General features: G+C 70.1%; 51 protein-coding genes (2 of these 51 cut by a window edge). 24 read left to right on the top strand and 27 right to left on the bottom strand.

Features of this window, described 5'->3' with window-relative positions:
* Positions 1-141: the 5' end (the start) of a hypothetical protein gene (locus ACXKZF_RS15205; RefSeq protein ID WP_488984771.1), read on the bottom strand. The gene continues 354 nt to the left of window position 1, outside the view; 141 of the gene's 495 nt are visible here — the first part of the coding sequence; its start codon is at positions 139-141; the stop codon falls past the left edge of the window.
* Between the two features lie 138 nt (positions 142-279).
* On the opposite strand from ACXKZF_RS15205, the gene ACXKZF_RS15210 reads away from it, so the two are divergent.
* Positions 280-1,359, top strand: coding sequence for a hypothetical protein (locus tag ACXKZF_RS15210; protein WP_488984772.1), 1,080 nt, complete (start codon positions 280-282; stop codon positions 1,357-1,359).
* Positions 1,356-3,167: a hypothetical protein gene (locus ACXKZF_RS15215; protein WP_488984773.1), complete on the top strand. Its 1,812-nt coding sequence runs from the start codon at positions 1,356-1,358 to the stop codon at positions 3,165-3,167. The genes ACXKZF_RS15210 and ACXKZF_RS15215 overlap by 4 nt, the downstream gene beginning before the upstream one ends.
* A gap of 150 nt (positions 3,168-3,317) precedes the next feature.
* Here the strand turns inward: ACXKZF_RS15215 and ACXKZF_RS15220 are convergent, their stop codons facing one another.
* On the bottom strand, positions 3,318-3,626 hold the full coding sequence (locus ACXKZF_RS15220; protein ID WP_488984774.1) for a hypothetical protein: 309 nt from the start codon (positions 3,624-3,626) through the stop codon (positions 3,318-3,320).
* A gap of 212 nt (positions 3,627-3,838) precedes the next feature.
* Here ACXKZF_RS15220 and ACXKZF_RS15225 point away from each other — a divergent pair, with 212 nt between their 5' ends.
* Positions 3,839-4,198, top strand: a complete 360-nt coding sequence (locus ACXKZF_RS15225) for an MFS transporter permease (protein WP_488984775.1) — start codon at positions 3,839-3,841, stop codon at positions 4,196-4,198.
* A gap of 42 nt (positions 4,199-4,240) precedes the next feature.
* Here the strand turns inward: ACXKZF_RS15225 and ACXKZF_RS15230 are convergent, their stop codons facing one another.
* Both ACXKZF_RS15230 and ACXKZF_RS15235 read right to left on the bottom strand, forming a co-directional pair.
* Entirely contained in the window at positions 4,241-5,563 is a 1,323-nt protein-coding gene (locus ACXKZF_RS15230; RefSeq protein WP_243223940.1) for an MFS transporter, read from the bottom strand.
* A 10-nt stretch (positions 5,564-5,573) separates the two neighbouring features.
* Positions 5,574-6,173, bottom strand: coding sequence for a TetR family transcriptional regulator (locus ACXKZF_RS15235; protein ID WP_055953311.1), 600 nt, complete (start codon positions 6,171-6,173; stop codon positions 5,574-5,576).
* 83 nt (positions 6,174-6,256) lie between these two features.
* Here ACXKZF_RS15235 and ACXKZF_RS15240 point away from each other — a divergent pair, with 83 nt between their 5' ends.
* Together ACXKZF_RS15240 and purU are read left to right on the top strand one after the other, a co-directional pair.
* Positions 6,257-7,375 carry a zinc-binding alcohol dehydrogenase family protein gene (locus tag ACXKZF_RS15240; RefSeq protein ID WP_488984776.1) on the top strand — a complete coding sequence of 373 codons (1,119 nt, stop codon included), beginning with the start codon at positions 6,257-6,259 and terminating at the stop codon, positions 7,373-7,375.
* Between the two features lie 55 nt (positions 7,376-7,430).
* Entirely contained in the window at positions 7,431-8,312 is an 882-nt protein-coding gene (gene purU, locus ACXKZF_RS15245) for a formyltetrahydrofolate deformylase (RefSeq protein WP_055951905.1), read from the top strand.
* Positions 8,313-8,690: 378 nt separating this feature from the next.
* On the opposite strand, the gene ACXKZF_RS15250 is transcribed toward purU, so the two are convergent.
* The 4 genes from ACXKZF_RS15250 to ACXKZF_RS15265 all read right to left on the bottom strand — a co-directional run bounded on the left by ACXKZF_RS15250 (position 8,691) and on the right by ACXKZF_RS15265 (position 13,163).
* Positions 8,691-9,584 (bottom strand): FHA domain-containing protein, encoded by an 894-nt coding sequence (locus tag ACXKZF_RS15250; RefSeq protein WP_055951907.1) that lies wholly within the window; start codon positions 9,582-9,584, stop codon positions 8,691-8,693.
* Between the two features lie 14 nt (positions 9,585-9,598).
* Complete coding sequence (locus ACXKZF_RS15255) at positions 9,599-9,874, bottom strand: hypothetical protein (RefSeq protein WP_055951910.1); 276 nt, start codon at positions 9,872-9,874, stop codon at positions 9,599-9,601.
* 295 nt (positions 9,875-10,169) lie between these two features.
* Positions 10,170-11,132: a serine hydrolase gene (locus tag ACXKZF_RS15260; protein ID WP_488984777.1), complete on the bottom strand. Its 963-nt coding sequence runs from the start codon at positions 11,130-11,132 to the stop codon at positions 10,170-10,172.
* Between the two features lie 48 nt (positions 11,133-11,180).
* Complete coding sequence (locus ACXKZF_RS15265) at positions 11,181-13,163, bottom strand: M13 family metallopeptidase (RefSeq protein ID WP_488984778.1); 1,983 nt, start codon at positions 13,161-13,163, stop codon at positions 11,181-11,183.
* 93 nt (positions 13,164-13,256) lie between these two features.
* On the opposite strand from ACXKZF_RS15265, the gene ACXKZF_RS15270 reads away from it, so the two are divergent.
* Positions 13,257-14,585 (top strand): MATE family efflux transporter, encoded by a 1,329-nt coding sequence (locus tag ACXKZF_RS15270; RefSeq protein ID WP_488984779.1) that lies wholly within the window; start codon positions 13,257-13,259, stop codon positions 14,583-14,585.
* A 221-nt stretch (positions 14,586-14,806) separates the two neighbouring features.
* Here ACXKZF_RS15270 and ACXKZF_RS15275 read toward each other — a convergent pair whose 3' ends face one another.
* Positions 14,807-15,481, bottom strand: a complete 675-nt coding sequence (locus ACXKZF_RS15275) for a TrmH family RNA methyltransferase (RefSeq protein ID WP_055951917.1) — start codon at positions 15,479-15,481, stop codon at positions 14,807-14,809.
* Positions 15,482-15,701: 220 nt separating this feature from the next.
* On the opposite strand from ACXKZF_RS15275, the gene ACXKZF_RS15280 reads away from it, so the two are divergent.
* Together ACXKZF_RS15280 and ACXKZF_RS15285 are read left to right on the top strand one after the other, a co-directional pair.
* On the top strand, positions 15,702-17,138 hold the full coding sequence (locus ACXKZF_RS15280) for an Nramp family divalent metal transporter (protein WP_488984780.1): 1,437 nt from the start codon (positions 15,702-15,704) through the stop codon (positions 17,136-17,138).
* Between the two features lie 9 nt (positions 17,139-17,147).
* Positions 17,148-17,783, top strand: coding sequence for a metal-dependent transcriptional regulator (locus ACXKZF_RS15285; RefSeq protein WP_055951923.1), 636 nt, complete (start codon positions 17,148-17,150; stop codon positions 17,781-17,783).
* A gap of 236 nt (positions 17,784-18,019) precedes the next feature.
* Here the strand turns inward: ACXKZF_RS15285 and ACXKZF_RS15290 are convergent, their stop codons facing one another.
* Positions 18,020-20,890 carry an HAD-IC family P-type ATPase gene (locus ACXKZF_RS15290; protein WP_488984781.1) on the bottom strand — a complete coding sequence of 957 codons (2,871 nt, stop codon included), beginning with the start codon at positions 20,888-20,890 and terminating at the stop codon, positions 18,020-18,022.
* A gap of 42 nt (positions 20,891-20,932) precedes the next feature.
* Entirely contained in the window at positions 20,933-21,880 is a 948-nt protein-coding gene (locus tag ACXKZF_RS15295; protein ID WP_055951929.1) for an SDR family NAD(P)-dependent oxidoreductase, read from the bottom strand.
* Between the two features lie 188 nt (positions 21,881-22,068).
* Between ACXKZF_RS15295 and ACXKZF_RS15300 the strand changes: the two genes are divergently transcribed.
* From ACXKZF_RS15300 to ACXKZF_RS15310, 3 genes are all read left to right on the top strand, one after another.
* Positions 22,069-22,239 carry a CsbD family protein gene (locus ACXKZF_RS15300; protein ID WP_055951934.1) on the top strand — a complete coding sequence of 57 codons (171 nt, stop codon included), beginning with the start codon at positions 22,069-22,071 and terminating at the stop codon, positions 22,237-22,239.
* A gap of 138 nt (positions 22,240-22,377) precedes the next feature.
* The gene (locus ACXKZF_RS15305) at positions 22,378-23,208 is read left to right on the top strand and encodes an HAD-IIA family hydrolase (protein WP_055951937.1); all 831 of its coding nucleotides are present in this window, start codon (positions 22,378-22,380) and stop codon (positions 23,206-23,208) included.
* 83 nt (positions 23,209-23,291) lie between these two features.
* Entirely contained in the window at positions 23,292-23,441 is a 150-nt protein-coding gene (locus ACXKZF_RS15310; RefSeq protein ID WP_156459078.1) for a hypothetical protein, read from the top strand.
* Between the two features lie 120 nt (positions 23,442-23,561).
* On the opposite strand, the gene pyrE is transcribed toward ACXKZF_RS15310, so the two are convergent.
* The gene (gene pyrE, locus ACXKZF_RS15315) at positions 23,562-24,140 is read right to left on the bottom strand and encodes an orotate phosphoribosyltransferase (RefSeq protein WP_488984782.1); all 579 of its coding nucleotides are present in this window, start codon (positions 24,138-24,140) and stop codon (positions 23,562-23,564) included.
* Between the two features lie 176 nt (positions 24,141-24,316).
* Between pyrE and ACXKZF_RS15320 the strand changes: the two genes are divergently transcribed.
* The 3 genes from ACXKZF_RS15320 (at position 24,317) to ACXKZF_RS15330 (ending at position 27,162) form a co-directional block, all read left to right on the top strand.
* A complete protein-coding gene (locus ACXKZF_RS15320; protein ID WP_488984783.1) occupies positions 24,317-25,162 on the top strand; it encodes an exodeoxyribonuclease III in 846 nt (281 codons plus the stop codon).
* A 282-nt stretch (positions 25,163-25,444) separates the two neighbouring features.
* Entirely contained in the window at positions 25,445-25,870 is a 426-nt protein-coding gene (locus ACXKZF_RS15325) for a YciI family protein (protein WP_243223326.1), read from the top strand.
* Between the two features lie 50 nt (positions 25,871-25,920).
* On the top strand, positions 25,921-27,162 hold the full coding sequence (locus ACXKZF_RS15330) for an RNA polymerase sigma factor (RefSeq protein ID WP_488986008.1): 1,242 nt from the start codon (positions 25,921-25,923) through the stop codon (positions 27,160-27,162).
* 52 nt (positions 27,163-27,214) lie between these two features.
* Here the strand turns inward: ACXKZF_RS15330 and ACXKZF_RS15335 are convergent, their stop codons facing one another.
* Positions 27,215-27,787 carry an NADPH-dependent FMN reductase gene (locus tag ACXKZF_RS15335; RefSeq protein ID WP_488984784.1) on the bottom strand — a complete coding sequence of 191 codons (573 nt, stop codon included), beginning with the start codon at positions 27,785-27,787 and terminating at the stop codon, positions 27,215-27,217.
* 141 nt (positions 27,788-27,928) lie between these two features.
* On the opposite strand from ACXKZF_RS15335, the gene ACXKZF_RS15340 reads away from it, so the two are divergent.
* The 4 genes from ACXKZF_RS15340 to ACXKZF_RS15355 all read left to right on the top strand — a co-directional run bounded on the left by ACXKZF_RS15340 (position 27,929) and on the right by ACXKZF_RS15355 (position 31,982).
* The gene (locus ACXKZF_RS15340) at positions 27,929-29,188 is read left to right on the top strand and encodes a sensor histidine kinase (RefSeq protein WP_055951960.1); all 1,260 of its coding nucleotides are present in this window, start codon (positions 27,929-27,931) and stop codon (positions 29,186-29,188) included.
* On the top strand, positions 29,181-29,846 hold the full coding sequence (locus ACXKZF_RS15345) for a response regulator (protein WP_082484789.1): 666 nt from the start codon (positions 29,181-29,183) through the stop codon (positions 29,844-29,846). Before ACXKZF_RS15340 ends, ACXKZF_RS15345 begins: the two co-directional genes overlap by 8 nt.
* 136 nt (positions 29,847-29,982) lie before the next feature.
* Positions 29,983-30,867 carry an ABC transporter ATP-binding protein gene (locus ACXKZF_RS15350; RefSeq protein WP_055953322.1) on the top strand — a complete coding sequence of 295 codons (885 nt, stop codon included), beginning with the start codon at positions 29,983-29,985 and terminating at the stop codon, positions 30,865-30,867.
* Positions 30,864-31,982: an ABC transporter permease gene (locus ACXKZF_RS15355; protein WP_055951963.1), complete on the top strand. Its 1,119-nt coding sequence runs from the start codon at positions 30,864-30,866 to the stop codon at positions 31,980-31,982. Before ACXKZF_RS15350 ends, ACXKZF_RS15355 begins: the two co-directional genes overlap by 4 nt.
* A 177-nt stretch (positions 31,983-32,159) precedes the next feature.
* Here the strand turns inward: ACXKZF_RS15355 and ACXKZF_RS15360 are convergent, their stop codons facing one another.
* The 3 genes from ACXKZF_RS15360 to ACXKZF_RS15370 are packed head-to-tail and all read right to left on the bottom strand — an operon-like array spanning position 32,160 to position 35,091.
* Entirely contained in the window at positions 32,160-32,540 is a 381-nt protein-coding gene (locus ACXKZF_RS15360; protein ID WP_055951966.1) for a VOC family protein, read from the bottom strand.
* Positions 32,541-32,554: 14 nt separating this feature from the next.
* A complete protein-coding gene (locus ACXKZF_RS15365) occupies positions 32,555-33,289 on the bottom strand; it encodes a hypothetical protein (protein WP_055951969.1) in 735 nt (244 codons plus the stop codon).
* Positions 33,290-33,309: 20 nt separating this feature from the next.
* Positions 33,310-35,091 carry a glycoside hydrolase family 15 protein gene (locus tag ACXKZF_RS15370; RefSeq protein WP_488984785.1) on the bottom strand — a complete coding sequence of 594 codons (1,782 nt, stop codon included), beginning with the start codon at positions 35,089-35,091 and terminating at the stop codon, positions 33,310-33,312.
* A 113-nt stretch (positions 35,092-35,204) separates the two neighbouring features.
* Between ACXKZF_RS15370 and ACXKZF_RS15375 the strand changes: the two genes are divergently transcribed.
* A complete protein-coding gene (locus ACXKZF_RS15375) occupies positions 35,205-36,566 on the top strand; it encodes a glucose-6-phosphate dehydrogenase (RefSeq protein ID WP_488984786.1) in 1,362 nt (453 codons plus the stop codon).
* 262 nt (positions 36,567-36,828) lie between these two features.
* The gene (locus ACXKZF_RS15380; RefSeq protein ID WP_055951981.1) at positions 36,829-37,413 is read left to right on the top strand and encodes a nitroreductase family protein; all 585 of its coding nucleotides are present in this window, start codon (positions 36,829-36,831) and stop codon (positions 37,411-37,413) included.
* 363 nt (positions 37,414-37,776) lie between these two features.
* Here the strand turns inward: ACXKZF_RS15380 and ACXKZF_RS15385 are convergent, their stop codons facing one another.
* Positions 37,777-39,969 (bottom strand): ATP-dependent Clp protease ATP-binding subunit, encoded by a 2,193-nt coding sequence (locus ACXKZF_RS15385; protein WP_243223334.1) that lies wholly within the window; start codon positions 39,967-39,969, stop codon positions 37,777-37,779.
* Between the two features lie 144 nt (positions 39,970-40,113).
* Between ACXKZF_RS15385 and ACXKZF_RS15390 the strand changes: the two genes are divergently transcribed.
* Positions 40,114-41,490, top strand: coding sequence for a DUF2252 domain-containing protein (locus tag ACXKZF_RS15390; protein ID WP_488984787.1), 1,377 nt, complete (start codon positions 40,114-40,116; stop codon positions 41,488-41,490).
* 73 nt (positions 41,491-41,563) lie between these two features.
* On the opposite strand, the gene ACXKZF_RS15395 is transcribed toward ACXKZF_RS15390, so the two are convergent.
* Positions 41,564-42,583 carry a GlxA family transcriptional regulator gene (locus ACXKZF_RS15395; protein WP_488984788.1) on the bottom strand — a complete coding sequence of 340 codons (1,020 nt, stop codon included), beginning with the start codon at positions 42,581-42,583 and terminating at the stop codon, positions 41,564-41,566.
* An 89-nt stretch (positions 42,584-42,672) separates the two neighbouring features.
* Between ACXKZF_RS15395 and ACXKZF_RS15400 the strand changes: the two genes are divergently transcribed.
* Complete coding sequence (locus tag ACXKZF_RS15400; RefSeq protein ID WP_488984789.1) at positions 42,673-42,939, top strand: hypothetical protein; 267 nt, start codon at positions 42,673-42,675, stop codon at positions 42,937-42,939.
* Positions 42,940-43,087: 148 nt separating this feature from the next.
* Here the strand turns inward: ACXKZF_RS15400 and ACXKZF_RS15405 are convergent, their stop codons facing one another.
* The 4 genes from ACXKZF_RS15405 to ACXKZF_RS15420 all read right to left on the bottom strand — a co-directional run bounded on the left by ACXKZF_RS15405 (position 43,088) and on the right by ACXKZF_RS15420 (position 49,727).
* Positions 43,088-44,311, bottom strand: a complete 1,224-nt coding sequence (locus ACXKZF_RS15405; RefSeq protein ID WP_488984790.1) for a glycosyltransferase — start codon at positions 44,309-44,311, stop codon at positions 43,088-43,090.
* A 4-nt stretch (positions 44,312-44,315) separates the two neighbouring features.
* Positions 44,316-45,518, bottom strand: a complete 1,203-nt coding sequence (locus ACXKZF_RS15410; RefSeq protein WP_488986009.1) for a glycosyltransferase — start codon at positions 45,516-45,518, stop codon at positions 44,316-44,318.
* A gap of 307 nt (positions 45,519-45,825) precedes the next feature.
* Positions 45,826-48,003 (bottom strand): ABC transporter ATP-binding protein, encoded by a 2,178-nt coding sequence (locus ACXKZF_RS15415; protein WP_488984791.1) that lies wholly within the window; start codon positions 48,001-48,003, stop codon positions 45,826-45,828.
* Positions 48,000-49,727, bottom strand: a complete 1,728-nt coding sequence (locus ACXKZF_RS15420) for an ABC transporter ATP-binding protein (protein ID WP_488984792.1) — start codon at positions 49,725-49,727, stop codon at positions 48,000-48,002. Before ACXKZF_RS15420 ends, ACXKZF_RS15415 begins: the two co-directional genes overlap by 4 nt.
* A 160-nt stretch (positions 49,728-49,887) precedes the next feature.
* On the opposite strand from ACXKZF_RS15420, the gene ACXKZF_RS15425 reads away from it, so the two are divergent.
* Positions 49,888-50,481, top strand: coding sequence for a hypothetical protein (locus ACXKZF_RS15425; protein ID WP_488984793.1), 594 nt, complete (start codon positions 49,888-49,890; stop codon positions 50,479-50,481).
* 217 nt (positions 50,482-50,698) lie between these two features.
* Here ACXKZF_RS15425 and ACXKZF_RS15430 read toward each other — a convergent pair whose 3' ends face one another.
* The 5 genes from ACXKZF_RS15430 to ACXKZF_RS15450 all read right to left on the bottom strand — a co-directional run bounded on the left by ACXKZF_RS15430 (position 50,699) and on the right by ACXKZF_RS15450 (position 57,023).
* A complete protein-coding gene (locus tag ACXKZF_RS15430; RefSeq protein WP_488984794.1) occupies positions 50,699-51,136 on the bottom strand; it encodes a heat shock protein transcriptional repressor HspR in 438 nt (145 codons plus the stop codon).
* 78 nt (positions 51,137-51,214) lie between these two features.
* Positions 51,215-52,195 carry a DnaJ C-terminal domain-containing protein gene (locus tag ACXKZF_RS15435; protein ID WP_055952019.1) on the bottom strand — a complete coding sequence of 327 codons (981 nt, stop codon included), beginning with the start codon at positions 52,193-52,195 and terminating at the stop codon, positions 51,215-51,217.
* Positions 52,196-52,206: 11 nt separating this feature from the next.
* Positions 52,207-52,824: a nucleotide exchange factor GrpE gene (locus ACXKZF_RS15440; RefSeq protein WP_314454499.1), complete on the bottom strand. Its 618-nt coding sequence runs from the start codon at positions 52,822-52,824 to the stop codon at positions 52,207-52,209.
* Between the two features lie 9 nt (positions 52,825-52,833).
* Positions 52,834-54,708 (bottom strand): molecular chaperone DnaK, encoded by a 1,875-nt coding sequence (gene dnaK / locus ACXKZF_RS15445; RefSeq protein WP_055952026.1) that lies wholly within the window; start codon positions 54,706-54,708, stop codon positions 52,834-52,836.
* A 539-nt stretch (positions 54,709-55,247) separates the two neighbouring features.
* Positions 55,248-57,023 carry a DEAD/DEAH box helicase gene (locus tag ACXKZF_RS15450; protein ID WP_055952029.1) on the bottom strand — a complete coding sequence of 592 codons (1,776 nt, stop codon included), beginning with the start codon at positions 57,021-57,023 and terminating at the stop codon, positions 55,248-55,250.
* 128 nt (positions 57,024-57,151) lie between these two features.
* Between ACXKZF_RS15450 and ACXKZF_RS15455 the strand changes: the two genes are divergently transcribed.
* Positions 57,152-57,671, top strand: the 5' portion of a protein-coding gene (locus tag ACXKZF_RS15455; protein ID WP_488986010.1) for an MFS transporter. It continues 851 nt past the right edge of the window; 520 of the gene's 1,371 nt are visible here — the first part of the coding sequence; its start codon is at positions 57,152-57,154; its stop codon lies off the right edge, out of view.

Consider the following 57,671-nt stretch of genomic DNA (forward strand, 5'->3'; position numbering starts at 1 on the left):
GGCCGCGCGGTACCGCTCGGAGGTGGGATCCACGCCCGCTGCAGGCTCAAGCACCCCGGGGGTGGCACCGAAGGCAGCCGGCTCGGCTACCAGTGACCGCGGGATGAACGCGAAACCCTCGCCAGCGACAGTACGAACCACGTGCAGACGCTATCAAAGCGCAGCCCGCCCCTCGGCTGGTCTACCCGGCAGCTGATTCTCGATGCTTTCCGATGGGATGGTCACCGCGTGCGAATTATGCACCGCATGCTTCGGTGACTCGGAGTGCATAGCGTCAGGGTGCCACAGATTCACCCTGACACTGTCCCCAAGGTCCTGCGATGGGGCGACACCGACCACGCCACACACCACCGTGTCGCGCTCATCCCGCACCTCGGAAAGCTCCGCAACCCGCCCCGCAAGCTCATCCCCATCCTGCGCGCATGCGCGTGGTCGACGCTCCCCCCCGCCGTGACGAACTACATCGACGGCTTCACCCCACGCCGCGTCGAGGCCGAGACGTGGGAGCGCATCGGCCCGTTCGTGCGGGACTCGGTCGCCCTCGCCGCGCCCCTCACGCCCTACACCGCCGACGTCCTCATCGGTCGAGCCACCCAGTACGTGGCCTGGTGCGTCAGCAAGGGGTGGAACCTCGACGCCGAGACCATTTGGTCGCGCTACGGTATCGACCTCTACCTCGCCGACAAGAAACTCCCCCTCGGGCCGGACACCCGGAGGAACTACCGGGCGTGGCTGATGCGCATGGCGGAGGTCCTGCAGCCGGAGGAGAACGGTGAGCCGCGCGAACGCATCCGCGCCACCCCCAGCACCATCGAACCGTACACCGCCGCAGAGATGGCCGAGTTCCGACGATGGGCCGGGTCCCAGCGCACCGAGTTGAAGCAGTACCGGGCGATGCTCATGCTCACCCTGTGCGCAGGGGCGGGGTTACGTCCAATCGACTTCGAGGGTCTGCGGACTGAGGACGTCGAAGTGCTCCCCGGCGGCGGCTTCGTCGTCCACGTGCAGAGCACCCAGCCACGAAACATCCCCCTCCTGGCCGAATGGGACGAGTGGATGGAGGTGCTGCTCGAACGGGTTCCCGAGTCGCACACGACACTCTGGGGCCCGCCGAACAAGGCGCGACGGCACGGCCTCTTGTCCGGGTTCACCCAAACCACCACTGGTGTACCACCGACGTCATCGCGCCTGCGCGAGACGTGGCAGCTCACACTCCTGCGCGAAGTATCCCTCCTCAAGGCCATCTTCCGCGCGGGCGCAGTCCGCAAGTTCGACAAGCTCGCTCAGTTCCTCGACCAGGTCGACGACGTCGACGAAGAACAGTACGTGCGGTTCCTCCGTCAGGCGGACCAGCCGTGAAGTGGGACCTGCCAAGAGACCCGGCTGACCTCGCCGAGCGCTTCGACGCCGAGATGAAGAAGGTCGTCGGCGTCGGATGGGACGACTGGGACAACGCGCTGGCCGTCACCGGTCCCCTCCCGATGGCGATGTTCAACGCCGTCGTCGCCCTCATCGACCGCTCCGGCGTCGTCCCCGAATTGGAAGGGTGGGCGCGCGAGACGCGCAAGAGCAAGGCTGGCCGGAAAGCCCTCATCTCCTTCCGCGCGGTTCTCGTCGTCGAGCTCCTGTGCGCCATGTGGACGAAAGGCGCGCAGTACCAGGAAATCTGCAACACCCTCGCTTATCGCATGAGCCCCGAACAGTTTGAGGTCCTCGGCATCAACTGGGAGAAGGTGAAGAAGACCCGGTGGTACCACCGCCACTGGCGAGCGAAGCAGCGCCTGCTCGCTGCCATCGACCCGTACCACGGCACGCCGAAGAAGCAGAAGCTCACCCTCGCCGCGGCCATGGACGCGCTCAAAGCGAAAGACGAAGAACGCGAGCGGCGCCTGCTCTGGGTAATGCAGTCGCTCGTCAGCGCCTCCGTCTCCCTGCTCCCCAAGCGCTACCGCGACGCGTACAACGGCGACGTCGCTCTGGACTCGACCCGCATCAAAATCCTCGGCCCCGTCCACAGCGCCGCGTTCACCGAAGCACGCAAAGGCACTCCGCTCGACCATCCCAAAGTCATCGCGGCGAGCAGAACACTCCGACGCGGAGGCACGCTGACCAACGTCGACTTCACCGCCGGCACCTACGACCGCGGACACCACGAGAACCCCGGCAAGGGTGCTCCCGAACCCGCCCACGAACTCGACTTCATCTCAATGATGGACACGCGCGGGTACGAAGACCACCCAGCTTTCGCGCGCATCATCACCGCCGTCTCCATTCACCGCCCGAGCGAAATCACCAAAGGCCCACTTCGCGCCATGCGCCAGCACGGAGTCCAATTCCCGCAGCGCGGCATCGCCTCGAGCGACCGGGCCTTCAACAACAGCGACGTGGAGAACTTCCAGCAGCCGCTCCGCATCGACTACTGGGAGATGTGCTTCGACTACAAGAAGAACCAGTTCGGCCGGCAAGGAGTCGTCCCTGGCAAAGACATCGTCGTCATCGACGGGACGCTCTACGTCGACCGGATGTCGAAGAAGCTTCGCGACGCACCCAAGCAATACAAGAACGGTCAACCGAACCCCGAAACCGGTCGCCTGTGGACGTGGCCCGAAATTCAGCAAATCATCGAAGACCGAAGGGTGTATCAGATGAAGCGGTACGGGAGCCTTTTCGCTGAGCAGAAGAACGGGCACCAGCGCTTCCTCTACCCCGACCCCAAGACCTACCGCGCTTTCGACCCCGCCACCAACAAACCCATCGACTCCCCGAGAGCGAAGACCAACTTGCGCGGGACCGTTACCATCCCGCCCGACGCCGAGGTGGTGAAACACCTCCAGCGCTACCCGTGGGGCACCCCCGAATGGGAGAAGGCATACGGACAGCGGAACCAGGTCGAATCCAGCAACTCAGGCATCAAGCGCTCCCGGTTCACGGACCTCGAAGACCCACAGAAGCGCCCCGGTCGCGGCGTCGCCTACCAGGGCATGGCTTCCGCGCTCATGGTCGTCGCTCACAACCTCCGGATGCTCGTGAACGCGTTGCTCTCGGAGCACACACCCAAGGCGAAGACCCCTCGCTCGCCGCGACGTAAGTACTCCGAACCGGTGTGGCGGGGCGGCCCGGACCAGCCCGCGAAGGCGAAGGCGCCGCCCAAGAGGCGAGCGGCTTAACCGCCGCCCGACCTCGAACCGAACAGACGACGAGTAGCCCCGATGAGGGGCTACTCGTCGTTCTCGAATGCGGGAACTGGCTGGTGATCGGGGATGGCTACGATGCTGGCCTGCAGCGGGGGACGCGTTTCGGCGTGCGGGCGGTGAGTTTCAGGGCGCGGTGGGGCGCAGGACGCGTATTTCGTGATGGCGAGCGGCGGAAAGTGCGAAATACCCGGGCAGGATGCCGGTGATGTGCGAGTGCATCGACCTCTCGGCGGGCGGGCCGAAGAGGGCCGCCGAGGCACCGATCATCCGGTCGCCGTCGAACAGGCCGACGACATAGTTGCCCGCGTGCTCGAGGGCCCGCAGGATGTTCGCCGGCATCGTGCCCTGCTCGCCCCACACCTCGTCGAGGACGCGAGCGGCTTCGTGGATGCCGTCGACGTCGTCCAGGGTGCGGATGTCGATCGCGTTCATGCGTCGAGTCTCGCACCGCCGACTCCTCCCGCAGGCGCCGTTCCCGCGTGACGTTTCACTGCCGCGGCGCGTCTCACTGGTGCAGGCGAACGACAGCGTCACCGAGGAGAGGACAACGACATGGCAACCACGCTCATCGACCACCGCGAGCCGTCGTCCGGGGTGCTCTCGTGAGGCGCGTATCCTCCTCGCGCGCGAGCCGGCCCCGTGGCGTGTACGTCGCCACCGGCGTCGGCGCCGCTCTCGCGGCCATCATCGCCCTCGCGCTCTACCTGCCCCTGGTGGGCTTCCTCGTCGCCACGACGGCGAGCACGGCCGGACTCGTGCCGTTCCCCTTCGCCAGCGTCACCGGCGTGACCCTGCTGGGCCTCGTGATCGTGGCCGGTGCGCTGCTGCTGGCCGTCACACGACGCCGTCCGTGGATGTCGTGGACCCTCGCGATCATCGCGGTGATCGTCGCCCTGGCGGTGACGGTGTTCCCGCTGATCGCCGTGGCCGTCGGCTCCGCCGACCGTGCGTCCGACGTCGTTCCGCTGATCGTGGACCTCTGGCAGCGGGTGACCGGCGGCTGACGCCGGCCCCGCTCGACGGGGTACGCCGACGGCGCCGTTGCGTCAGCGGGGGAGCACGCCGCCCACGTGCCGGATGGTGCGTCCTCGCTCGATGACGATGGCGATCCCGCCGACGAGCCACAGGGGGACCTGCGTGAGGAACGCGAGACGGAACGCGTCCAGCGTGTAGGTGTCGGGCGTCCCCGCCCCCTGGACGTCCATGGCGATACCGATGAAGAGGATGGCGAGGAGCGCCGCGAGGAAGCCTCCGCCGTTGACGATGCCGGTCGCCGTGCTGAGGCGGTGGCTGGGGGTGAACGTGCGGGCGTGATCGAACGCGATCATGGACGCCGGACCGCCCGTCGACAACGCGAACATCAGCACGACCAGCAGCCACACCGGCGCCGGCCCCGGCCACGCGATGACGACGATCCAGACCACCGCCTGGAAGACGACCGTCGGCAGCACCAGCCAGCGGGAACGGCGCGTCGGATGCCGGCTCGACAGCGCCCCGATGACCGGACCGCTCAGGATGCTGAACAGGACGAGCGAGGTCATCACGAGCGACGCCGTCGCCGGCTCCAACCCCTCCCCCGCAGTGAGGAAGGGAAAGCCCCACAACAGCATGAAGGCCGTTCCCGCGAACGGCGTCGCGAAGTGCGACCAGAAGCCCAGACGCGTGCCCGGGTGCGCCCACGACTCACGGAAGCCCTGGCGCAGATCGGGCGCCGACCGCACCACCCTGATCGCGCCGGTCTGCGTGTCGACGGAGGTGTCGACGGGGTCGTCCCGGCGTTCGGGCGGACGGTTGCGGATGATCGCGTACGTGAGGACGGCGAACAGCACCCCGAGACCCGCGACGCTGCCGAACGCGATGCTCCAGCTCGTGGCGTGCAGGAGCGCTGCGAGCGGCACCACCGCGACGATCTGTCCGAGCTGACCGATGATGCCCGTCAGCTGCACGAGCACCGGCGCACGTTGCGCGGGGAACCACGTCGCGATCACACGCAACACACTCGGGAAGATCATCGCGTCGCCCGCGCCGATGAGCACACGGGCCAGGATGCCGATCCCCACGGCATCCGCGAAGGCCATGACGAGCTGCCCCACCGCCATCAGCACCATGCCGATCGCGATCATCGGGCGCGCGCCGAACCGGTCGAGGAGGAGTCCGACGGGGATCTGCATCGCGCCGTAGACGAAGAGCTGGATGACGGCGAACATCGACAGCGCCGAGGCGTCGGCGTCGAAGCGCACCGCGGCATCCACACCGACGGCCGAGAGCGACGTGCGGTTGATGATGGACACGACGTAGGCGAGCACGCCGACGATCCACAGCGTCCAGGTGCGCCAACCCGGCCGGTCGAGGCGGAGGGTGCTGGTCACGTGTTCCAGGCTAACGGGGACCACCGACACCGGACGCGGACCCGGGCACCCCGCCCAGCACGCCGGCCATGCGGCGCCGCACCTCGTCGAGGTGCCGGACCAGCGGCTGCCCCGCGTCGTCGGCGAGCCACTGCTCGAGCGCGGTCTGCAGCAGGTCGACCGTGACCCCGGCGGTGACGCGGGCCGTGAGCGGGTCGACGCCGCGCGCGGCGCACCCCTCGCGGATCGCTTCCCGCAGATCGGCCTGCTTCTGCAGATCGCGTTCGCGAAGGGCGGGCTCCGTCTCGATGATCCGGCGGGAAACGACCATCTGCGCGCGCCGGGGCTCGAAACGGTCGGCGGCGAGCGCGTGCAGACCGGCCCAGGCGACATCGAAAGCCGGCGCCTCCGCGGGGGCCGCCGCGAGGAGGGTGGTCGCGAGCCGGGGGATCTCGTCGTCGCCGAAGAAGACCTCCCGCTTGTCGCTGAAGTGGCGGAAGAAGGTGCGCCGCGTGACTCCCGCACGCTCGACGATGTCGGGAACCGTCGTGGCGGCGAATCCGCGCTCTCGGAACAGGTCGAGCGCGGCCTCGCGCAGCCGTTCCCTGGTGTCCGGAGCCCATCTGCCCATGCGGTCGAGCATAAACGAAGACACCTGGTGTCATCAGGTCGTATAGTGAGGACACTGCGTGTCATCACTGCCGAAAGGTCTCCATGTCCTCCCACCTCGCGGCCGTCATGCCCACTCCCCGCGCCCGCCTCGCCGTGCGACCGACAGCGACCCCCGAACCGGCTCGCGACGAGATCCTGGTCCGCGTGCGCGTCGTGGCGGTGAATCCCGTCGACTGGGTCGTCCAGGGCACCAGCCGCATCACCTACCGCTGGCTGCACACCCCCGCGGTACTCGGCTCCGACATCGCGGGCGAGGTCGTCGCGATCGGCTCGGACGTCACGCGCTTCCACGTCGGCCAGCGCGTGTTCGGGCTCGCGACCGGCACGGATCGCGGGCGCGACGCGGTGCGCGAGGGTGCGTTCCAGGAGTACTCCGTCCTGCTCGAACGCCTCGCCGCCCCCACTCCCGACGCCTGGACCGACGACGAGGCCGCGGTGCTCCCCCTCGCCCTCTCGACGGCCGCCTGCGCGCTGTTCCAACCCGCCCACCTCGGACTCCGGATGCCGACGGAGCAGGGCGACGCGCGAACACGCGAGGTGGTGGTGGTCTGGGGCGGATCGACCAGTGTGGGGCTGAACGCGATCCAACTCGCACGCGCCGCCGGATACGACGTCGTCACCACCGCGTCGGCCCGCAACGCCGACCTGGTGCGCGACCTCGGCGCGGAGTACGGGGCCGATCATCACGCACCCACGGCAGTGGACGACCTCGTCGCCGCGATCGGCTCCCGCCCCGTCGCGGGAGCGGTCGCCTTGGGCGCCGGGTCGACCGACGCCTGCATCGAGGTCCTGCGCCGCACCGGCGGGACGCGGCTGGCCATGGCCAGCACCCCTATCTCGCTCGCCGACCTGTTGGGCCGTCGCCGCCTCTTCCCCGCGATGATCCCCGTCTTCTCGCGCATCGGCCTCGCGACGGCACGATCGGCACTGCGCGCCCGCCATTCCGGCATCCGCGCAGGGTTCGTGTGGGGGAGCAGCCTGCGCGACGACGAGGTCGGACCCCGCCTGTGGGGCGAGGTCGTTCCGCGCGCCGTCTCCGCGGGGGCCCTCCGCCCGGTACCCGCGCCACTGGTGGTCGGAACGGGCCTCGACACCCTGCAGGGGGCGCTTGATCGGCAGCGTGCGGGCGTCTCGGCGAGGAAGGTGGTCGTGCGGCTGTGACACTGCGCACAGACGCGTGGTCGGCGGCGTCATCCGGGCACGGCAGAATGGTCCGATGGTCTCCGCGAGCCCCCACCTGCAGCCCGATCACGCCTGCCTCATCGTGCACGGCAAGGACACCCCCGGAATCATCGCCGCGGTCTCGGCCCTGATCGCGCGCCAGGGCGGCAACGTCGTCGCCTTCGACCAGTACTCCGACCAGCTTCGCGGCGGCGCGTACTTCCAGCGCGTGGTGTTCCACCGTCCCGACCTGCCCGCGGCCATGCCCGAGATCGAGGCCGACCTCGCGAGAACCCTCGGCGACGGCTTCGAGCTCGAGTGGAACCTCACCGACCTGTCGACGCCGAAGCGCATGGCCATCCTGTCGTCGAAGCAGGACCACTGCCTCCTCGACCTGCTGTGGCGCCACCGTCGCGGTGACCTGCCCGTCAGCATCTCGATGGTCGTGTCGAACCACACCACCTCGGCCGACGACGTGCGATCCTTCGGCGTTCCCTTCTTCCACGTGCCGTCGACGCCCGGGCCCGACAAGTCGGCATCCGAGGCCCGCATCCTTGAGCTGCTCGTCGGCAACGTCGACTTCATCGTGCTGGCGCGGTACATGCAGATCCTCTCGCCCGACTTCCTCGACAAGATCGGCGTGCCGGTCATCAACATCCACCACTCGTTCCTGCCGGCCTTCATCGGCGCGGAGCCGTACAAGAAGGCCAAGGAACGCGGCGTCAAGCTCATCGGCGCCACCTCGCACTACGTCACGAGCGACCTCGACGAGGGCCCGATCATCGAGCAGGACACCGTGCGCGTGACCCACGCCGACTCCGCCGCCGAACTCGCCCGCCGCGGCGCCGACGTCGAGCGCCAGGTGCTCGCGCGCGCTGTGCTGTGGCACGCCGAAGACCGCGTGCTGCGCGACGGGAACCACACGATCGTCTTCTGACGCACCGGGTGGGCCGGTCTTCGGCTCCGGCTCCGGCTCCGGCTTCGGCTCCGGCTTCGGCTCCGGCTTCGGCTCCGGCTTCGGCTCCGGCTTCGGCTTCGGCTTCGGCTTCGGCTTCGGCGGCGAGATCACACGTGTCTGCCGAGATCACACCGTTCTCACCGCAATCGCATGTCGTCTCGGCGATCGGATGTGATCTCGGCGAAACCGCCGGCGTCCGGCGCCCGGAGCGCGGAGCCCGGCGCCCGGAGCCAGGAGCCAGGACGAACGCGAACGCGCGCGGCGCCGGACCACCGCGAACGCGCGCGCCCGCGGAGCACCCGGCCGGACGCCGCCGGGCCGACCGAGCGGCACGCGCCCGACCCGCCCGGCGCCGCCTCAGTCGGGTTCGCCCGCGCGGCTGAGTGGACCGCTGCCGCCGCGTGGCGGCTGCCTGCGCTGCCGTGAGAGCTCGCCCCCGATGCGGCCACCGTACGGACGGCCGTGGTCGGCGAACTCGGCGCGGAAGTAGGCGAGCCGCCAGTCGCCGAGCTCGATGCGGGCGCCTGTGCGGAGGATCCGCCCACCGCCGTCGCGGCCCGGACCCTGCTCGCGCGCCCCGCCGCCGCCGACCACGTCGAAGCCGTACAGCACGTATTCGTCGTCGCCCTCGTGCCGGATCTCGGCGTGCACGGGCGCGAGACCCGGCAGCCGCAGGTCGGCCTCGTCGCCGGATCCGATGACCGTCTTGGTCGGCAGCAGGTCGAACTCGCGGGGGCGAGATCCGTCCCAGGTCGCGTCGCCCACGGCGAAGATGAGCCGCGGACGTCCCGAGCCGGGGGTGTAGTGCGTCGTGGTGATGCGTCGGCGCACGGTGCGATTGACCGTCGGCACCAGCGGGAACGGCGTCTCCGGCGGGATGGGGAAGGTCAGCGCCTGCCCCTTGTTGCGTCGCGTCAACAGCGGCGCGACAGCCCCGACCGATCCCAACCGGATGTGCCGCGAACCCGTGATCGCCCGCTGCAGAGCGCTCTTCTTCACATCGCCGAGGTGCAGGATCGGACCGTCCGGCCCCTCCACCTTGACCGAGATGCCTCGGGATGCCAGGGCGTCGGCGACCGTGGACAGCTCCGTCAGTGTCCGCCGGCCATTACCCGGCAGTCGGGAGGGGTCGCTGACGACGATGCGCACCTCGGATCCCGCGGCCGTGATCGTGCCCTCGAACGGCGGGGTGTCGGCATCCGCCCCCTCCTCGTGCTCCGAGAAGGCGAGGTCGATGTCGAGGCGCACCATGATGGCGCCGCCCCTCAGTTACCGCGGTACGGGTCGGACCCGGCCGCGGTGTCGTCGCTCGTGGTGACGCGCAGGGTGCCGTTGAGCTTCCACGTCGCGCGGGGAGCGTCGGGGCCGATGTCGCGGGGCACCTCGACGGTCATGTCGACGAAGGAGTAGTTCACGGCGGCGCCGCGACCGGTCAGGTACGACCACATCTCGCGGCCGAGGTCCGTCCAGTCGGTGATGGAGTGGCCCTCTGGTCCGCTGGAGTCGGCGAACGGGTCGGTGGTGGAAGAGGAGTCGGACATGGCCTCGGGATCCCTTTCGTTCAATCTGTTTCGGTCGGTGGCCCCCAGGGTCGCAGCGAGGAGGTGATACCCGGGAGGGATTGCGTTCTCGCCGCCGGAGGGGGACGGTTCCCGCCCGTCCTTCCGCGCGGAGTTCGGCGCCTGCGGTGTGCATTTCCCCCTGGGCCACCGACCCGCCCTGGCGGGGCCGTGCGACCGTCAGCAGAACGCCTCCTCGAGGCGCGCCGACCGCCGCTCCAACGACGCGATCGAGTCGTTCACGTCCGCGAGACAACACCAATCGGCGGTCCGCTCGTCAGTACACGTACTCCATGAGTTCGACCCCGAGCACGCGGAACGCGTCGTGTGCACGGAGCCGATGCGCGATCGTGAGGTCGTCGAAGTTGACGATGAGCGCGTAGGCGACCCCCGCGCGGGGACCGCCGAGAACGCCCGCCTCGGCGCGCACCCCCGCCGCACGGCCGGTCTTGTTGACGAACAGTAACCCGTGCTGGTCGTTCTCGTGCGCGAAGGGGTCGAGTCCGGTGGCGGATGCCACGAGCGAGAGATCGTGGTTGAGGCTCAGCCACTCCGCGACCTGCGCGCTCACACCGGGCGAGACGACGGTCGAGTTCACCAGCCCCGCGAACACCTGGGCCATCTCGCGCGCGGTCGAGAGGGCGAGGTGTGGTGCGTCGTCGGGGCCGCGGTCGTCACGGAACCGGTCGAGCAGGGCGGTTCGCCGAAGCCCCAACTGCTCGATCCGCGCGCGCACGGCCTGGAGCCCCACCCGGTGCAGCAGCGCGTTGACGGCGAGAGCGTCGCCCGACGACGCCGCGAGCATCGCGACGTCGATCAGCGGCAGGGCCGGCGCCTTCAGGTGCTGCCATACGCCCCCGTGCGCGGCGCCCTGCACGGCGGCACGGTCGAGGATCTCGAGCGGTTCGATGCGACCGTCCTCGAAGGCCGCGGCCACCTCGACCAGCAGGGGCACGACACCCAGCCCGGCGACCGGCAGGGTGACGAAGTCGTCGCCCGCGAGCACCTGCGCGCCCCCGTCGAGGTCGTCGATGCGCACCGAGACCTGAGCCCCCGACGCGGCCAGCTCGTCGAGGGCACGCAGCGTCGCCGTGAACGAGCGCCTCCCCGCCGCCGCACGTCGGGGCAGACGTTTGGGTCCCTTGCGGCCCGCACCTCGAAGGGCCGGGGCGTCGCGCCGCGACGACGCCACCGGCCCGCCGACGGGATCGGGCAGGGCGGGCTCGGGAACCGGGGGCATGCCCACGAGCGTGGCTCCTTCTGCGTCAGGAAGACAACAAACGCGACCTCACCAAATGGTGACGCGCTGGTCGGCGTCCAGCCACAGCGCATCGCCCTCGGCGACGTCGAAGGCCGCGTAGAACGCGTCGATATTACGCACGATCTGATTGCACCGGAACTCGTTCGGCGAGTGCGGGTCGATGGTGAGAAGGCGGATGGTCTCGGCATCCCGGCCCTTCTGCTGCCAGATCTGCGCCCAGCTCAGCAGCAGGCGCTGAATCCCCGTGTACCCGTCGACCACGGGCCCGTCACCCTCGGTCTCACCCTGCTCGGCGAGGAACAGGCGGTACGCGGCGATCGCGATGCCCAGGCCCCCCAGGTCGCCGATGTTCTCACCGATCGTGAGCTCCCCGTTGACGTGGTGCTCGTCGCCGAGGCCCTGCGGCACGAGAGCCTCGTACTGGGCGACGAGGGCCTTCGTCCGCTCCTCGAAGGCCGCGCGGTCGGCATCCGTCCACCAGTCGCGAAGCGACCCGTCGGCGTCGAAGCGGCTGCCCTGATCGTCGAAGCCGTGTCCGATCTCGTGGCCGATGACCGCGCCGATCCCGCCGTAGTTGGCGGCGGCGTCGCGGTCGGCGTCGAAGAAGGGGTACTGAAGGATCGCCGCGGGGAACACGATCTCGTTCATGAGCGGGTTGTAGTACGCGTTGACCGTCTGCGGGGTCATGTACCACTCGTCGCGGTCGATCGGCTGGCCGACCTTCGCGAGCTGGCGGTCGTGCTCCCACACGTGCGCGCGGCGGACGTTGCCGACGAGGTCGGTCGGATCGACCTCGACGTCGGAGTAGTCCTTCCACCGCACCGGGTAGCCGATCTTGGGGACGAAGGTGTCGAGCTTGGCGAGCGCGCGTTCGCGCGTCTCGTCGGTCATCCACTCGAGATTCCGGATCGAGCGGCGGTACGCCTCGATCAGGTCGGCGACGAGGCCGTCCATCGCGTCCTTGGCCGCCGGCTTGAAGTGCCGCTCGACGTACACCTTGCCGATCGCCTCGCCCAGCGCCGCCTCCACCAGGCTCACGCCGCGCTTCCACCGCTCGCGGTTGACCGGGACGCCGGTGAGCTGCGTGCCGTAGAACGCGAAGTTCTCGGCCACGAAGTCATCGGAGAGGAAAGCCGCCGCCGCGTGCACGATCTTGAAGCGCAGCCACGCCTTCCAATCCTCGAGACGCTCCTCGACGAGAAGCCCGCCGAGCGACTCGACGAAGCTGGGCTGGTACACGACCACCTCGGCGAACGCGTCGTCGTGGCCCGGCGCCACTCCGGCCCGCCAAGGATCGAGGTCGACGCCCGAGAGCGCCACGACGTCGTCCCACGTCTTCAGGTTGTAGGTCTTCACCGAGTCGCGGCTGTCTTCCCGCGACCAGTGCGCGGAGGCGATCTCGGTCTCGAGGGCGAAGACACGATCGGCGGATGCCGCGGCCTCGGCGACACCGGCGAGCTCGAGGATGCGCGCGATGTGTGCGCGGTACGCCTCACGGGTCTCGGCGAAGTTGTCGAGTCGGTAGTAGCTCTCGTCGGGTAGCGAGATGCCGCCCTGGTAGATCACGGGCACGTAGCGCGTGGGGTCGCCCGGGTCGGGCTCGACGAACAGGGTGAGCAGACCGCTGAGGCCGTCGCGCTCGAGCTCGCCGGTGAGTCGCAGGAAGGAGGGGATGCCGTCGACGCCGGCGACGCGCCCGAGCTGCGGCGCCAGCGGCTCGCGGCCCAGGGCTTGGATGCGCTCGGTGTCCATGAAGCTCGCGAACAGGTCGCCGATCTTGCGGGCCTCGGTGCCCGGCTCGGCGTCCTGCGACTCCTGGACGATCGTGCGGACGTCGGCTTCGGCCTGCTCGGCGATGAGGTGGAAGGAACCCCAGCGGGCCTTGTCATCGGGGATCTCGGTGCGCTCCAGCCAACGGCCGTTCACGTGGCGGAACAGGTCGTCCTGGGGGCGGATCTCGTCGCTGAGCTCGTCGAGCGCGAGACCGGAGGAGCGGGGGATGTCGGTCATGCAGACAGGATAAAGGCCGGTTCTCTGTGCCGGCTCCGAACCCGCGCCGGGTGGGTCAGGATCGGTGTCGGGGGTGCGTCCTAGGCTCGGAGAGTGACGACTTCGCCGCCAGAGACGCTGAACCGCTCCATTCTGCGGCTCGCCGTTCCGGCGCTCGGCGCGCTCATCGCCGAGCCGTTGTTCCTCATCGTCGACGCCGCGATGATCGGGCACCTCGGCGTCGCTCCGCTGGCGGGCCTCGGCATCGCCGGGGCTGTGCTGCACACGATCGTCGGGCTCATGGTGTTCCTCGCGTACGCGACCACCCCGGCCGTCGCCCGGAGGTTCGGTGCGGGCGAACCCGGACGCGCCGTGTCGGTGGGCATCGACGGCATGTGGTTGGCCCTCGCGCTCGGCGCGGTGCTCGCCGCGGTGGGGTCGATCCTCTCGCCCTTGGTCGTCGACCTGTTCGGCGCGGCGCCCGATGTCGCCGAGAACGCCCGCACCTATCTGACGATCTCGATGTGGGGCCTTCCCGCGATGCTGGTCGTCTTCGCGGCGACCGGTCTGCTGCGCGGCATGCAGAACACCGTCACCCCGCTGTGGATCGCGGGCCTGGGCTTCGGCGCGAACGCGGCCTTGAACGCCCTGTTCATCTACGGCTTCGGGTGGGGCATCGCCGGCTCCGCCGTGGGCACGGTCGCGGCCCAGTGGGGCATGGTGGGCGCCTACGTGCTCGTCGTGCGGCGCCTCGCGCGTCTGCACGCGGCATCCGTCCGTCCGCAGCGCGACGGCCTCGGCGGAACCGTTCGATCGGGCGGCTGGCTGTTCCTCCGCACGGTCAGCCTGCGCGCGGCCTTCCTCGCGACCGTCGCGGTGGCCACCGGTCTCGGTTCGGCCGAGCTGGCGGGCTGGCAGATCGCGTTCACCATCTTCTCCACGGCCGCGTTCGCGCTCGACGCACTGGCGATCGCCGCGCAGGCGCTGATCGGGCGGGCGCTCGGCGCCGGTGACACCGACACGGTCGGGCGCGTCCTCGCTCGCACGAGCGCGTGGGGCGTGTGGTTCGGGGTGGCGGTCGGCGGCCTGGTCGCGGTGTCGTCGGGCGTGCTCGGCCTGGTCTTCACGGGGGATGCCGAGATCGCCGCCCTCATCCAGCCGGCGCTGCTCGTGCTCGCGGTGGCGCAGCCGCTCGCCGCGTTCGTCTTCGTGCTCGACGGGGTGCTCATCGGTGCGGGTGACGCGCGCTACCTCGCCCTCGCGGGCGTGCTGAACCTCGTCCCCTACGTGCCGGCGCTCGTGCTCGTCGCGATGTTCGCCGGCGGTGGTGCGGCGGGGCTCGCCTGGGTGGCCGCGGCGTTCTTCGGCGTCTACATGCTCGCGCGGGCGCTCACCCTGAGCCTGCGGGTGCGCGGGAAGTCCTGGATGACGGCCGGCGGCTGAGCTCCCCTGCGACCGAGGTCTCCGAGCCCGCGGAGGGCGGCGGCCCCTGGCAGCGCCACGGCTCACACTCCGACGGCCGAGCCCGCGCACGATCGAGGTCCCCGAGCCGTCGAATGGGTCGAACGCTCACAGCCCTGTGGCTCACGCCCTGCGGCCGGGCCCCCGCACGACCGAGGTCCCCGGGCCCGTCGAAGGGACCGGCCCCTCACCCGCGCCACGGCTCACGCCCAGCGGCGGCACCACTCGTACATGATCACGGCCGCCGCCGAGGCCGCGTTGATCGAGCGCGTCGAGCCGTACTGCGTGATCTCGACCACCCCGGAGGCGGCGGCGATCGCCTCGGGCGACAGCCCCGGCCCCTCCTGCCCGAACAACAGCACGCAGGCCTCGGGCAGGTCCGCCCGGTCGACGGGCACCGATCCCTCGACGTTGTCGACGGCGATCACGGGCAGACCCGCCTCGTGCGCCCACGCGGCGAACGCCGCGACGTCTTCGTGGTGACGAACATGCTGGTACCGGTCGGTCACCATGGCCCCGCGCCGGTTCCAGCGGCGCTTGCCGACGATATGCACCTCGGCCGCGAGGAAGGCGTTGGCGCTGCGCACGATCGAGCCGATGTTGAGGTCGTGCTGCCAGTTCTCGATGGCGACATGGAACGGATGCCGCTTCGCGTCGAGATCGGCGACGATCGCCTCCATCGTCCAGTACCGGTAGAGGTCGACCACGTTGCGGGTGTCGCCGTCGGCGAGCAGTTCGGGGTCGTAACGCGGGTCGTCCGGCCACTGCGCGGGTCCCCCCGGCCAGGGACCGACACCGTGGGTCGGGGGTGGGTCGGTCCGCGCCGCGTCGGCCGGGTCGCCGCCCGGCGCCGGCGTGGGCTCGTCGGCATCCGTCACCCCTTCAGGCTACCCGGGCGGGCGGGACGCCCCCGCGGGCTGGCGCGGGGCCCCGGGAGCCGAGGAGGTGCCGGTCCCACGGGCCCGAAGGTGATTCGGGGAAGGGAGGACGGATTCCGCGAACCTGGTCCTCCGCTCCCCGAATCTCCTCCCATAGCGGACCCTTCGGCGACGAGTCCCTCTTCTTTTCGGGCGCCCGAAATCCTGATAACTTTTCGGCATGCCGAAAACTGTGGATGCCGGGGACCGACGCCACGCACCGGGGCGCGCCCTCTGGCTCTTGGGTCCGGCGATGGTCGCGGGCGTGGCTTACCTCGATCCCGGAAACGTCGCCAGCAACATGACCGCCGGCGCCGCGTTCGGCTACCTGCTGGTGTGGGTCGTCGTGCTGGGCAACGTCATGGCCTGGTTGATCCAGTACCTCTCGGCGAAGCTCGGCATCGTCACGGGCGAGAGCCTGCCGCAGGTGCTCGGACGCCGTATCCGCCGGCCGTGGGCGCGCCGCGCGTACTGGCTGCAGGCCGAGCTCGTCGCGATGGCGACCGACGTCGCCGAGGTCATCGGCGGAGCCGTCGCCCTGTATCTGCTCTTCGGCGTCCCTCTGCTCTGGGGCGGCGCGATCACGGGAGTGGTGTCGATGGGCCTGCTGCTCGTGCAGACGCGGCGGGGTGCGCGGGCGTTCGAGACCGTGCTGATCGGCCTGCTCGTCGTCATCGCGGTGGGCTTCTCGTTCGGCCTGTTCTTCGCCCCACCCGCAGCCGACGGTGTCATCGGCGGGCTGGTTCCGCGCTTCGAGGGCACGGAGTCGGTGCTGCTCGCGGCATCCATCCTCGGCGCGACGATCATGCCGCACGCCATCTACGCGCACTCGGCGCTGGCGCGAGACCGGTTCGCGCCGACGGTCGGCATCGAGGCCGCTTCGGTTCTCGCGCCGTCGGCCGCCGCCTCCTCACGACCATCGTCGGATGCCACCGCGTCAGGGCCCCGCATGCCGGACGCCGACACCGCCTCGCGACCGTCGACGTGGGCCACGGCGCCGACCGCGGCCGAGGCCGACGCGACGGTCGCCGCGCACTCCCGCCTCGAACAGGCTCGCGGCATCTCCACCCCCCGTCTGCTCCGCGCGACCCGCTGGGACGTCACGATCGCCCTCGCGGTCGCCGGCACGGTCAATCTCGCGATCCTGCTGCTGGCGGCGGCGAACCTCGCCGGGGTCGACGGCACCGACAGCCTCGAGGGCGCGTACGCCGCCCTGCGTGACGGACTGGGTCCCCTCGTGGCGACGCTCTTCGCCGTCGGGCTACTCGCGAGCGGACTGGCCTCGACCTCGGTGGGCGCCTACGCCGGCGCCGAGATCATGCACGGCCTGCTCCACGCGCGCATCCCCCTGATGGTGCGGCGGCTGGTCACGCTCGTGCCGGCGCTCGTGATCCTCGCCCTGGGCGTCGATCCGACCCTCGCGCTGGTGCTCAGCCAGGTGGTGCTGTCGTTCGGCATCCCGTTCGCGCTCGTCCCCCTCGTCGTGCTCACGGCCCGGGCAACGGTGCTCGGCGCCTACCGCAACCGCATCCTGACGACCGTCGCCGGGGTCGTGGCATCCGTATTCCTCATCACCCTCAACGTCGCGCTCCTGTGGCTGGTGTTCACCGGCGGATAGGCTGACGGCGTGGAATCGCCCGTATCCGACGACTACCTCAAGGCGATCTACCACCACACCGAGTGGCAGGACACGCCGATCACGCCCTCACAGCTCGCGAGCGTGCTGGGCCTCGCCCCCTCGAGCGTCACCGAGATGGTGAAGAAGCTCGCCGCTCAAGGTCTCGTGACGCATCGCCCCTACGGACCCGTGTCGCTGACCGCCGCGGGCGCTCGTCGTGCGGCCGGCGTCATCCGCCGCCACCGGCTCATCGAAACGTGGCTCGTGCGCGAGTTCGACTACGCGTGGGACGAGGTGCACGACGAAGCCGAGGTGCTCGAGCACGCGCTGAGCGAGCGCTTGCTCGAGGGGATCGACGAGCGCCTCGGGCGGCCCCGGTTCGACCCGCACGGCGACGCGATCCCGGATGCCGAGGGCGTGGTGCACCGCGAACCCTTCGTGCTCCTGACCGAGGCGCCCACCGGCCACGCCGGACGCGTCCTGCGCGTGAGCGATCGCGACCCCGAGCTCCTGCGCGCGCTCGTCGAACGCCGCATCGACGTGGGGCACGAGCTCGAGGTCGTGTCCGACGAGGTGGTGCGCGCCGACGGTGTCGAAGTGACCCTCCCCGCCGGGGCGGGCGGGTCGGTCTGGCTGACGGCCTGACACGCGGCGCGGTCTCGCTGACGGCCCGACTCCCGCTGCGGCGGGGCGCCCGGGCCGGATGCATCGGGTGGTTCCTGCTGACGGCCTCACACGCGGCGCGGTCTCGCTGACGGCCCGACTCCCGCTGCGGCGGGGCGCCCGGGCAGGATGCATCGGGTGGTTCCGGCTGACGGCCTGACCGCCGCGGCCCCCGGCCCGCGGCCCGCGGCCCGCGGCCCGCGGCCCGCGGCGGGACGCTAAACGGATGGCGTCGATTCGCTTGGGCGGGCGCCCACGGGCCGGAACCACCGACGGGAGCCCGCGGGCACCCAGATCGCGACGATCACGGCCACCGCCGCGACGAGCGCGACTGTGAGCACAGGGTCGAGCTCGGTGAGGATCATCGCTACGGCCTGCAGCACACCGAGCAGCGCGAGATAGGCGGTGAGCAGGTTGCGCGCGAGCACGCTGCCGCGCGAGAGCGCGGATCCGCCCGCGACGGTGAGCAGCCCCAGAAGCACGGTCGCCGCGCCGACGAGCGAGGTGGGGAGCACGAGATCGTCCGGCACCCCGTAGCGGGTGAGCAGCACGACGATACCCAGGGCGGTGTTGATGAGGCCGCCGACGTACACGAGCACGATCGCCGCCGAGACGGCCGTGGGCCGACGCCGCGCAGACACCGCGGTCGCGTCCAGAGTCTCGTCCTGCCGACGACCTGCGAGGGCGAGGAGCGAACGCTGCACGAAACGGCGGTGCGCGAAACGGACGACCTCGATCGCGCCGATGGCCACGACCACGACCACCGTGATGAGCACCCCGCCGTCTTCGCCCGGATCCTGCAGCTGGAAGAACTCCCCCAGCGCCGGCACCGTGAAGATCGCGGTCAGGGCGATGAACATCGCACCGATGACGAGCACCTTCACGCGCGTCACCGGCCGCGACAGCACGGTGAGTACCCAGATCGCCACGATCGCGAGGATGATCGTCGCCCCGGTGCGCAGTTGCTCCACGCTGAGACCGATGCCCATCGCGAGTCGCGTGTACAGCGTGAGCGAGACGGCGATGACGAGCCCGGCCGGGATCGCGAAGCTCAACGACCGCCTGAGGAACCCCGGCACGTAGCGCTGCGTGTTCGGCAGCAACGCCAGGAAGAACGCGGGGATGCCGATGGTCAGGCCGTCGGTGATCGACAACTGCCGCGGGAGGAAGGGGAACTCCATGACCAGCGCCCCGAAGAGCACGGCGAGGCCCGTCGCGTAGACGGTCTTGGTGAGGAAGAGCATCGAGACGCGCTCGATGTTGGCGATGACCTGGCGACCCTCGGCGACCACCGAGGGCAGGTGCGAGAAGCGCCCGTCGAGCAGCACGAGGCGCGCGACCGCCTTGGTGGCCGCGGCGCCCGAGTTCATGGCGATGCCGATGTCGGCCGTCTTGATGGCCAGGGCGTCGTTGACCCCGTCGCCCGTCATGGCCACGACGTGACCGCGCGCCTGGAGCGCGGTGACCATCCGTCGCTTCTGATCGGGCGTGACGCGGCCGAAGACGGTGTGCTGCTCGAGCACGAGACCGAGTTCGGCGTCATCCTCGGGCAGGCGGCGCGCGTCGTAGCCCTCGTCGACCTCGAGACCCACCTCGCGGGCGATCGCGGCCACCGTGCGGGGGTTGTCGCCCGAGATGACCCGCACGCCGACGCCCTGCTGCCGGAAGTACGCCAGCGCTTCGGCGGCGTCGGGCCGCACGGCCTCGACGAACGTGAGCACGGCGACGGCGACGGGAGCCTCGGGCAACCGCTCCTCGTCGACGTCGATGTCGTCGAGGGCGGCGCCGGCGCGGGCGAGCACGAGCGTGCGACGGCCGGATGACGCCAGCCTCGTGACGGCGGCGCCCAAGTCGCTGCCCGCGTCGGCGGCGAGATCGCCGAACACCATCTCAGGCGCACCGAGGATCCATGTGCCCCCGGATGCGAACGACACCGCGCTCCACTTGCGCGCCGACGAGAACGGGATGCGTCGCACCGCTTCGACCGGCTCATCGAGGGGAAACGGCTCGCGCAGGCACTTCGCTGTGGCGTTCGCGTCCGCCGCCGCGCCGTACCAGGCGAGGGCGGTACGCCACCCGTCGCTCTCCTCGAGGGTCAGCACGTCGTCGAAGCGGATCTCACCGGCCGTGAGCGTGCCCGTCTTGTCGAGGCAGATGACGTCGACGCGGGCGAGGCCCTCGACCGCGGGCAGTTCGTTGACGAGCACCTTCTGCCCTGCCAGTCGCGCGGCGCCCACGGCGAAGGCGATCGAGGTCATCAGCACGAGTCCGAGCGGGATCATCGCCGTCAGTGACGCGATCGTGTTCACCACCGCCTGTTGCCAGGTGCCCTGCTGCCACGCCTGCACCCACCCGCCGGCGACCATCATCTGGGCGTTCAGCACCAGCAGCCCGATGGGGCCGATCCCCCACCCGACCCACCGCAGCACGCGGTCGATCGAGGTCCGCAGCTCGCTCGAGACGAGCTGGAAGCGCTTCGCCTCCGCGGCGAAGGTGTTCGCGTACGACTCGGCACCCACGCGCACGACCCGCGCCGTACCCTCGCCGGCGACGACGATCGATCCCGACAGGGCTTCGTCGTCGGGGCGCTTGTCGACGGCATCCGATTCGCCGGTCAACATCGACTCGTCGATCTGCAGCCCCCGCGATTCGACCACGACCGCATCGGCGGGCACCTGATCTCCCGCTCGCAGCACGAGCAGGTCGTCTCGGACGACGTCGGGAGGCGCGATCTCGGCGTCGACGCCCTCGCGATGGACTCGGGCACGGGGGGCGTTCAGCAGCGCCAGACGATCGAGGGCCGCCTTCGCGCGGAACTCCTGCACGCAGCCGATCACCGCGTTCGACAGGGCGGCCACGCCGAAGAGGGCGTCTTGCCAGCGCCCCAGCAGCAACAGCACGAGGAAGCACGCCGCGACGATGGCGTTGAACAGCGTGAAGACGTTCGCCCGCACGATGTTCCAGGCGCTTCGACTGCTATCAGCGGTGAAGGCGTTCGTCTGCCCCGCGGAGACTCGCTCGGCGACGTCGGCAGCGCTCAGGCCGCGCACGTCGGCGGAATCGATGCTCTCGGCTGTCGCCTGGTCCATGCGATCACTGTAGGGCTCAGCGCCGACATCGACACGGTGGGATCAGGATGCCGCGCGCCGGGCTCGATCGAAGGGCCAGCGCACGTGCGTCGCGGTCTCGCAGGCCCGCCAGAGCTCGGCTCCGAGCTCGCTGCGCCGGGTGCGCCGCGCCGGGGTTGCCACGCGCGGCTCGCCCCGGGCGACGAGCGCCGGGCCGTACATCTCGCCTCCCTCGGCGAGCGGGTCGACCACCGCGCGCACGAGCGCCCAGGCCCCCTGCTCCTTCGACTGCGTGATCGGGGCCTGCAGATTGTCGAGGAAGCGGGTGAGCCGGCTCGGCTCATTGACGCCGCGCACCCCGCGGGTGCGTCCGCTGGTCGAGTAGCCGGGATGCGCCACGAGGCTCTGCACCGGAACGCCGTGCGCGCGCAGACGTTTGTCGGCCTCGAGCGCGAGCGCCGTGGTCGCCGCCTTCGACTGCACGTATGCGCGCCACGGCGTGTAGCCCTCGCCGAGCTCGGGATCGGTGGGCAGGTGTCCCCAGATCGAGGTCGACATGCTGCCCACCCACACCATCCGACCGCGGGCGGCGGCGAGCGGCTTGAGCAGTTCTCCGGCGAGCGCGAAGTGGCCGAGCACGTTGGTGGCGAACACCAGTTCGTGCCCGCCGACGGTCTCGCGCTGCTTCGGCGGATGCACGACGCCCGCGTTCAGAAGGAGTCCATCGAGCCGGCCTCGGGCACGGGCGGTCGCCGCGGCCGCGCGCACCGACCCCATGTTGCTCGTGTCGAGCAGCAGCGTCTCGATCGCGGCATCCGGATGCGACCGCTTCACCGCCGACTTCGCCGCGGCGAGACGGTTCGGGTTGCGTCCGGTGAGCAGCACGCGCGCCCCGGCGCCGGCGAGCTGCTCGCAGGCGAAATAGCCGAGCCCCCGCGTCGCGCCGGTGACGAGGTACGACCGCCCCGACAGGTCGGGGAGGTTCTGAGGATCCCACTCGGTGCGCGCCACCCTTCGACCCTAGCCAGATCGTCCGCCGCCGTCACGGGTTCATTCCGTTCCTGGCATATCGTCCCCCGGGAAAATTTTCGCGGCCGATGCGTGACGAATCGGCGACTCCGCACGTCTCCTTTGCGAGCACGCGCTCCGACGCGACGAGACCCCTCGCCGACGCCGACATTTCGAGAAGGAGTCACATCATGGGTCTGGACGACAAGATCAAGAACGCCGCACAGGACATCGTGGGCAAGGCGAAGGAAACCATCGGAAACGCCACCGACAACGACAAGCTCGTCGCCGAGGGCAAGGCCGACCAGGTGAAGGCGGATGCCAAGAAGGCCGGCGAGAACGTCAAGGACACCTTCAAGTAAGGCATCTCCTCCGCGGACGGGCGGGTCACGGCTTTCGGGCCGGGCCCGCCCTCGTTCGTTCCCGGGGGATGAGGATCCGCGGTCGCCGGGAAGACAACCCTCCTGGGCCGTGTCGGAGGCCGGGGTTAGGCTGGCCCCATGCGGACGCGTGGCGACATCGAGTGCTGGCTCACCGACATGGACGGCGTTCTCGTCCACGAGAACACGCCCATCGCGGGGGCATCCGAACTGCTCGCGCAGTGGCGCACCGAGGGCACGCCGTTCCTCGTGCTGACGAACAACTCGATCTTCACGCCGCGCGACCTCAGCGCCCGGCTGCGCGCGTCCGGTCTCGACGTTCCCGAGGCGTCCATCTGGACCTCGGCGCTGGCGACCGCCGACTTCCTCAAGTCGCAGATGCCGGGCGGCTCCGCGTTCGTCATCGGCGAGGCGGGTCTGACCACGGCCCTCCACGAGGCCGGCTTCATCATGACCGAGACCACGCCCGATTACGTCGTCGTCGGCGAGACCCGCAATTACTCGTTCGAGGCCATCACCAAGGCCATCCGCTTCATCCGCGGCGGTGCGCGCTTCATCGCGACGAACCCGGATGCCACGGGCCCCTCGACCGAGGGAGTGCTCCCGGCGACGGGCGCGATCGCCGCGCTCATCACCAAGGCGACCGGCAAAGAGCCCTACATCGTCGGCAAGCCCAATCCGATGATGTTCCGCTCCGCGCTCAACCGCATCGGTGCGCACAGCGAGAACACCGGCATGATCGGCGACCGTATGGATACCGACATCGTCGCCGGCATCGAGGCGGGCCTGCACACCGTGCTGGTGCTCACCGGGATCAGCGACCAGCGCGAGATGGAGCGCTACCCTTTCCGACCCGACGAGATCCTCGGCTCCGTCGCCGAACTCGTGCGCGCCGAACCGTTCGAGACCGAACTCGCCGACGGCGAAGAGGGCCTCGAAGCGGGTCTCTGAGCCCCAGCCCCCGTCTACGACGCCGCGCCCGGCGAGCCGCGCGGGGTTGACGAACGCCGCACGCCACCGGCAAGGATGGAAGCATGGACGACCGCACGCTGTGGCTGATCGTGGCCTTCTTCATCACCGCCGGAACGCTCGTCGCGTTCATCGTGCAGTGGCGGCGTTCGCGCCGCGGCGGCGGGGGCCGCGACCCCTTCGACGGGCCGGGACCGGACGACGATCCGCGCTGAGTCCGCCCGAACTCGGGGCCTCACACGGCCACCTGGGAACAGGGGATCGTGCCAGAACAGGACCGCTCCGCCGCGACCCGACCTGCGCCCGACGAATGTCCGGTTCTCGCAGGGACCCTCTTACTGCGGAGCGAGACCCAGGTCGTCGAGGTCGATGGATGCCAGCCACTGCAGGCCCTCGGCCTCGATCGCGGCCCGCGCGCCGGTCTTGCGGTCGACGATAACGGCGACGGCGACGACTTCGGCTCCCTCGCGGCGCAGCGCCTCGACGGCCTTGAGCGCCGACTGCCCCGTGGTCGAGGTGTCTTCGACGACGACGACGCGCTTGCCCTTGACGTCGGCGCCCTCGACCTGGCGGCCACGACCGTGGTCCTTGGGCTCTCTGCGCACGACGAACGCGTCGAGCGGGCGACCGGCGTGCACCGACTCGTGCATGACCGCGTTGGCGATGGGATCGGCGCCGAGGGTGAGTCCACCGACGGCCACGACGCCGTCGAGATCCTTCACCAGGTCGAGCACGAGGCGACCGATCGCCGGGGCCGCGCGGTGGTCGAGGGTGAGCTTGCGCATGTCGACGTAGTACGTCGCCTTCTTGCCGCTCGAGAGGGTGAAGTCGCCGTGGAACACCGCCTCGTCGTTGATGAGGCTGATCAGGGCCTGGCGGTCGGCTTCGAGCTCGGGAGTAGAGGCTGCGGTCACGGCGTCGATTCTATTGCGCGGCCCCGGCCCGCACCGGCGCGCGCACAACGGCGGGGGAATCGACGACACGCCGCGTACCGGGCGCCGTCGCGCGGCGTGCCGGCCCGGGCATCCGCCGTAATGCACGCGGCACCCTGCGGACGGTGATGTCGGCGGCCGAAAGTAGGCTGGATGCCATGCGCCTGGCCACCTGGAACGTCAACTCCATCCGTGCCCGCGTCACCCGCACCGTCGAGTTCTGCGTGCGCGAGCACATCGACGTGCTGGCGATGCAGGAGATCAAGTGCAAGACGGAGCAGTTCCCGTATGCCGCGTTCGAGGAAGCCGGCTATCACGTCGCCGCGCACGGCCTGAATCAGTGGAACGGCGTCGCGATCGCCAGCCGTGAGCCGCTCGAAGACGTCGAGATCGGCTTTCCCGGCATGCCCGGGTTCGAGAAGGGCAAAGAGGGGCCCGACCTCCCGCAGGAGGCCCGCGCGATCGGGGCGACCGTCAACGGCGTGCGCGTCTGGAGCCTCTACGTGCCCAACGGTCGCGGCCTCGACGACCCGCACTACGTGTACAAACTCGACTGGCTCGACAAGCTCCGCGAGTACACCGCCGCCACTGTCGCGGCTGATCCCCACCTGCCCCTCGCGCTCACCGGCGACTTCAACATCGCGCCGACGGACGCCGACAACGGCGACCCCACGGTGGTCGAGGGTGCGACCACCCACGTCTCCCCTCCCGAGCGAGCAGCCTTCGCCGCGTTCGAGACCGCGGGTCTCACGGATGTCGTGCGCCCGCTCATCCCGACCGGGTACACCTACTGGGACTACAAGCAGCTGCGCTTCCCCCGCAACGAGGGGCTGCGCATCGACTTCATCCTCGGCTCCCCCGCCTTCGCTGACGCCGTGCACGGCGCCGAGATTCACCGCAACGAACGCAAGGGCGAGGTACCCAGCGATCACGTCCCCGTCGTCGCCGACCTCGTCTTCTCGGCCACGGACGACGATGACGACATGCCGATGATCTTCGGCTGAGCGCCGGGCACCTGGCATCCAAGAGGCTTCGCCGGGGCGGCCGATCCGCCGCGGCGGCGCGATCCCCGCAATCGCGCACGATCCTCGCAGGCGCGCCTCCCGATCTCGCGAGAAATCCGCGATTCTGCGAGGAACGTGCATCACTTGCAGCCGCGACGGCTCGGCATCCGGAATCTTTTCCGCATCCTGTCGATTCCCCCGGCCCCCGTTCGACGCGATAGTAGGGGCAGGCATTCGCTCCCCTCCGATCGCTCGACCGAGCACACACGAGAAGAGTTCACGATGAAGTACATGCTGATCATGCGCGGCACCGACGAGGCGTACGCGGCTTACAAGGACATCCCCTTCGAGCAGGTCATCAACGAGATGGGCGCCTACAACGAGGCGATGATGACCGCGGGCGTGCTCGTCGCGGGTGACGGGTTGGCCGAAGACATGAGCAAGAACTTCGTCGTCGAGTTCGGCGGCGACGAGCCGGTGGTCACCGACGGCCCCTACGGCGAGACGCACGAGCTGTTCAACGGCTTCTGGATCATCGAGGTGTCGTCGCGCGACGAGGCCGTCGAGTGGGCGCGGCGGGCACCCCTCATCGCCGGCAACAAGCTCGAGGTGCGTCGCGTCACCGACGAGACCGACTTCGCGGCGTTCGCCGACAACGAGTACATCCAGAAGGAGGAGGGCTGGCGCGAGGAGCAGTCCTCGCGGTGACCCGCACCCCTTCGCGCGACGAAGCCTCCCGCGGAGGCGAAGCCCGCGTCGTGACCCCTGACCCCGACCTGGCGCGACGCGTCGCGGCGATCTGGCGCATCGAAGGCGCCCGCATCGTCGCGACGCTCGCCCGTGTGGTCGGCGATCTCGCGACCGCCGAGGATCTTGCTCAGGATGCCGTCGCCGAAGCGCTCGTGCAGTGGCCTCGCGACGGTGTCCCCCGCAACCCCGGCGCCTGGCTGACGGCGGTCGCGAAGCGACGGGCGATCGACGGCTGGCGCCGCGCGCAGAACCTCGGCGAGAAGTACCGGCTGATCGGCGCTGATCTCGACGAGATCTCGGATGCCGAGTGGCAGCCGATCGACGACGACGTGCTGCGACTGGTGTTCGCGGCGTGCCATCCCGTCCTCGCCCGCGAGGCACAGGTGGCGCTGACGCTGAAAGTCGTCGCGGGCCTCGACACCGACGCGATCGCCCGGTTGTTCCTCGTGCCCGTGCCGACGATGCAGCAGCGGATCGTGCGCGCGAAGAAAGCGCTGTCCGCAGCGCATGTGCCCTTCGCGGTGCCCGATCCGGCGGAGTGGCCGGCACGCCTCGGCGCAGTGCTCAGCGTGGTCTACCTCGTCTTCACCGAGGGATACGCCGCGAGCACCGGCGACGCCGTCTTGCGCACCGACGTCGCGCACGAAGCGGTGCGTCTGGGCCGCGTGCTGAACCGTCTGCTACCCCGCGAACCCGAGGCGCTCGGTCTCTCGGCGCTCATGGAGCTGCAGGCCTCGCGTTTCGCCGCGCGCGTGGATGCGAGCGGGGACGCCGTGCTGCTCGCCGACCAGGACCGTCGCCGCTGGGACCGCTCGGCCATCGCCCGCGGTGCGTCGCTGCTCGACCGTGCCGACGCCCTCGGTCGGGGTCGAGGCCCCTACCAACTGCAGGCGGCCATCGCGCTGTGTCATGCCGAGGCGACGAGCGTCGATGCGACGGACTGGGACCGCATCGTGCTGCTGTACGAGATTCTCGGCCGTGTCGCGCCGAGTCCCGTCGTCGATCTCAACCGCGCGATCGCCGTGTCGATGGCATCCGGTCCTCTCGAGGGGCTCGCGCTCGTCGATGCGCTCTCGTCGTCCGGGATGCTCAAGGCCTCGCACCTCATCCCCTCGGTGCGCGGAGAGTTGCTGAGCCGGCTGGGGCGCACGCGCGAGGCCCGATCGGAGCTGTTGCGAGCGGCGGACCTGACCCGGAATGAGCGCGAGGCGGCGCTGCTGCGGCGCAAGGCTGACGCGACCGGCGGGTGACGGACGAACGACGGCGGGGCCGGAGCGTACCCCGGCCCCGCCGCGTGATGCGTCAGGCCGCGGGGACCTCTGCCGAGGCGGTGCGCGCGATGAGCGTCACGAGCGCCTCGATGATCGAGCGGAGGAAGTCGGCCGTGCCCTCGTCGGTCACGGTGCCGTCCTCTTCGAAGAGGCCGGGGGTCGACTGGATGTAGCCCTCGGGCTGTCCGAGGACGAGGGCGTTGTAGTGCAGGAGCACCGCGCGCAGGTGCTGCTGGCCGGCGGCGGTGGCGACTCCGCCCTGCGAGGTGCCGACGACGGCGGTGGGCTTGTCGTTGAACGACGCCTCGCCGTACGGACGAGCCGACCAGTCGAGCGCGTTCTTCAGGACGCCGGGGATGGAACGGCTGTACTCGGGGGTCACGATGATGACGCCGTCGGCATCCTCGATCGCGGTCTTGAAGGTCGTCGCGACCTCGGGGAAGTTGCCGTCATGGTCGGGCGAGTAGAAGGGGAGGTCCTTGATCGGGATCTCCTTCAGGGTGACGCCCTCGGGCGCGACCTTCTCGAGCGCCTTGGCGAGGCGGCGGTTGATCGAGGTGCTGGAGATGCTGCCGACGATGTAGCCGATCGTGTACTCGTTCACGATGATCCTCTCTGGGATGACGGGGGCGGAGAGCCCGGATGCATTCACCTGCAAGCATCCGGGTCGAATCTGTATTCCCCGCCCTCTTGACTCCGCCCCGCGGGGGATGCACGTGTCGGACGTCCGCTCTACCGTGGAGGGATGCCACGCCCCACCCGCACCCAGCAGCGAGGCGACCTCGTGCTCGCTCTCGTGCTGTTCCTCGGCGGTCTGCTGAGCGCCGTGCTGTCGGCGGTCTCGGGCATCTACGGCGACGAACAGGGCTCGCTCGCCGTCGCGCTGGGATACGTCGCCGTCCTCGCCGTCCCCCTCGCGTTCCGCCGCCGGTGGCCGTCGGCGACGGCGGTCATCGTGTCGGTGGCGTACTTCCTGGCCGTGACGTTCCGCATTCCCGAGCTGTACGCGGGCAACATCGCGATGTTCATCGCGCTCTACACGGTCGGCGCCTGGGAACAGAACCGGCGCCGCGCCACCATCGTGCGCGTCGCGATCATCGTCGGCATGTTCGCGTGGCTGTTCGTGGTGATGTTCCAAGACGCCACGCAGCCCGTCGACGCCGCGGTCGAGGGCGCGTTCTCGCGGGCGGGGGCCTTCTCGCCGTTCGTGGCGTACCAGCTGCTCATGATCGGGGTGAACGCCCTCTTCTTCGGCGGCGCCTACTACTTCGGCGACCGCTCGCATCAGCAGATGCGCGAACGCGCGGCCCTCGAGGAGCGCACCGCCGAGCTCGAAGCCGAGCGCGAGGTGACCGCAGCCCAAGCCGTCGCCCTCGACCGCGTCCGCATCGCGCGCGAGCTGCACGACGTCGTCGCCCATCACGTGTCGCTGATGGGCGTGCAGGCGGGAGTCGCCCGCTCACTCCTCGACCGCGATGCCGATGCCGCCCGCGAGGTGCTCACGGGCATCGAGGGCTCGGCGCGCACGTCGCTGCACGAGCTGCGACACCTGCTCGAGACGCTGCGGACCCCCGGCACCGACAGCGCGCCCGACACCGCGCCCACCACCCACGGGCTCACCTCGATCCGCGCGCTGGTCGACGACGCTGCTGCGGCAGGGCTTCCCACCACCTTCACGGTCGTCGGCGAACCCGCCCACGACCCGGCGCCCCTCGTGCAGGTGAACCTGTACCGCATCGCCCAGGAAGCACTGACGAACGCCCGCCGCCACGCCGGGCCCGACGCGACCGCCGATGTCCGTCTGCGATTCGATCCGGATGCCGTCGAACTCGAGGTGTCGAACACCGGCCGCCGCGGCTCGTCGACGCCGGGGCTCGGACAGACCGGCATGCGCGAACGAGCCGCCGTCTCGGGCGGGACGATCGAGATCGGCCCCCGGGCCCGCGGCGGGTATCTCGTGCGCGTGCGGGTGCCGCTCGCTCGCGCGGAGGCGACACGTGTCTGAGCTGCGCGTGCTGCTGGTCGACGACCACGTGATGATGCGGGCGGGCTTCCGCACGATCCTGTCGCTGGAAGACGACATCACGGTGGTCGGCGAAGCCGCCTCCGGTGTCGAGGCGATCGCGGCCGCGATAGAACTGCAGCCCGACGTGGTCTGCATGGACGTGCAGATGCCCGACATGGACGGCCTCGAGGCCACCCGCCGGCTCACAGCCGACCCCGCCTCGAAGGCGGCCGTGCTCATCGTCACGACCTTCGACCGCGACGACTACCTGTTCGACGCCCTCGCCGCCGGAGCGAGCGGGTTCCTGCTCAAAAACGCCGGCCCGGAGGAGCTCGTGGCGGCGGTGCGCGTCGTCGGCGCCGGTGACGCGCTCCTCGCGCCCGAGGTGACGCGCCGGGTCATCGCGCGCTTCGCGGGGATACCGCCCGCGCCCACGGCATCCGCTCCCTCTCCCCTGCTTCTGACGGAGCCGCTCACCGAGCGCGAGTCGGAGGTGCTCACGCTCGTGGCCGAGGCGATGAGCAACGCCGAGATCGCCGCGCGGCTGTTCATCGGCGAGGCGACCGTCAAGACGCACGTGTCGAACGTGCTGCAGAAGCTCGGCGCCCGCGACCGCGTGCAGGCCGTCGTGCTCGCCCACCGGCACGGGTTGGCCTGACGCGAGCCGATCGCCCCACGCGGCGGGGCCCGTCCCGTCCTCCCCCTCACGGCGGAGGCCACGACCCCTCCCCGGGTGGAGGTGCCGCGGCATCCGGATGCCTAGCGTGGGAGACATCGAGAAGAAGGGATGCATCGTGCTCGATCTGAACGGCATCACCAAGAGCTACGGCGGACGCCGCGTGCTCGACGACGTGAGCTTCACCGTGGCCCCGGGGCGACTGACGGGCTTCGTCGGCGGCAACGGCGCCGGCAAGACCACCACCATGCGCATCGCACTCGGGGTGCTCGCCAAAGACGCGGGCACCGTCGCGCTGAACGGCGCGCCCCTCACCGCCACCGACCGTCGCCGCTTCGGGTACATGCCGGAGGAGCGCGGGCTGTATCCGAAGATGAAGGTCGCCGAGCACATCGCCTACCTGGCGCGTCTGCACGGCTTCGGCAAAGCCGAAGCGACGAAGAAGGCCACGGCGCTGCTCGAGCGGCTCGGGCTCGGCGAGCGCCTCGGCGACCTCGTCGAGACGCTGTCGCTGGGCAATCAGCAGCGCGCGCAGATCGCGGCGTCCCTCGTGCACGAACCGGATGTCCTGATCCTCGACGAGCCGTTCTCCGGCCTCGATCCGCTCGCCGTCGACGTCGTCGCAGGTGTCCTGCAAGAGAAGGCTGCGGCGGGAGCTGCGGTGCTGTTCTCGTCGCACCAGCTCGACGTCGTCGAGCGGCTGTGCGACGACCTCGTCATCATCGCCGGGGGCACGATCCGCGCCGCCGGCACCCGCGACGACCTCCGCGCTCAGCACGCGACCCACCGTTACGAGCTGGTCTCCGGCGGCGACGCCGGATGGGTGCGCGACGAGCCGGGCATCACCGTGCTCGACTTCGACGGCGGCTACGCCCTGTTCGACGCGGCCGACGACACCACCGCGCAGCGGATTCTCCGCGGCGCCGTCGCGCGCGGAGACGTCGCCAGCTTCGCGCCGCAGAAACCGTCTCTCGCCGAGATCTTCAAGGAGGTCATCCAGTGAACACCACCACTCCTCCCGCGCGCCGCGCGCCCAGCGAGCTGCAGAGCATCTGGCTCGTCGCCGAGCGCGAGATCGGGTCGAAGCTGCGCAGCAAGGCTTTCGTCATCTCGACCGCGATCCTCATCGTCGCCGCCCTCGCTTCGGTGGTCTGGGGCGGTTTCGCCGCGAACAACGCCTCGGGCAGCGGCACGCCGGTGGCCGTCACCTCGCAGACGCAGAGTGCGGTCTCGGGCGTCGACGGCCTCGAGGTCACCGTGTCCGACAGCGACGACGCCGCGCGCGCCCTCGTCGAAGACGGAACGGTGGATGCCGCCCTGGTCTCGGGGTCTTCGGACGCCGCGTTCGACTACACCGTCGTGGTGAAGGACGACGTGCCCTCGACGCTGCTGCAGATGCTCAGCGAGACCCCGCCGGTGCAGATGCTCGATCCAGGTGCGGGAGCGGCCGACGCGTTGCGGTACCTGATCGCGCTCGGCTTCGGGCTGGTGTTCCTCATCGCCGCGTCGACCTTCGGCGGCACGATCGCGCAGAGCGTCGTGGAGGAGAAGCAGACCCGCGTGGTCGAGATCCTCATCTCGGCCATCCCCGTGCGGGCACTGCTGGCCGGGAAGGTTCTGGGCAACACGATCCTGGCGATGGCGCAGATCGTGCTGCTCGCGGCTGTCGCGGTGATCGGTCTCGCGGTCACCGGACAGGCAGGGGTGCTCGATGCGCTCGGCGCTCCCATCGCCTGGTTCGCGATCTTCTTCCTGTTCGGTTTCGTGCTGCTGGCGTCGCTCTTCGCGGCCGCGGCGGCGATGGTGTCGCGTCAGGAGGACATCGGGGCGACCACGACCCCCATCACGATGCTGATCATGGCGCCGTACTTCCTGGTCATCTTCTTCAACGACAACCCCGTCGTGCTGACGATCATGTCGTACGTGCCGTTCTCGGCGCCGGTCGGGATGCCGCTGCGCATGTACCTCGGTGACGCCCAGTGGTGGGAGCCCGTGCTGTCGCTGCTGGTGCTGATGGCCTCGTGCGTGCTGGCGATCGGTCTCGCGGCGCGGATCTATCGCAACTCGCTCCTGCGCATGGGCGCGCGCGTGAAGCTCGCGGAGGCGCTGAAGGGCTGAGCCGCGGCCGCGGGTGACCCGGTCCCCTCGACACGCTCGGGGACCATCGACCACGGTGGCTGAGCCCGTCGAAGCCCCCCGCCTCCACGCGCGGAGCCCGGTCCCTTCGACACGCTCAGGGACCTCAGTGATGAAGGGGATGGATGCCGGGCACACCGGCATCCATCCCCTCTCCCGTCACTCCTCGAGAACGGCCAGCACGTTGCCGGCCGGGTCGCGGAACCAGGCGATGAGCGGTCCGCCCTCGCGCATGATGCCCCGCGAATCCGTCGGGAAGTCGGCGTCGTCGTAGATCTTCGTGTCGACGCCGCGCGAACGCAGGTCGTCGACGGCGGCCTCGACGTCGGCGACGGGGAAGTTCAGCACCGTGAACGACGCGGGCTCATGGTGCGGCTTGCCGTAGACCAAGACGCGGCCGCCCGAGCCCAGGTGAAGAGTGAGGAAACCCGAACCCTCGAGCACCTCGACCCGGAGCCCGAGAGTCTCGGCATAGAAGTGATGGGCGGCCTCGAGGTCGTCGACCGAGAGGCCCGAGTAGGCACCGTCGGGATGGAACATGGCTTTCTCCTTCGTTATCGCGCCACGTACGCCGTGACGCTCTCGGACAGGCGGATGGGGATGCCCTCGATCTCGGAGTCGTCGGGATCGCCGATCGCGACGGTGAGACGGTCGTCGATGCCGAAGACCGCGGCGCCCTCCTGCGTGCCGCTCGCGCAGCCCGCCGACCACGGTCGATCGTCTATCGCGGTGAAGGTGACGATGCAGCGGCCGATGCCGTCGGCGGGCTGGGCTAAGAAGATGTCGAAGTCATTGACCGTGCCGATGAACCGGGTGCTGCCGGAGTCGATCGCGCTGTCGCGGAGCACGTCGGCCGAGATGGCGTCCTCGATCGTCTGCGGGAAGGTCAGCTCGGGATACATCGCCGCGGCGGGGTCGGCGGTGGCGGCGGGGTCGCCGGGCATCGACGCGGTCGCCGCCGAGCCGACGGCGAACCCCACGCCGAGGAGGGCGACCGCTCCGACCGCGGTGAGAACCCCGCGGAGGACGGGTCGCGACGCGGGTGCGGCGGCATCCACGTCCTCGTAGGAGCGTTCCGGCTCGTCGAGGCGTTCCGGATCGTCGACACGGTCCGGCTCGGGGGGCGCCGTCGTCGGGTCGGCGGGCGCGAGCCGGTCGATGTCGCCGAGGGGCGGCCGGGAGCGGTCCTCCAGCTCGGCGAGCCGCTCGAGCATCGCGGGCGTCGCAGGCGCACCTCCGGCGCCGTACACGCGTTCGCGCAGGCGTCGTAACTCGACCTCGTCGTCCATGCGACGACTCTAGGCCGGGGTCAGCCGTCGTGGTGCGGGGCCGTGGCATCCAGGGCATCGGCGGCGGCCACCAGCGCCAGGTGCGAGAGCGCCTGCGGGGTGTTGCCCGCCTGACGTCCGGCCGTGGGGTCGTACTCCTCCGACAGCAGCCCCAGGTCGTTCGCCACCGCCGTGAGCTTCTTCATCAGGGTGACGGCCTCGTCGCGCCGACCGCTGTTCGCGTACTGCCCGACGAGCCAGAAAGAGCACGCGAGGAACGGATGCTCGTCACCCGTCAGCCCGTCGACCCCGGTCGTGCGGTACCGCAGCAACCAGCCGTCGGGCATGAGGGTCTCTTCTATTCGGGCGACGGTGGCCAGCATGCGCGGATCGTCGTAGGCGCAGAAACCCACCTGCGGCAGCACGAGCAGCGACGCGTCGACCTCGTCGGTGTCGAAGTGCTGCGTGAACCACCCGCCCTCGTGCACGCCGTGCGCGTCGATGTCGGCGCGCACGTGATCGCGCAGCGTGCGCCAGACGTCGACCTCGCCGTCGTGCCCGCCGGTCTCGACGGCCCGGATGCCGCGGTCGAACGCCGCCCACACCATCGCCCGGGAGTGGGTGAAGAAGTGCGGGTCGCCGCGCATCTCCCAGATGCCGAGGTCGGGCTTGTCGACCTCGTGCGCGAGCTGGTCGAGCAGGGCCCGCTGCAGCGACCACGAGAACGTCGTCTCCTCGACCCCGGCGTCGCGCGCGGCCTCGAGTGCGACCATCACCTCGCCGATCACGTCGGCCTGGTATTGATCGACGGCTCCGTTGCCGATGCGCACGGGGGCCGCTCCCCCGTAGCCCGGCAGGCTCTCGAGCTCCCGCTCGGGCAGGTCGCGTTCGCCCGCGATGCCGTACATGATCTGCACGTCGGCCGGGTCCCCGGCGATCGCCCGCAGCAGCCAGGTGCGCCAGTGCTGAGCGACATCGAGGTAGCCGTGATCGATGTAGGCGCTCAGCGTGAGCGCGGCGTCGCGGAGCCAGACGTAGCGGTAGTCCCAGTTGCGGGAGCCCCCGAAAGCCTCGGGGAGCGACGTGGTCGCCGCCGCGACGATGCCACCGGTCTCGGAGTGCGTGAGGGCGCGGAGCACCATGAGCGAGCGCGTCACCAGCGCCGCGTGCGTGCCGGCCGACTGCACGCGGTCGGCCCAGGCGGCCCACCACTCGCGCGTGCGCTCCAGAGCGGCCTCGACGTCGAATGCCGGCGGGGCGTCTTTCCACGACGGGCCCCACGACAGCACCGAGTCGACGCTCGCACCGGCCGCGGTGGTCCACCGGCCGCGGTGCGTGGTGTCGACCGCGATCAGACGCGGGCCGCGGATCGTCACGGCATCCGGGCCGGCGACGGCGAGGATGAGGTGCTCGCCGCCGTGGCCCATCTGTCGCACCCAGGGCACCGCGCGAGCGTAGTCGAAGCGCAAGCGCACCTCGGTGACGAAGTCCACCTCGCCCGACACCCCGACCACTCGTCGCACGAGGGCGTCGATGCCCCCGTCGATCGGCATCGCGTCGTACACGTCGGCGATGCCGGTCGCCGTCTCCCACCGCGTGACGAGTACGAAGGTGTCGCCGTCGTACCGCCGGGTCGCCCGCGCGTCGGGATCGGCCGGGCGCAGCGACCATGCCCCGTGCGACTCGTCGCCGAGGAGCGCGGCGAACATCGACCCGCTGTCGTAGCGCGGGAGGCACAACCAGTCGACGCTGCCGTCGCGGGACACCAGCGCGGCGGAGCGGCAGTTGCTGAGGACGGCGTAATCCTCGATCGGAGTGGTCACCCTCGGATCATGGCAGAGGGCACCGACATCGTGGCCGGGCATCGCGCTAGTGGCATCCATGGGCTCGCTGCAAGCGGCGCACCGGTGTCGGAGGGGAGCGCTACGGTGGCCGCATGGCCGCGGACACCACCCTCATCATCCTGGGCGCCTCGGGCGACCTCACGTCTCGACTGCTCCTGCCCGCCCTCGGCCAATTGCTGACGCGCGAACCCGGCCGGTCGGTGCGGCTGCACGGAGCGGGCATGGAGGACTGGACCGACGAACACTGGCGCGAGGTCGTGCACACGGCGTTCCAGACGATGGATGCCGAAGGCGCCTTCGCCGCCGTCTCGGAGACCACCTACTCGCAGGCCGACATCACGAAGCCTGCCGACCTGCAGAAACTCCTCGACGAGGCCGAGGGCCGGCCCGCCCTGTACTTCGCGGTGCCTCCGGCCGTCGCCGAGAAGTCGTGCCTCGCGTTGAGCGACGTGACCATTCCGGAGGGAACGATCCTCGCTCTCGAGAAGCCGTTCGGCACCGACGAGGCCAGCGCCCACCGGCTCAATCAGCAGCTGGCGAAGCTCGTGCCCGAAGACCAGGTGTTCCGCATCGACCACTTCCTGGGGCGTTCGACCGTGCTCAACCTGCTCGGCGCCCGCTTCGCCAACCGCCTTCTCGAGAGCGTCTGGTCGGCCGACGACATCGCCTCGGTCGACATCGACTACCCCGAGCCCCTGGGCCTCGAAGGCCGCGCGGGCTACTACGACGGGGCGGGTGCTCTCGTCGACATGATCCAGAGCCACCTGCTGCAGGTCATGGCGTTCGTCACCATGGAGCCCCCGGCATCCCTCACTCAGCTCGATCTGCGCGACGCCACGTCGGCGGTGCTGCGCGCCACCCACGTGCGGGGTGACGATCCCGTGCGCAACTCCCGCCGCGCCCGATACACCGCGGGCAGCGTCGGCGACCGCCACTTCTCGTCCTACGTCGACGAGCCGGGGGTCGATGCGGCGCGCGGCACCGAGACGCTCGCCGAAATGACGGTGGAGGTGCGGAATACCCGGTGGCAGGGCGTTCCCATCACCCTGCGCTCCGGTAAGGCGCTCAGCTCCGGCCACCGGGCCGTCACCGTGACCTTCAAGCCCGTGCGACACCTTCCCGGCGGGTTCGTCGGCGAGAGCGAGCCGTCCGAGCTCGTGTTCTCGCTCGGCCCCGACACCATGAGTCTCGGCCTCAACGTCAACGGTGCCGCCGATCCCCTCGAGCTCGAGCGCGTGACCCTGGCGGCCGACCTCGGTGAGGGCGCGCTCAGGGCCTACGGCGAGGTGCTCTCCGGCATCCTCGACGGCGATGCGATGCTCGCCGTCCGCGCCGACGCTGCCGAGCAGTGCTGGCGGATCGTGCAGCCGGTCATCGATGCGTGGCGAAAAGACGAGGTACCGCTCGACGAGTACGCGGCGGGCACCGCCGGCCCGGCGTCCTGGACGGAGTGAGACGGATGCCGCGGGCCTGATCCCGTCGCGCGGCCCGGGTCCGGCTCCTCGCTGCCGCGCACTCCCCCGTGATCGACACACTCGCCCACCGGCGTCTGCTTGCGGCGTGTCGCACCGCGCGCCCACCGTCGTGCACGGCCACCGGGTCTGACAGCCGCCGCCCCGACGCACTCCGTCACGTGGGAACATCTCGCGCGCGATGGGCGTTCACTGGTTCGGGTCAACGGCGTCCCGGTTTCGTCATCCGTTCTCAGGAGTACCCATGTCTCTCGTTCTCGACCGCACCGCCCCCACCGACGCCCCCATCCTCGACGTGCTCGCCGAACGCTGGAGCACCCGCGTCTTCGACCCCGAGACGCCCATCGACGAGTCGGCGCTGCGCTCCGCGCTCGAGGCCGCCCGCTGGGCGCCGTCGGGCATGAACTTCCAGCCCTGGCGCTTCATCGTGGCCCGCCGCGGCACCGCCGCGCACCAGAAGCTCGTCGGCGCGCTCATGGGCTTCAACCAGGCGTGGGCCCCCGCCGCCGGCGCCCTCGTCGTCGTACTCGCCGAGACCGAGACCGAAGACGGCGAGGCCCGCACGTGGGCGCTGTACGACAGCGGTCAGGCCGCGGCCCACTTCACCGTGCAGGCGCACGCCGAGGGACTGGCGACCCACCAGATGGGCGGCTTCGTCGCCGACGATCTGCGTACGGCCTTCGACATCGACGCCCGATTCACCCCCGTCACCGTCATCGCCGTCGGCGCCCTGGGCGACATCGACGCCGCTGAAGAGGGCCTGCGCGAGCGCGAGCTCGCTCCCCGCCAGCGCCGCACGGTCGAGGAGTCGCTGCTCGTCGACGACTGATCGGCCCGCCCGCGACGACGCCCGTCGCGCCGGAGCCCGTCAGCGGGGTGCCGGCGCGGCGGGCGTTCGTCGTTGTGTCGGCGCTCTGCCGATGCGCTCTGCCAGCGCTTGGCCTGGCCGTGCGCTCTGCCAGCGCTTGGCCTCGGCCGTGCGCTCTGCCAGCGCTTGGCCGAGGCGGCGCCCCGCCCATAAACGCCATTCGTGCGCAGAAACACTCTGCCAACGCGTTTACGCGCACGAACAGCGTTCATGAGCGAATGGCCTCGGGGCGCAGGGGCCGGCACCGCGCGATGCACGGTCGACCGCACGCACAAGGAGAGGGGATGCCACGCCCTCGCGCGGCATCCCGCTTCCTCGTCGTTCCTATTCGACGATCTCCGCCTCGGCGAAGTCTTCGTCACCGGAGGCCGCCGGCCCCGCGCTGATCAGCATCAGCGAATCCGCGTCGCTGGCCACATCGACCCGCACGACGTCACCGTCGCGGACCGTCCCCGCGAGGATCGCCATCGCGAGGCGGTTCTGGATCTCGGTCTGGATGAGCCGACGCAGGGGACGGGCGCCGTACACCGGGTCGTAGCCGCGCTCGGCGAGCCACGACCGCGCGTCGGGCGTGACCGCGAGGGTCAGCCGGCGCTCGCGGAGGCGCTTGTGCAGCGCGTCGACGGCCAGTTCGACGATCTGGGCGAGGTCGTCCTGGCTCAACGCCTGGAAGATCACGATGTCGTCGAGACGGTTCACGAACTCGGGCTTGAAGGCCTGGCGCACCAGCGCCTGCACCTGGTGCGTCTTGGCCTCCATCGACAGCGTCGGATCGATCAGGATCGGCGAGCCGAGGTTGCTCGTCAGGATCAGGATGACGTTCGTGAAGTCGACCGTGCGACCCTGGCCGTCGGTGAGTCGGCCGTCGTCCATGACCTGCAGCAGGACGTCGAACACCTCGGGGTGCGCCTTCTCGACCTCGTCCAGCAGCACCACGCTGTAAGGGCGACGGCGCACGGCCTCGGTGAGCTGTCCACCCTGCTCGTAACCCACGTATCCCGGAGGGGCACCGACGAGCCGCGAGACGGAGTGCTTCTCGCCGTACTCCGACATGTCGATGCGCACCATCGCGTGCTCGTCGTCGAAGAGGAAGTCGGCGAGCGACTTGGCCAGCTCCGTCTTGCCGACACCGGTCGGGCCGAGGAACAGGAAAGAGCCGACCGGGCGGTTGGGGTCGCTGATCCCCGCGCGCGAGCGACGGACGGCGTCGGACACCGCCTTCACGGCATCCCGCTGTCCGATCAAGCGTTTGCCGAGCTCGCGCTCGAGGTGCAGCAGCTTCTCGGTCTCGCCCTGCAGCAGGCGCCCGACCGGGATGCCCGTCCAGGCGGCGATGACCGCCGCGATGTCTTCGTCGGTGACCTGGTCGTTGACCATGCGGTCGCCCGCGGGCTCTTCGCGCTCGGCGGCCATGAGCTCGCGCTCGAGCGCCGGGATCTCGGCGTACAGCAACCGGGACGCACGCTCGAGGTTGCCCTCGCGCTGCGCGCGCTCGGCATCCACGCGGGCGGCGTCGAGGCGGGTCTTCAGCTCACCCACGCGGTTGAGCGACGCGCGCTCGCGCTCCCACCGGGCTTGCAGCTCGTCGAGTTTGGCCTGCTCGGCGGCGAGGGACTCGCGGAGCGCGGCCAGGCGTTCCTTCGAAGCGGCGTCCTTCTCTTTCTTCAGGGCGAGCTCTTCGAGCTTCAGTCGATCCACGTGGCGGCGCAACTCGTCGATCTCGAGCGGGGCCGAATCGATCTCCATACGCAGGCGCGATGCCGCTTCATCGATCAGGTCGATCGCCTTGTCGGGCAGCTGGCGCGACGGGATGTACCTGTTCGACAGGGATGCCGCGGCGACCAGCGCAGCGTCGGCGATGGCCACCTTGTGGTGCGCCTCGTACCGCTCCTTGAGGCCGCGGAGGATCGCGACGGTGTCTTCCACCGTGGGCTCGCCGACGTAGACCTGCTGGAAGCGGCGCTCGAGCGCGGCATCCTTCTCGATGAACTCGCGATACTCGTCGAGCGTGGTCGCTCCGATGAGGCGCAGCTCACCGCGGGCCAGCATGGGCTTGAGCATGTTGGACGCGGCGACCGAACCCTCGCCGCCGCCCGCGCCCATCAGCACGTGCAGCTCGTCGATGAACGTGATCACGCGCCCGTCGGACTCGGTGATCTCTTTGAGGACGCTCTTCAGGCGTTCTTCGAACTGGCCGCGGTACATGGCGCCGGCCACCAAGGCCGAGATGTCGAGGGCGACCAGCTCTTTGTTCTTCAGGCTCTCAGCGACGTCGCCCGCAACGATGCGCTGGGCGAGACCCTCGACGACCGCGGTCTTACCGACGCCGGGTTCGCCGATGAGCACGGGGTTGTTCTTGGTGCGCCGGGTGAGCACCTGGCTGACGCGGCGGATCTCTCCGTCGCGCCCGATCACAGGGTCGAGCTTGCCCTGGCGGGCCCGGTCGGTGAGGTTGATGCCGAACTGCTCGAGGGCGCTGCGCGCGTCCTCCTGCCCGGGCTGTTGCGTGGCGTTCATGTGTTCTCCTGGAAGTGTTGTCGCTCTCGCTCAAAGTTGAGCGGCGTGGACTCAAGTTTAGCAGCAGGCGGTGCGAGGGGCAATGGATGCCGAGGCGTAAGCCTCGACCGCCGTGCCGTTTGACGCCAGGACTATGGTGAGCGCGTGAGCACCCCTGAGACCGCCGCGCCGCGTCCGGACATCCCCTGGAATCCGCCGCCCTCCACCGCCGAACGCCGAGCCCGCGGCCGCGAGGCGCGCACGCGCACACCGCGAAGCGATCTGAGTCTGCTCGCCACCGAGGGGCGCGACCCGCTCGGCATCCTCGACGCGCAGAACGCCGCGCGGACCCCCGAACTCGTTCCTCTGCGCATCGAACGGATGTCGGCCACCCCCTTCGCCTTCTACCGTGGCTCCGCCGCCGTTCAGGCGGCCGACCTCGCTCGGAACCCCTCGACCCCCATCCACGTCGCTTCCTGCGGAGATGCGCACGTCGCGAACTTCGGCTTCTACGCATCCCCTCAACGCACGCTCGTGTTCGATCTCAACGACTTCGACGAGGCCGCATGGGCGCCCTGGGAGTGGGACCTGAAGCGCCTCGTCACCAGCGTTGTCCTCGCCGGGGCGGAGAGCGATCGCGACCTCGCCGTCGTGCGTGATGCCGTCGCGAGCACGGTGCGCGCGTACGCTCGCGCGATCCGATCCCGCGTCGAGCAGGACCCCGTCGAGCGCTATTTCGAACACTTCGGCCCGCGCGAGGTGATCGACTCGTTCGACCGGGCCTCGCGCGTGGTCCTCGAGCGCGCCATGGCGGATGCCGAACGTCGTACCGGTGCGCGCGCAGTTCGACGACTGACCGCCGACGGTGGCTCCGGCCGCCTCGTCTTCACCCACAGACCCCCGACCATGACCCCGGTCGACGCGGAGGTGGCCGCCCGCGTCCTCGCGGTCGACGGCGCCTACCGCACCTCCGCGAACGTGGACGTGCGCCTGACCCTGGAACAGTACGACCTCACCGACATCGCCCGGCGCGTCGTCGGCGTCGGCAGCGTCGGCACCCGCTGCTACCTGCTTCTTCTGCAAGACGGGGACGGACACGCGCTCCTGCTCCAGGGCAAGCAGGCCGGCCCGAGCGTGCTGCAGCAGTTCGGCGGCATCCGTCAGCCCGAATCGCTCGTCTCCCTGGTCGCGGCCGAGGGGGAAGGCGCGCGCGTGGTCGCCCTGCAACGCGTTCTGCAGGGCGTCTCGGACCCCTTCCTCGGCCACGTGCGCGGCAGCGACGCCGACTTCTACGTGCGGCAGTTCCACGACATGAAGGGGGGTATCGAGATGGTCGAGCTGTCGAACAAGCCCTTCCGCCGCTACGCGCAGGCCTGCGCCGTCACCCTCGCCCGCGCGCACGCGCAATCTCCCCACGCTCCCGACATCGCGGGATACGTCGGGTCGGGCCGCGTTCTGACGGAGGCGCTCGTCGACTGGGCATTCGCCTACGCCGACCTCGCCCGCGCCGATCACGCGGCCTTCGTCTCTGCTCATTCCTGACATCGGGGCGCGATTCGCGGGGAGCGTCGTCCCGCGCGCGTCTTGCCCGGGGGACGAGCCGTCCACGCAGCCCTCAGGCCGGGACCGCCTCAGCCGCTGCGGCCCCGACCTCGGCCTCGGCCGCGGGGGCCACCTCACCCAAGCCCGCGCACGAGAACCGCGCACGGTACGCGGTGGGGGTGAGTCCCATCGTGCGGGCGAAGTTCTGCCGGAGCACCGCCGCGGAACCGAAGCCGCATTCCGACGCGATCCGGTCGAGGCCGAGGTCGGTCTCTTCGAGCAGGCGCTGTGCGTGGAGCAGCCGCTGGCGGGCGAGCCACGCCGCCGGGGTCGCGCCGAGGTCGGCCTTGAACCGCCGGGCGAAGGTGCGCGCAGACATGTGCGCGCGCGCCGCCAATCGGTCGACGGAGAGCTCGGCATCCAGATTCTGGAGCATCCACTCGGTCACCGGCGCGAGCGACAGCGACGAGTCGATCGGAATCGGCGACGCGATGAACTGCGCCTGTCCGCCGTCGCGCTGCGGCGCCACGACCATGCGCCGGGCGATGCGGTTGGTGAGCTCCGACCCGAGCTCTTGGCGCAGCAGGTGAAGGCACGCATCGAGTCCTGCGGCTGTTCCCGCGCTCGTGATGATGTTGCCCGACTGCACGTAGAGCACGTCGGGATCGACCTCGATCGCCGGATACATCCGCGCCATGACGTCGGCGTATCGCCAGTGCGTCGTGCCGCGCTTGCCGTCGAGCACCCCGGATGCCGCGATGACGAACGACCCGCTGCACACGCTGAGCAACCAGGAACCGCGTGCGTGCGCGGCGCGGACCGACTCGATCACACGCGGGTCGACGGCGCCCCACTGCTCGCGGGGGATCGGCGCGAGGACGAGGATGTCGACGTCGGCCGCCGCATCGAGGCCAAGCTCGACGTTGACCGAGAAGCCGATGTTGGAGGGGATGACGCCCGGGTCGGGAGCGACGATGCGGAAGTCGAAGTTCGGGATGCCGTCGTCGCTGCGGTCGAGGCCGAACGCCTCGCAGGCGAGGCCGAACTCGAAGGGCGCGAACCCGGGTTGGATGACGACGGCGACCGAGCGCATGAGCGTACCTCCGGTGTGGCAGGAATCTGACGAACACCGTCCATCATGCCACTCGCGGGCATGATTCCTCTAGACATAGTTTTTCTGCCATGGCTTACTTCATCGCTCTCGGCATCCTGTCCCTCGCCGGCGTCGTCGGCACCGTGTGGCTCGTCCGTACCGACGGATACGGGCGCATTCCGACCGACCCGTCGCGCGTCGCGTCCTCGACGCCCCGCACGGACCGCTCGACCCGCTCGCGCGAGAGCGCGGTCCACGCCGCCCCCGCCGTCGAAGCGGCCCGCCCGACCCTGCACGTCACCCTGCCGTCGGCATCGGCGGCGACCGCTCCATTGCGCATCGTGGGGACGGAGTGACCCGGAGACGCGACCCAGGCCGTCCCCGCACCGCCCGGCGGGCGTGGGACGACACAGGCCGTCCCGGCAACGCCGAGGCTCGGCGGGCGTGGGACGACACAGGCCGTCCCGGTAACGCCGAGGCTCGGCGGGCGTGGGACCCGCAGGGTCACCGACCGGCGGTGACAGCCCGCTCGTACACGGCGACCATCGCCGCCGTGCGCGACGACTGGCGGAAACGCTCCGCGACACTCTCATCGGGCGTCACCGGCGACCCGGCGGCGATGTCGGCGGCCGCGCGGCGGAGGGTCTGCGCGAGCGCAGCGACCGTGGCATCCGGAACGGCCCAGGTTCCCGCGCCGAGCTCGGCACCGATGTCGGAGTCGCTGACGACGGCGGGGGTGCCGAGCGAGGCGGCCTCGAATACCGTCATGCCCTGCGTCTCGAAGCCGATGGACGTCTGTACCACGGCGTCGGCGTCGGCGAGCCGGCGGAGGGTCTCGGCGTAGGGCAGTCGTCCGGCGAAGGCGACGGATGCCACCGGCGCCCTGCGCTCGACCAGCCGCTGCGCGGCACGAAGCTGGCCACCGCCGCCGATGATCTCGACCTCGGCATCGATCCTCGACTCGGCGACCGCCTCGAGGAAGGGGAGCAGACGCTTCTCGGGACTCATGCGGCCGAGCCAGACGAAACGCGGACGACCCGGGCGACGCTCGGTGGGTCCGGCCGCGAGGGCGGCATCGAGCGCGTCGTCGTCGATGCCGTTCCAGATCACATCGACCGAGGGCGCCACCCCGTGCCGTTCGAGACGCCGGGCGAAGTGGGCGGAGGGCGCGGTCACGGCGTGGGACAGGGCCGCGAGACGGCGCAGGTAGGCCCAGCCGTCGATGCCGCGGCCGACCGGGGCCGTACCGCGCCCCGCCACCGCCGCGGTGCCCCCGCGCGGCAGCGCGCGCCGCGCCCAGGCGTTCAGTGCGCGCAGCACGAGGCCTGGGAAGGGTGCGGTCGCTTCGATGCCCACGTCGACGCGGTTGTGCATGGTGTGCACGACGGGCAGACCGTGACGGTCGGCGTAGCGGTGACCGACGAAGGCGCCCCAGAAATCGGCCTGCACGTGCACGACGTCGACGGGCAGACGCGCGCCCATCTCGGCATCCAGGAACCGATCGGTGCGGGCGCCCGGCCAGGCGAGCGCGTACTCGCGGTCGACCGTGATCGGCAGGGAGGGCAGATCGAGGTAGGAGGCGTCGTGGGCGGCGGGTCGGTGCGGGCGCGGCGCCACCACCGTGACGACGTGGCCGGCACGCTCGAGGAATCGCTTCTGCAGCCGCATCGACACCTGCGCACCGCCGAGGGACTCGAGATGCTGGTCGGCGAACATCACGACGTGCACGCGACTACTCCGGCAGCGGTCGACCGCGGTACAGCGCCTCGAAGGTGTCGAGGGTGCGGGTGATGTCGTGCACCGCGACGGCATCGAGAGAGGCCTGCTGCATGCGCTCGCGGTCGTCCGACGAGGCGGTAAGCACGTCGGTCAGCCGTTCGGCGAGCTCCTCGGCGTCGCCGGGCGTGAAGAGGAAGCCGTTCTCGCCGTGGTGCACGAGGTGCGGCAGTGCCACGGCGTCGGCCGCGACGATCGGCAGCCCGGAGGCCATGGCCTCCATCGTCGCGATCGACTGCAGCTCCGCGATCGACGCGATGGCGAACACGCTGGCGCGTGAGTACAGCCTGCGCAGGTCTTCCTCGGAGGCGTGGCCGTGGAAGGTCACGCGGGAGGCGACCCCCAGCTGTTGTGCGAGAGCCTCGAGCTTGGCGCGCTGGTCGCCGCCGCCGACGATGTCGAACGTCACGTCGAGGGCGGGGTCGAGCTGCGACAGGGCCGTGAGCACGACGTCGATGTGCTTCTCGGTGGTGAGGCGGCCGACGAAGAGGATGCGGTTCGCGTCGCGAGGCGTGAGGTCGGGGCGATAGTTCGAGCGGTCGATGCCGCACGAGATCGGGATGACGCCCGAGATGTCGATGGTCGACTCGAGGAAGTCGGCCGCTTTGCGCGTGGGCGTGGTCACCGCGCGCGTCATCTTGAACGTGCGCTCGGCGTCGGCCCAGGCGAGCTTGACGAAGATGCGGTCGAGGAAATCGGGGAGGGTCGTGAAGTCGAGGATGTTCTCGGCCATGACGTGGTTGGTTGCGACGACGGGGATGCCGCGCTTTCGAGCCTCGCGCGTGAGTCCTCGTCCGATGATGATGTGCGACTGGATATGCACGACGTCGGGCTTGATCTCGTCGAGCAGCAGGCGGGCGTAGTGCTTGGACCGCCATGGCAGCACGAAGGTGAGCCAGTCGTGCGGCAGGAAGCGGTACGCGGGAAGCCGGTGCATCGGGAGCGGCTGACCCTCGATCGTCTCTATCGCCGCCCCGGCGCCTCGACGGTCGACGGCCGGCGCCACGACGTGCACGTCGTGGCCGCGGGCCACGAGTCCGGCAGCCAGGCGCTCGGCGAAGCGCGCGGCCCCGTTGACGTGCGGGAGGAAGGTGTCGGCGCCGATGAGGATGCGAAGCGGGCGGTCGGGGGTGTTCGCCGCCTCGGATCGGCCGGATATCTCGGTCGACGCGACGGGCGCGGACTGGTCGGCGGGCGTCGCAGGAGTGGTCACGAGGGGTGAGGCCTATCTATGCGGCGGTCGGGTCGCGCGGTGAGGATCATGCGCCGTCCACTGTACCGGAGCGGGTTTCGTCGCTTCGGCGACTGTCCCCAGGGTGAGGCTCTCGCCGGGCGCGGCGCGGGAGGGGCGAGACGGCGCCGCCGGGCACCCGACGCGACCGCGCCGTCGAGCCCACCGCCCGCACGACCAAGCCCGCCCGGCGCACGGCCGGACGGGCTCGTCAGCGGATAGCCCGTCGCGCGGGTCAGCCCTCGCCGTCGATTCGGCGGTCGGGGACGGGCGAGCCGTGGGCGGGGCGCGGCGGGCCGTCGGTACCCGCGGGAGCACGGACCTCGGATGCCGCGGCCGCCATCGCCGACACCACCACAGCGTCGTCAGCGGGCGGCGCGTGCCGCGGATCGACGGAACGCTCGGCCTCGGTCTCGACGGTGTCGAGGTCGGACGCCGCCTGCTCGAACTGCGAACGGTAGAGGCGGTAGTACGCACCACCGGCGGAGATGAGCTCGTCGTGCGTACCCTTCTCGACGATGTCGCCGTGCTCCATCACCAGGATGAGATCGGCGTCGCGGATCGTCGACAGCCGGTGCGCGATGACGAACGACGTGCGCCCCTCGCGGAGCGCGGCCATCGCCTGCTGCAGCAGCAACTCGGTGCGGGTGTCGACCGACGAGGTCGCCTCGTCGAGGATGAGCACCGACGGCCGGGCGACGAACGCGCGGGCGATGGTGATCAGCTGCTTCTCACCCGCCGAGACGTTGGCGGCGTCTTCGTCGAGCACGGTGTCGTAGCCGTCGGGCAGCGAGTGCACGAACTGGTCGACGCGCGTGGCGACGGCGGCCTCGACGATCTCGTCGTCGGTCGCGCTCTCGCGCCCGTAGCGGATGTTGTCGCGGATCGTGCCGGCGAACAGCCACGGGTCCTGCAGCACCATTCCGGTGCGGGCACGGACATCGTCGCGACGGAGGTCGGCGATGTCCTGCCCGTCGAGCAGGATGCGACCGCCGTCGAGTTCGTAGAACCGCATGATGAGGTTGACCAGCGTCGTCTTGCCGGCGCCGGTGGGCCCGACGATGGCGACCGTCTGTCCGGGCTCGACGCGGAACGACAGGTCGGTGATGAGCGGCCGGTCGGGCGTGTAGGCGAACCGCACGTTCTCGAACTCGATGACACCGTGTCCGCCGACGTGGTCGGGGGCGTCTGCGGCATCCGGGTCTTGCTCGTCGGCGTCGAGCAGCGCGAAAACGCGCTCGGCCGATGCGGTGCCCGACTGCACCACCGCGGCCATACCGCCCAGCTGCGACAGCGGCTGAGTGAACTGCTGCGAGTACTGGATGAAGGCCTGCACGTCACCGAGGCGGAGCTGCCCGCCGGCCACCATGAGACCGCCGAGCACGGCGATGCCGACGTAGGTGAGGTTTCCGACGAACATCATGCCGGGCATGATCATGCCGGACAGGAACTGCGCCTTGAAGCTCGCCTCGTACAACTCTTCGTTCTCGACCTCGAATTTGTCTCGGGCGTCTTTCTCGCGTCCGTACACCTTGACGAGGGCGTGACCTGAGAACGACTCCTCGACGCGGGCGTTGAGGCGACCGACCTTCTTCCACTGTTCGCCGAACGCCTTCTGCGACTGGGGTCCTATGACGCCGAAGATGACGGCCATCAGCGGAAGGGAGACGAGAGCGACGAGAGCGAGCTGCCACGAGATCGTGAACATCATGATGAGCACGCCGACGACCGTGAGCACGGAGGTCAGCGCGCTCGAGAGCGACTGCTGCATGGTCTGCGTGATGTTGTCGACGTCGTTGGTGACACGCGAGATCAGCTCGCCGCGCTGCACCTTGTCGAAGTACGACAGCGGCAGGCGGTTGATCTTCGCCTCGAGGTCTTCACGCAGGCGCCACATCGTGCGCACCATGATGACGTTGATGACGTAGCCCTGGATCCACGACAGCAGCGACGAACCGACGTAGATCGCCAGGACGGCGACCACCACCATGCGCAGGGCGTCGAAGTCGACACCCGCGCCGACGGAGAAGTTGTTCATCGCCCCGACGATGTTGGCGACATCGCCCTGGCCCGCCGCGCGGAGAGCCTCGACGACATCGGCCTGCGAGGTGCCGGGCGGGAACTGCTCGGCCAACCCCTTCGAGACCACGCCCTCGAAGATGATGTTCGTGGCGTCGCCGAGCACGCGGGGCGCGAGCACGGCGAGCACGACGCCGAGGGCGCCGAGCACGGAGACGAATGTGAACGCCCCCGCGTAGGGGCGCAGGAGGCCGATCAGCCGGCGGAAGCTGGGGCCGAAGTTCGACGCCTTTCCGGGCGCCACGCTGTCCCAGTCGCCGGAATTGAGTCGAGCCTGCTCGGCCAACTCGAGTTCGGCCCGCTCCTCTTCGGTGAGCGCATCGGTGGTGCTCATGCCTCCACCCCCAACTGCGACTCGACGATCTCGCGGTAGGTGCTGCTGGTCTGCAGGAGCTCCTCGTGGGTGCCGACGCCCGCGAGTCGTCCTTCTTCGAGAACCACGATGCGATCGGCCCCCGTGATCGTCGACACGCGCTGGGCGACGACGATCTTCGTCACCTCGGGCAGCTCTTGCCACAACGCCTGTCGGAGCCGGGCATCGGTGCTGAGGTCGAGCGCCGAGAAGGAGTCGTCGAATACGAGCACCGCCGGGCGATGCACGATGGCCCGCGCGATAGCGAGGCGCTGGCGCTGACCACCCGACACGTTCGTGCCGCCCTGGGCGATGCGCCCGTCGAGTCGGCCCTCCATCGCCTCGACGAAGTCGCGCCCCTGCGCGATCTCGAGCGCCTTCCACAGTTCGTCGTCGGTGGCGTCCTCCCGCCCGAAGCGGAGGTTGGATGCCACGGTGCCGCTGAAGAGGAAGGGCCGCTGCGGGACGAGCCCGATGCTCTTCCAGAGCCCGTCGAGGTCTGCCTCTCGCACGTCGACACCCCCGACGCGCACGGCGCCCGCGGTGACGTCGAACAGTCGCGGGAGGAGAGAGACGAGCGTCGTCTTTCCGGCGCCGGTGGAGCCGACGATGGCGACGGTCTCGCCCGGACGGGCGGCGAAACTGATGCCCGACACCACGGCCGACTCGGCGCCCGGGTAGGCGAACGAGACATCGTCGAACTCGATGGCCCCGCGCTCGGGGAACACGCTCACGGGATTCGCGGGTCGTTCGAGTGTCGAATGACTGTCGAGCACCTCGCCGATGCGCTCGGCGGACACGGCCGCCCGGGGGATCATCACCGTCATGAAGCTCGCCATGAGGACTCCCATGAGGATCTGCGCCACGTACTGCATGAAGGCGAACAGCGTGCCGATCTGCACGCCGCCCTGATCGACCTGGATGCCGCCGAACCAGATCACGCCGACGACGGTGACGTTCAGCACGAGCATGGCCAGCGGGAACAGCAGTACGAAGAGGGAACCCACCTTGCGCCCGACGATCATGATGTCGGTGTTCGCCCCGCGGAACCGCTCTTCTTCGATGCGCTCGCGGACGAACGCGCGCACGACGCGCACGCCGGTGAGCTGCTCGCGCATGATGCGGTTCACCGCGTCGAGCTTCGCCTGGTAGCTGCGGAAGAGCGGCACCATGCGCGCGATGATGAGGCCCGCGGCGATCAGGAGTGTGGGCACCGAGACGGCGATCAACCAGCTGAGGCCGACGTCTTGCTGCAGCGCCATGAAGACGCCGCCGATCGCCAGCAACGGTGCGCTGACGAGCATGGTCGCGCCCATCATCGCCAGCATCTGCACCTGCTGCACGTCGTTGGTGTTGCGGGTGATGAGCGACCCGGCCCCGAACTGCGACAGCTCGCGCTCGGAGAAGCCGCTGACCTTCTCGAAGATGTCGCGACGGATGTCGCGGCCCGCGGCCATCGCCGCGCGAGCGGCGAAGTAGGTCGCGATGACGGAGGCGGTGATCTGACCGAGCGAGATGGCGAGCATCATCGACCCCTGGGACCAGATGAAGGCCGTGTCGCCCCGTGCGACGCCCTGGTCGATGATGTCGGCGTTCAGCCGTGGGAGGTAGAGCGACGCCATGGCCGCCACGAACTGGAAAACCAGCAATGCGAGGAGCAACCACCGGTACCGGGAGAGGTAGCGGATGAGGATTTTGCCGAGCACGGCACCTCCAGAACAGGTCGATGCGGTCGCGGTGGCCGCGGGATACAGCCTGGCACCAACCTCCGACACCGGCGACCCCCTGCGCTGTGGGAGCGTTCTCTCGTCGCGAACGCCGCCCCGCGGCATCCGATTCGCGAGGTGCGGCTCGTAGGCTGATCCCATGTCTCGACTGCAGGCCGACGCTCCCGCCGACCTCTGGGTGCCCGTGACCGGATCTCTCGGCTTGCGCGGGCGTCGTCACCGGAAGGCGGCGATCGGCATGCTGCTGAGCCAGGCGAACCAGGCCGCCGGCGCGGCCCCCCGGCCCGGCGGTGGCGCGTTCGCGTGGATCCTCAGCCAAGCCGCCCCCCTGCTGATGCGCCGCGCCGCCGGTCGCGTGCTCGTGTGGGTGTGGAAGAGCGATCCCGAGCTGCTCGTCGTCATGGCGCAGCTGCAGGAGGCCACCCCGCAGGCGCGTACCGCGCGGGCCATGATGCCGATGGAGTACGACGACACCGAATCCTTCCCCAACCCCTTCCTGGGGGTGGGCGAGAAGCTCGCGATGCCGCTGCCGAGCGACGCACGCACTCCCCCGTTCGCGACGTACACGTGGGACACGGGCTCGCACTTCGTGACCGTGACTGCGGTGTGCGCCGATCGGGAGCGGTTCGGCACGGTCATCGGAGCCGTGGATGCCGTGGCCCGCACGATCCGCGTGGCCGACGACCTGCGGCTCGGCGAATCGCCGACGGTCCTGCGGCTCGACCCCACCTGACCCCGGCGGCGACCGGTCCCCTCAACGGGCTCCAGGACCTTGCGCCACGACAGCCGCCGCGCCGACCGGCCTCGGAACCCGCCCATCCCGGGGTGATTGAGCCTGTCGACGCACCGGAGGAAATGGCATCCGGTCTCCGACGAAGGGCTCACGGGCCGCGGGTGGCCGAGCCCGTCGAAGCCACCAGCACTCCCGGTATCCGGGATCCCGCGGGGGGTCAGTCGCCGTGCATGTCGCGCGGACGCCAGAGGACGATGTCGGTGGCACGGCGCACGCGTGCACCGTGGCGGAGGGTGACGACGGAGCCCGTGGCTCCGGCCGCGAAGACGCGCGCACCCGGTCGAGACTGGCGTTCGACGGTGAGCTGACGCTCGAGGTCGTTCACACGACGGGCGAGGTCGTGCACCTGCTGCTCGAGGGTGAGCAGGCGGGCGATGGCGGGGAGGCTCATGCCCTCGCTCGACAGCCGGGCGACCTCGCGCAGCTGCTGAACGTGACGGCTCGAGTACCTCCGCGATCCACCCTGGGTGCGCGCGGGCACGACGAGACCGAGCCGGTCGTACTGCCGCAGCGTCTGCGGGTGCATGTTCGTCAGCTCCGCCGCGGCGGCGATGGCGAAGATGGGGGCGTCTTCGTCGATCTCCCTCTCGGGCACGGTGTCTCCTCTCCGTCGCTCCGGCGGGTCCCCGGCATCCTGCGATCACGGATGCCGGAGACCTCCCGTTTAGCAGTTCTACCGCGCTTTGGACATCAGGTCGGCGCGGGGGTTCTCTTTCGGCTGGAGTGCCTGGAACCGCTCGAGGGCCTCGCGGGCGGCGTCGTCGAGATGCGCGGGAACCGCAACCTGCACCTCGGCGAGTAGATCGCCGGAGCCCTTGGTCGACTCGATCCCGCGACCCTTGACGCGCAGGACGCGCCCCGACGGAGTGCCGGGCGCGACGCGGAGCCGCACCGGGTCGCCGCCGAGGGTGGGGACCTCGATGGTCGCGCCGAGGGCTGCTTCGGTGAAGGTCACCGGCACCGTCACCCGCAGGTTGAGGCCGTCACGGGTGAACACCGGGTGCGGGCGAACCGCGACGGTCACCACGATGTCGCCGGTCTCCCCGCCGTCGGGAGATCTGCGGCCGCGGCCCCGGAGACGGATCTTCTGACCGTCGGAGACGCCCGCCGGGATCTTCACCTTGAAGGGCACGTTGTCTTCGCCCTGGAGGGTGATGGTCTCGCCTTTGGCCGCCGTGACGAAGTCGATCGTCGTCCGCGCCGTGACGTCGGCCCCGCGCTGCGGGCCGCCGAAGCCACGGAATCCGCCGGTGGTCTGACCGAACCGGCCGGAGCCGAACCCGCCGCCCTGCTGATCGAACATCGAGAAGATGTCCTCGAAGCCGGGCTGCGGCTGACCCCGGCCCTGACCGAACCGGCTGAAGACATCGTCGAAGCCCCCGCCGCCGCCCGTCCCCGGAGCGGAGAAACGCGCACCCGAGCCCATGGCCCGGATCTGGTCGTACTCCTCGCGCTGCTCAGGGTCGTTGAGCACCGAGTAGGCCTCGCTGATCTCTTTGAACTTGGCCTCGGCCTTCGCGTCTCCCGGGTTCGAGTCGGGGTGGTACTGACGCGCGAGCTTGCGGTACGTCTTCTTCAGATCGGCCGCGCTGACGCTCTTGTCGACACCGAGGACCTTGTAGAAGTCCTTGTCGAACCAGTCCTGACTCGCCATTGGTCCTCCTCTTAGGCCGGCACGGCGACGACGACCTTCGCGGGCCGCAGCTCGACCGAGCCGAGGCGGTAGCCGACTTCGACGACCTCCAGGATCGTCGTCTCGGTCACGCCGGGGGTCGGCGCCTGGAAGATCGCCTCGTGCTGCTGCGGGTCGAACACGTCGCCGACGGCGCCGTACGACACCACGCCGAGACGCTCGGCCACGGCGCGCACCTTGTCGCCGATGGCGGCGAAGGGCGTGCCCTCGACGAGGTCGCCGTGCTTGACAGCGCGGTCGAGGTCGTCCATGACGGGCAGCAAGCCCTTCACGGCTTCGCCCTTGGCCCGCTCGATCTCGCGCTCGCGCTGGTCTTCGGTGCGCCGACGGTAGTTGGCGTACTCGGCCTGAAGGCGCTTGAGGTCGATCAGCAGCGAGGCCTCCTTGTCGGAGCCCGCTCCCTCTGCCGCGGCTTCGGGGGTCTGCTCGGCGCCGAGGATGTCGTCGATGGTCAGGCCATCGGCATCCACGTCGTGCGTCTCGGACTGCTCGCCCGACGGCGCGGGGCCGGAGGTGTTCTCCTCCGGCCCCGTCGTCTCGTCAGGACCGGCGCCCGAGCCCGTGGGCTGTTCGTCGTCCTTGTGTGCCATGGTCTCTGCTTACTTCTTCTCTTCTTCGGGCTTGTCGTCTTCGACGACCTCGGCGTCGATGACGTCTTCCTCGGGGTTCGGCGTCTCACCGTTTCCGGGCTGACCCACGTTGGGGTCGGCGGGCTGACCGGCGGCCTGCGACGAGGCGTAGATGGCCTCGCCGAGCTTGCCCTGGCTGGCGTTCAGCTTGTCGAACGCGGCCTTGACCGCGTCGTCGTCGTCACCGGCGAGAGCCGTCTTGAGCGCGTCGACGTCGCCCTGAACCTCGGTCTTGACCTCGGCGGGGAGCTTGTCGTCGTTCTCTTTGATGAGCTTGTCGATCGAGTACGACAGGGTCTCAGCCTGGTTGCGCGTCTCGGCGGACTCGCGGCGCTTCTTGTCGTCGGCCGCGTTCTCCTCGGCCTCACGCACCATGCGCTCGATGTCCTCCTTGGGCAGCGACGAGCCGCCCGTGATGGTCATCGACTGCTCCTTGCCGGTGCCCTTGTCCTTCGCCGAGACGTGCACGATGCCGTTCGCGTCGATGTCGAAGGTGACCTCCACCTGCGGGATGCCGCGGGGAGCCGGGGCGATGCCGGTGAGCTCGAAGGTGCCGAGCGGCTTGTTGTCGCGGGTGAACTCGCGCTCGCCCTGGAAGACCTGGATCGCGACCGACGGCTGGTTGTCGTCGGCGGTGGTGAAGGTCTCGCTGCGCTTGGTCGGGATGGCCGTGTTGCGCTCGATGAGCTTGGTCATGATGCCGCCCTTGGTCTCGATACCGAGGCTCAGGGGGGTGACGTCGATGAGAAGGACGTCCTTGCGCTCGCCCTTGAGGACACCGGCCTGCAGGGCTGCGCCCACGGCCACGACCTCGTCGGGGTTCACGCCCTTGTTGGCATCCTTACCCGTCTCCTTCTTCACCAGCTCGGCGACCGCGGGCATGCGGGTCGAGCCGCCGACGAGCACCACGTGGGCGATGTCGTCGACCTTGACGCCAGCCTCGCGGATGACGTCGGAGAAGGGCTTGCGCGTGCGGTCGAGGAGGTCCTTGGTGAGGTCCTCGAACTTGGCACGGGTGAGGGTCTCGCTCAGCGAGACGGGGCCCGAGTCGGTCAGCGACAGGTAGGGGAGGTTGATGCTCGTCGACGTGGACGACGACAGCTCCTTCTTCGCCTGCTCGGCCGCTTCCTTCAGACGCTGCAGGGCGATCTTGTCGCCCGAGACGTCGACGCCGGTGGTGTCCTTGAACTGCTTGATGAGGTACTCGACGACACGCTGGTCCCAGTCGTCGCCACCGAGGCGGTTGTCGCCGGAGGTGGCGCGCACCTGGATGGTGGAGAAGTCGTCGTCCTTGCCCACCTCGAGCAGCGACACGTCGAACGTTCCGCCACCGAGGTCGAAGACCAGGATGAGCTCGTCTTCCTTGCCCTTGTCGAGGCCGTACGCCAGCGCAGCCGCGGTCGGCTCGTTGATGATGCGCAGGACGTTCAGGCCCGCGATCTCACCGGCCTCCTTCGTGGCCTGACGCTCGGCGTCGTTGAAGTACGCGGGGACCGTGATGACGGCATCCGCCACGCTGTCACCGAGGTACTCCTCGGCGTCACGCTTGAGCTTCTGCAGGATGCGGGCCGAGATTTCCTGCGGCGTCCACTTCTTGCCGTCGACGTCGAAGCCCCAGGTCGTGCCCATGTGGCGCTTGACGCTGGAGATGGTGCGGTCGACGTTGGTGACGGCCTGGCGCTTGGCGGTCTCGCCGACGAGCACCTCGCCGTCCTTCGTGTAGGCGACGACCGAAGGGGTCGTGCGGAAACCCTCGGCGTTGGCGATGACCTTGGGCTCGCCACCCTCGAGCACGCTCACGACGGAGTTGGTCGTACCGAGGTCGATTCCCACTGCACGGGGCATATGTGTCTCCTTGCTTGTGAGCCGGGCGGTGCCGCGACTCGAGGTTGATGCGAAGTCTGCTTCGCGGGTTGAGCCGCGATGACTCAAGGTTATCGCGGCCCCGCAGAGAGGTCAAGGCGACTTGATATGAATTGGCTCAACTTCTGGATGCCGCGCCGTGCGCGCGCGGCCGACCGGGGCGTCGGCGTGCGGCGAGTGGTGCGTCGGCGAGCGGCGAGCGGGGCGTCGGCGTGCGGCGACCGGGGCGTCGGCGTACGGCGAGCTCGCCGCGCGGTCTCACGCAGGAGCAGTCCGCCTGCGTCGGGGCTCGCAATGTGCACTGGGGCGATCGCCGGACGCCCCGCTGCACATTTCGCGCCCCAACCGCACCGCCCCGGCCGCCTTCCGCCACATGAGGCTCCCCTCATCGTCGCGCTGCCGCATCGCTACCGCGCGTCGGGATACCGAGGTATCCGCCCACCGACGGGGGTCGCCTCCGCGCACGCACGACGCCCCCGCGACCAGAAGGTCGGCGGGGGCGTCGAACGGATGCCGCGGGGTCAGTCGCGGTCGCGGTCGCTCTCGCGGCGCTGGGGACGGTCGCTGCGCTTGGCGGAGCGTCCGCCGCCGTCGAGGCGCAGGTCGATCAGCTGACCCGAGATGCGGGTGTCGGCGAGGCGGCCGATCGTGTCGCTCGACAGGTCGACGGGCAGCTCGACGAGCGAGAAGTCCTGGCGGATCTGGATCGCGCCGAAGTCGTTGCGACGCAGCCCGCCCTCGTTCGCAAGAGCGCCGACGATCTGCCGGGGCTCGACGCGCTGACGACGACCGACGGCGATGCGGTAGGTAGCGAAGCGGCCGGAGGTGTCGCGGCGCGGGCCACCCTCACGCGACCCGCCGTCGCGGGACCCGCCGTCACGACCCCCGCCGTCACGCGCGGGACGCTCGGTGTCGAAGCGCTGCTGACGGAAGGCCTCGGCCTCGAGCAGCAGCGGGGTGTCGCCCTGGGCGACCACGGCGAGCGCTGCGGCCACGTCGGCCTCGGGAACGTCGTGGTGCTCGACGTAGTGGGCCACGACGTCGCGGAAGGTCGCGATCGCCGCGGTGTCTTCGAGGGCGGTGGTGATCGCGTCGTCGAAGCGGGTGAGGCGGGTGGCGTTGACGTCGTCGACGCTCGGCAGCGACATCTCGGTCAGCGGCTGGCGCGTGGCCTTCTCGATCGCGGTGAGCATGCGGCGCTCGCGCGGGGTGACGAAGCTGATCGCGTCACCGGTGCGGCCGGCGCGACCGGTGCGGCCGATGCGGTGCACGTACGACTCGGTGTCGATCGGCAGGTCGTAGTTGACGACGTGGCTGATGCGATCCACGTCGAGACCGCGGGCAGCGACATCGGTGGCGACGAGGATGTCGAGCTTGCCGGACTTCAGCTGGTTGACCGTGCGCTCGCGCTGCACCTGGGCGACGTCGCCATTGATCGCGGCGGCGGTGTACCCGCGGGCGCGGAGCTTTTCGGCGACCGTCTCGGTCTCGTTCTTGGTGCGGGTGAAGACGATCATGCCCTCGAAGTTCTCGACCTCGAGGATGCGCGTGAGGGCGTCGATCTTCTGCTGGTACGACACGATCAGGTAGCGCTGGGAGATGTTCGTCGAGGTCGCGGTCTTGGTCTTGACCGTGATCTCTTCGGGATCGTTCAGGTACTGGGCCGAGATGCGACGGATCTGCGCGGGCATGGTCGCCGAGAACAGGGCGACCTGCTTCGTCTTGGGGGTGTCGGCGAGGATCGTCTCGACGTCTTCGGCGAAGCCCATCTTGAGCATCTCGTCGGCCTCGTCGAGCACGAGGTACTTCAGCTCGCTCAGGTCGAGGGTGCCCTTGTCGAGGTGGTCCATGATGCGACCGGGCGTACCCACGACGATGTCGACGCCGCGGCGCAGCGCCGACAGCTGCTGGCCGTAGCCCTGACCGCCGTAGACGGGGAGCACCGAGACGCCCTTGATGTGCGCGGCGTACTTCTCGAACGCCTCGCACACCTGCAGCGCGAGCTCGCGGGTGGGGGCGAGCACGAGGGCCTGGGGGTTCTTGTGCCCGGTCTCCATCTGCGACAGCACGGGCAACGCGAAGGCCGCGGTCTTACCGGTACCGGTCTGGGCGAGACCGACGACGTCGCGGCCCTGCAGGAGCACGGGAATGGTCGCGGCCTGGATCGCGGAGGGGGTCTCGTAGCCGACGTCTTTGAGGGCCTTGAGCACGTTGGCGTCCAGACCCAGATCGGAGAAGGTGAGGGGGGCGGGAGCGGTCTCCGCCTCAGCGGAGTCGACGGGGGATTCGGATGCCATGACTCCACGGTAGTCGGCTCCACGCCCGCGCGCGGGCGTGGAGATAACCTGAACGCGCCCGCCGACGCCGGCGCCGCGAGATCCCGGGCACCACCGGGTGTTCACCGAAGGGTCCTAGCGTGACCGACATGCCCTCCCCGGCGAACGTTTCGCCCCCCGAATCCGCCCGCCGGCCCGTGCTGGCCTGGGCCCTGTGGGATTGGGGTTCCGCCGCGTTCAACGCGGTCGTGACGACCTTCGTCTTCAGCACCTACCTGGCGAGCTCGCTCTTCGTCGACCCGGCCGTTCGCGCGGCGGCGAACGGGAACGCCGACGATCCCGCCCTCGTACGCGCGCTCGCCGACAACGCCAGTGCCGTCGGCGTCGCCCTGATGATCGCCGGCATCGTGGTCGCCCTCGTCGCCCCGGTGCTGGGGCAGCGCTCCGACGGCACGGGCCGGCGCAAACTCTGGCTGGGCGTGAACACCGGTGTGGTCGTGCTCGCGATGGCGGCGATGGTGTTCGTCGAGGGCACGCCGGGATACCTCGTGCTCGGCGCCACCCTGCTCGCCGTCGGCAACGTCTTCTTCGAGTTCGCCAGCGTCAATTACTACGCCATGCTCACGCAGGTCACCACGCGCGAGAACATCGGCCGCGTCTCGGGCTTCG

The organism is Microbacterium sp. ABR10, assembly GCF_057812175.1.

Coding starts and splice junctions, on each gene's coding strand:
- ACXKZF_RS15220 (WP_488984774.1), bottom strand. CDS start 3,626: ATGAACGCGATCGACATCCGCACCCTGGACGACGTCGACGGCATCCAC.
- ACXKZF_RS15235 (WP_055953311.1), bottom strand. CDS start 6,173: ATGGGCAGATGGGCTCCGGACACCAGGGAACGGCTGCGCGAGGCCGCG.
- ACXKZF_RS15240 (WP_488984776.1), top strand. CDS start 6,257: ATGTCCTCCCACCTCGCGGCCGTCATGCCCACTCCCCGCGCCCGCCTC.
- purU (WP_055951905.1), top strand. CDS start 7,431: ATGGTCTCCGCGAGCCCCCACCTGCAGCCCGATCACGCCTGCCTCATC.
- ACXKZF_RS15250 (WP_055951907.1), bottom strand. CDS start 9,584: ATGGTGCGCCTCGACATCGACCTCGCCTTCTCGGAGCACGAGGAGGGG.
- ACXKZF_RS15255 (WP_055951910.1), bottom strand. CDS start 9,874: ATGTCCGACTCCTCTTCCACCACCGACCCGTTCGCCGACTCCAGCGGA.
- ACXKZF_RS15260 (WP_488984777.1), bottom strand. CDS start 11,132: ATGCCCCCGGTTCCCGAGCCCGCCCTGCCCGATCCCGTCGGCGGGCCG.
- ACXKZF_RS15265 (WP_488984778.1), bottom strand. CDS start 13,163: ATGACCGACATCCCCCGCTCCTCCGGTCTCGCGCTCGACGAGCTCAGC.
- ACXKZF_RS15280 (WP_488984780.1), top strand. CDS start 15,702: ATGCCGAAAACTGTGGATGCCGGGGACCGACGCCACGCACCGGGGCGC.
- ACXKZF_RS15290 (WP_488984781.1), bottom strand. CDS start 20,890: ATGGACCAGGCGACAGCCGAGAGCATCGATTCCGCCGACGTGCGCGGC.
- ACXKZF_RS15300 (WP_055951934.1), top strand. CDS start 22,069: ATGGGTCTGGACGACAAGATCAAGAACGCCGCACAGGACATCGTGGGC.
- ACXKZF_RS15305 (WP_055951937.1), top strand. CDS start 22,378: ATGCGGACGCGTGGCGACATCGAGTGCTGGCTCACCGACATGGACGGC.
- ACXKZF_RS15310 (WP_156459078.1), top strand. CDS start 23,292: ATGGACGACCGCACGCTGTGGCTGATCGTGGCCTTCTTCATCACCGCC.
- ACXKZF_RS15320 (WP_488984783.1), top strand. CDS start 24,317: ATGCGCCTGGCCACCTGGAACGTCAACTCCATCCGTGCCCGCGTCACC.
- ACXKZF_RS15325 (WP_243223326.1), top strand. CDS start 25,445: ATGAAGTACATGCTGATCATGCGCGGCACCGACGAGGCGTACGCGGCT.
- ACXKZF_RS15340 (WP_055951960.1), top strand. CDS start 27,929: ATGCCACGCCCCACCCGCACCCAGCAGCGAGGCGACCTCGTGCTCGCT.
- ACXKZF_RS15360 (WP_055951966.1), bottom strand. CDS start 32,540: ATGTTCCATCCCGACGGTGCCTACTCGGGCCTCTCGGTCGACGACCTC.
- ACXKZF_RS15365 (WP_055951969.1), bottom strand. CDS start 33,289: ATGGACGACGAGGTCGAGTTACGACGCCTGCGCGAACGCGTGTACGGC.
- ACXKZF_RS15375 (WP_488984786.1), top strand. CDS start 35,205: ATGGCCGCGGACACCACCCTCATCATCCTGGGCGCCTCGGGCGACCTC.
- ACXKZF_RS15380 (WP_055951981.1), top strand. CDS start 36,829: ATGTCTCTCGTTCTCGACCGCACCGCCCCCACCGACGCCCCCATCCTC.
- ACXKZF_RS15385 (WP_243223334.1), bottom strand. CDS start 39,969: ATGAACGCCACGCAACAGCCCGGGCAGGAGGACGCGCGCAGCGCCCTC.
- ACXKZF_RS15395 (WP_488984788.1), bottom strand. CDS start 42,583: ATGCGCTCGGTCGCCGTCGTCATCCAACCCGGGTTCGCGCCCTTCGAG.
- ACXKZF_RS15400 (WP_488984789.1), top strand. CDS start 42,673: ATGGCTTACTTCATCGCTCTCGGCATCCTGTCCCTCGCCGGCGTCGTC.
- ACXKZF_RS15415 (WP_488984791.1), bottom strand. CDS start 48,003: ATGAGCACCACCGATGCGCTCACCGAAGAGGAGCGGGCCGAACTCGAG.
- ACXKZF_RS15425 (WP_488984793.1), top strand. CDS start 49,888: ATGTCTCGACTGCAGGCCGACGCTCCCGCCGACCTCTGGGTGCCCGTG.
- ACXKZF_RS15435 (WP_055952019.1), bottom strand. CDS start 52,195: ATGGCGAGTCAGGACTGGTTCGACAAGGACTTCTACAAGGTCCTCGGT.
- ACXKZF_RS15440 (WP_314454499.1), bottom strand. CDS start 52,824: ATGGCACACAAGGACGACGAACAGCCCACGGGCTCGGGCGCCGGTCCT.
- dnaK (WP_055952026.1), bottom strand. CDS start 54,708: ATGCCCCGTGCAGTGGGAATCGACCTCGGTACGACCAACTCCGTCGTG.
- ACXKZF_RS15450 (WP_055952029.1), bottom strand. CDS start 57,023: ATGGCATCCGAATCCCCCGTCGACTCCGCTGAGGCGGAGACCGCTCCC.